General features: G+C 40.2%; 60 protein-coding genes and 2 pseudogenes (1 of these 62 running past the window's edge). 49 read left to right on the top strand and 13 right to left on the bottom strand.

Annotation, left to right across the window (positions count from 1 at the left end):
- The 7 genes and pseudogenes from purD to purB form a co-directional block, all read left to right on the top strand.
- On the top strand, positions 1-96 hold the final stretch of the coding sequence (purD, locus tag E7C97_RS02350; protein WP_316108008.1) for a phosphoribosylamine--glycine ligase. It extends 1,170 nt beyond the left edge of the window; 96 of the gene's 1,266 nt are visible here — the last part of the coding sequence; its start codon lies off the left edge, out of view; the stop codon is at positions 94-96.
- A gap of 197 nt (positions 97-293) precedes the next feature.
- Complete coding sequence (gene purE / locus E7C97_RS02345) at positions 294-782, top strand: 5-(carboxyamino)imidazole ribonucleotide mutase (protein WP_216734148.1); 489 nt, start codon at positions 294-296, stop codon at positions 780-782.
- The gene (gene purK, locus E7C97_RS02340; RefSeq protein ID WP_316108007.1) at positions 769-1,860 is read left to right on the top strand and encodes a 5-(carboxyamino)imidazole ribonucleotide synthase; all 1,092 of its coding nucleotides are present in this window, start codon (positions 769-771) and stop codon (positions 1,858-1,860) included. The genes purE and purK overlap by 14 nt, the downstream gene beginning before the upstream one ends.
- 7 nt (positions 1,861-1,867) lie before the next feature.
- Positions 1,868-3,037, top strand: coding sequence for a hypothetical protein (locus E7C97_RS02335; RefSeq protein ID WP_316108005.1), 1,170 nt, complete (start codon positions 1,868-1,870; stop codon positions 3,035-3,037).
- Positions 3,038-3,191: 154 nt separating this feature from the next.
- Positions 3,192-3,278 (top strand): annotated as a pseudogene (locus E7C97_RS09620) (hypothetical protein); the annotation flags it as partial.
- 19 nt (positions 3,279-3,297) lie between these two features.
- Positions 3,298-3,960 carry a hypothetical protein gene (locus tag E7C97_RS02330; protein ID WP_316108004.1) on the top strand — a complete coding sequence of 221 codons (663 nt, stop codon included), beginning with the start codon at positions 3,298-3,300 and terminating at the stop codon, positions 3,958-3,960.
- Between the two features lie 64 nt (positions 3,961-4,024).
- Positions 4,025-5,323 (top strand): adenylosuccinate lyase, encoded by a 1,299-nt coding sequence (gene purB, locus E7C97_RS02325; RefSeq protein WP_045762515.1) that lies wholly within the window; start codon positions 4,025-4,027, stop codon positions 5,321-5,323.
- 46 nt (positions 5,324-5,369) lie between these two features.
- Here purB and strH read toward each other — a convergent pair whose 3' ends face one another.
- Positions 5,370-9,206, bottom strand: coding sequence for an LPXTG-anchored beta-N-acetylhexosaminidase StrH (gene strH, locus E7C97_RS02320; RefSeq protein WP_316108003.1), 3,837 nt, complete (start codon positions 9,204-9,206; stop codon positions 5,370-5,372).
- 272 nt (positions 9,207-9,478) lie between these two features.
- Complete coding sequence (locus tag E7C97_RS02315) at positions 9,479-10,195, bottom strand: GntR family transcriptional regulator (protein ID WP_049526826.1); 717 nt, start codon at positions 10,193-10,195, stop codon at positions 9,479-9,481.
- Between the two features lie 324 nt (positions 10,196-10,519).
- Here E7C97_RS02315 and E7C97_RS02310 point away from each other — a divergent pair, with 324 nt between their 5' ends.
- The 8 genes from E7C97_RS02310 to E7C97_RS02275 all read left to right on the top strand — a co-directional run bounded on the left by E7C97_RS02310 (position 10,520) and on the right by E7C97_RS02275 (position 18,352).
- Positions 10,520-12,307, top strand: a complete 1,788-nt coding sequence (locus tag E7C97_RS02310) for a beta-galactosidase (protein WP_316108002.1) — start codon at positions 10,520-10,522, stop codon at positions 12,305-12,307.
- The gene (locus E7C97_RS02305; RefSeq protein ID WP_398581132.1) at positions 12,304-12,729 is read left to right on the top strand and encodes a PTS sugar transporter subunit IIB; all 426 of its coding nucleotides are present in this window, start codon (positions 12,304-12,306) and stop codon (positions 12,727-12,729) included. The genes E7C97_RS02310 and E7C97_RS02305 overlap by 4 nt, the downstream gene beginning before the upstream one ends.
- Before the next feature lie 26 nt (positions 12,730-12,755).
- On the top strand, positions 12,756-13,661 hold the full coding sequence (locus tag E7C97_RS02300) for a PTS mannose/fructose/sorbose/N-acetylgalactosamine transporter subunit IIC (RefSeq protein ID WP_000616985.1): 906 nt from the start codon (positions 12,756-12,758) through the stop codon (positions 13,659-13,661).
- Positions 13,648-14,469, top strand: a complete 822-nt coding sequence (locus tag E7C97_RS02295; RefSeq protein WP_000185292.1) for a PTS system mannose/fructose/sorbose family transporter subunit IID — start codon at positions 13,648-13,650, stop codon at positions 14,467-14,469. Before E7C97_RS02300 ends, E7C97_RS02295 begins: the two co-directional genes overlap by 14 nt.
- A gap of 3 nt (positions 14,470-14,472) precedes the next feature.
- Positions 14,473-14,877 (top strand): PTS sugar transporter subunit IIA, encoded by a 405-nt coding sequence (locus E7C97_RS02290; protein WP_075229687.1) that lies wholly within the window; start codon positions 14,473-14,475, stop codon positions 14,875-14,877.
- Positions 14,878-14,995: 118 nt separating this feature from the next.
- Complete coding sequence (locus E7C97_RS02285) at positions 14,996-16,162, top strand: SIS domain-containing protein (RefSeq protein WP_049503181.1); 1,167 nt, start codon at positions 14,996-14,998, stop codon at positions 16,160-16,162.
- 10 nt (positions 16,163-16,172) lie between these two features.
- Complete coding sequence (gene lacD / locus E7C97_RS02280) at positions 16,173-17,168, top strand: tagatose-bisphosphate aldolase (protein ID WP_316108001.1); 996 nt, start codon at positions 16,173-16,175, stop codon at positions 17,166-17,168.
- Positions 17,169-17,314: 146 nt separating this feature from the next.
- On the top strand, positions 17,315-18,352 hold the full coding sequence (locus tag E7C97_RS02275; protein WP_316108000.1) for an aldose epimerase family protein: 1,038 nt from the start codon (positions 17,315-17,317) through the stop codon (positions 18,350-18,352).
- A 41-nt stretch (positions 18,353-18,393) separates the two neighbouring features.
- Here the strand turns inward: E7C97_RS02275 and rnjA are convergent, their stop codons facing one another.
- Together rnjA and E7C97_RS02265 are read right to left on the bottom strand one after the other, a co-directional pair.
- Entirely contained in the window at positions 18,394-20,073 is a 1,680-nt protein-coding gene (rnjA, locus tag E7C97_RS02270; RefSeq protein WP_316107999.1) for a ribonuclease J1, read from the bottom strand.
- Position 20,074: 1 nt separating this feature from the next.
- Positions 20,075-20,308: a DNA-dependent RNA polymerase subunit epsilon gene (locus E7C97_RS02265; RefSeq protein ID WP_016466408.1), complete on the bottom strand. Its 234-nt coding sequence runs from the start codon at positions 20,306-20,308 to the stop codon at positions 20,075-20,077.
- A 272-nt stretch (positions 20,309-20,580) separates the two neighbouring features.
- Here E7C97_RS02265 and E7C97_RS02260 point away from each other — a divergent pair, with 272 nt between their 5' ends.
- The gene (locus E7C97_RS02260) at positions 20,581-20,787 is read left to right on the top strand and encodes a hypothetical protein (RefSeq protein ID WP_060955078.1); all 207 of its coding nucleotides are present in this window, start codon (positions 20,581-20,583) and stop codon (positions 20,785-20,787) included.
- A gap of 366 nt (positions 20,788-21,153) precedes the next feature.
- Here E7C97_RS02260 and cibB read toward each other — a convergent pair whose 3' ends face one another.
- Together cibB and E7C97_RS02250 are read right to left on the bottom strand one after the other, a co-directional pair.
- Positions 21,154-21,297, bottom strand: a complete 144-nt coding sequence (cibB, locus tag E7C97_RS02255) for a fratricide two-peptide bacteriocin subunit CibB (RefSeq protein WP_049531151.1) — start codon at positions 21,295-21,297, stop codon at positions 21,154-21,156.
- Position 21,298: 1 nt separating this feature from the next.
- A complete protein-coding gene (locus E7C97_RS02250; protein ID WP_316107996.1) occupies positions 21,299-21,481 on the bottom strand; it encodes a class IIb bacteriocin, lactobin A/cerein 7B family in 183 nt (60 codons plus the stop codon).
- A 172-nt stretch (positions 21,482-21,653) separates the two neighbouring features.
- Here E7C97_RS02250 and tsaB point away from each other — a divergent pair, with 172 nt between their 5' ends.
- The 15 genes from tsaB to E7C97_RS02175 all read left to right on the top strand — a co-directional run bounded on the left by tsaB (position 21,654) and on the right by E7C97_RS02175 (position 34,173).
- On the top strand, positions 21,654-22,337 hold the full coding sequence (tsaB, locus tag E7C97_RS02245; RefSeq protein WP_223339138.1) for a tRNA (adenosine(37)-N6)-threonylcarbamoyltransferase complex dimerization subunit type 1 TsaB: 684 nt from the start codon (positions 21,654-21,656) through the stop codon (positions 22,335-22,337).
- On the top strand, positions 22,334-22,771 hold the full coding sequence (gene rimI, locus E7C97_RS02240; RefSeq protein WP_316107995.1) for a ribosomal protein S18-alanine N-acetyltransferase: 438 nt from the start codon (positions 22,334-22,336) through the stop codon (positions 22,769-22,771). Before tsaB ends, rimI begins: the two co-directional genes overlap by 4 nt.
- Entirely contained in the window at positions 22,761-23,771 is a 1,011-nt protein-coding gene (gene tsaD / locus E7C97_RS02235; RefSeq protein ID WP_316107994.1) for a tRNA (adenosine(37)-N6)-threonylcarbamoyltransferase complex transferase subunit TsaD, read from the top strand. The genes rimI and tsaD overlap by 11 nt, the downstream gene beginning before the upstream one ends.
- 111 nt (positions 23,772-23,882) lie before the next feature.
- Positions 23,883-24,746 (top strand): XRE/MutR family transcriptional regulator, encoded by an 864-nt coding sequence (locus E7C97_RS02230; protein WP_316107993.1) that lies wholly within the window; start codon positions 23,883-23,885, stop codon positions 24,744-24,746.
- Positions 24,747-24,861: 115 nt separating this feature from the next.
- Positions 24,862-25,530, top strand: coding sequence for a CPBP family intramembrane glutamic endopeptidase (locus tag E7C97_RS02225; RefSeq protein WP_316107992.1), 669 nt, complete (start codon positions 24,862-24,864; stop codon positions 25,528-25,530).
- Positions 25,531-25,653: 123 nt separating this feature from the next.
- A complete protein-coding gene (locus tag E7C97_RS02220) occupies positions 25,654-26,331 on the top strand; it encodes a type II CAAX endopeptidase family protein (protein WP_316107991.1) in 678 nt (225 codons plus the stop codon).
- An 11-nt stretch (positions 26,332-26,342) separates the two neighbouring features.
- Positions 26,343-27,011, top strand: coding sequence for a CPBP family intramembrane glutamic endopeptidase (locus tag E7C97_RS02215; RefSeq protein ID WP_316107990.1), 669 nt, complete (start codon positions 26,343-26,345; stop codon positions 27,009-27,011).
- A 120-nt stretch (positions 27,012-27,131) separates the two neighbouring features.
- Positions 27,132-27,806 carry a type II CAAX endopeptidase family protein gene (locus tag E7C97_RS02210; RefSeq protein ID WP_316107989.1) on the top strand — a complete coding sequence of 225 codons (675 nt, stop codon included), beginning with the start codon at positions 27,132-27,134 and terminating at the stop codon, positions 27,804-27,806.
- A gap of 161 nt (positions 27,807-27,967) precedes the next feature.
- Positions 27,968-28,663, top strand: coding sequence for an AzlC family ABC transporter permease (locus E7C97_RS02205; protein WP_316107988.1), 696 nt, complete (start codon positions 27,968-27,970; stop codon positions 28,661-28,663).
- Positions 28,653-28,976, top strand: coding sequence for an AzlD domain-containing protein (locus E7C97_RS02200; RefSeq protein ID WP_045762538.1), 324 nt, complete (start codon positions 28,653-28,655; stop codon positions 28,974-28,976). The genes E7C97_RS02205 and E7C97_RS02200 overlap by 11 nt, the downstream gene beginning before the upstream one ends.
- Before the next feature lie 102 nt (positions 28,977-29,078).
- On the top strand, positions 29,079-29,921 hold the full coding sequence (locus E7C97_RS02195; protein WP_049502808.1) for an amino acid ABC transporter substrate-binding protein: 843 nt from the start codon (positions 29,079-29,081) through the stop codon (positions 29,919-29,921).
- Positions 29,922-30,074: 153 nt separating this feature from the next.
- The gene (locus E7C97_RS02190) at positions 30,075-30,929 is read left to right on the top strand and encodes a MetQ/NlpA family ABC transporter substrate-binding protein (protein ID WP_000694516.1); all 855 of its coding nucleotides are present in this window, start codon (positions 30,075-30,077) and stop codon (positions 30,927-30,929) included.
- Positions 30,930-31,051: 122 nt separating this feature from the next.
- On the top strand, positions 31,052-32,425 hold the full coding sequence (locus E7C97_RS02185) for a M20/M25/M40 family metallo-hydrolase (protein ID WP_316107987.1): 1,374 nt from the start codon (positions 31,052-31,054) through the stop codon (positions 32,423-32,425).
- On the top strand, positions 32,418-33,479 hold the full coding sequence (locus E7C97_RS02180) for a methionine ABC transporter ATP-binding protein (RefSeq protein WP_316107986.1): 1,062 nt from the start codon (positions 32,418-32,420) through the stop codon (positions 33,477-33,479). The genes E7C97_RS02185 and E7C97_RS02180 overlap by 8 nt, the downstream gene beginning before the upstream one ends.
- Before the next feature lies 1 nt (position 33,480).
- A complete protein-coding gene (locus E7C97_RS02175; RefSeq protein ID WP_004250431.1) occupies positions 33,481-34,173 on the top strand; it encodes a methionine ABC transporter permease in 693 nt (230 codons plus the stop codon).
- Between the two features lie 219 nt (positions 34,174-34,392).
- Here E7C97_RS02175 and E7C97_RS02170 read toward each other — a convergent pair whose 3' ends face one another.
- Positions 34,393-34,962 (bottom strand): MptD family putative ECF transporter S component, encoded by a 570-nt coding sequence (locus E7C97_RS02170; protein WP_316107984.1) that lies wholly within the window; start codon positions 34,960-34,962, stop codon positions 34,393-34,395.
- Between the two features lie 131 nt (positions 34,963-35,093).
- Between E7C97_RS02170 and E7C97_RS02165 the strand changes: the two genes are divergently transcribed.
- The 13 genes and pseudogenes from E7C97_RS02165 to E7C97_RS02105 all read left to right on the top strand — a co-directional run bounded on the left by E7C97_RS02165 (position 35,094) and on the right by E7C97_RS02105 (position 45,213).
- Positions 35,094-35,945, top strand: coding sequence for an Rgg/GadR/MutR family transcriptional regulator (locus E7C97_RS02165; protein ID WP_316107983.1), 852 nt, complete (start codon positions 35,094-35,096; stop codon positions 35,943-35,945).
- A gap of 189 nt (positions 35,946-36,134) precedes the next feature.
- Positions 36,135-37,382: a transporter gene (locus E7C97_RS02160; protein WP_316107982.1), complete on the top strand. Its 1,248-nt coding sequence runs from the start codon at positions 36,135-36,137 to the stop codon at positions 37,380-37,382.
- An 80-nt stretch (positions 37,383-37,462) separates the two neighbouring features.
- On the top strand, positions 37,463-38,743 hold the full coding sequence (hisS, locus tag E7C97_RS02155) for a histidine--tRNA ligase (RefSeq protein WP_316107981.1): 1,281 nt from the start codon (positions 37,463-37,465) through the stop codon (positions 38,741-38,743).
- Positions 38,743-39,210 (top strand): annotated as a pseudogene (locus E7C97_RS02150) (hypothetical protein). Before hisS ends, E7C97_RS02150 begins: the two are co-directional and overlap by 1 nt.
- A gap of 9 nt (positions 39,211-39,219) precedes the next feature.
- Positions 39,220-39,426 (top strand): helix-turn-helix transcriptional regulator, encoded by a 207-nt coding sequence (locus E7C97_RS02145; protein WP_001176235.1) that lies wholly within the window; start codon positions 39,220-39,222, stop codon positions 39,424-39,426.
- Positions 39,426-39,629 (top strand): hypothetical protein, encoded by a 204-nt coding sequence (locus E7C97_RS02140; RefSeq protein WP_316107979.1) that lies wholly within the window; start codon positions 39,426-39,428, stop codon positions 39,627-39,629. Before E7C97_RS02145 ends, E7C97_RS02140 begins: the two co-directional genes overlap by 1 nt.
- Positions 39,626-39,976: a PspC domain-containing protein gene (locus tag E7C97_RS02135; RefSeq protein ID WP_316107978.1), complete on the top strand. Its 351-nt coding sequence runs from the start codon at positions 39,626-39,628 to the stop codon at positions 39,974-39,976. Before E7C97_RS02140 ends, E7C97_RS02135 begins: the two co-directional genes overlap by 4 nt.
- Positions 39,977-39,990: 14 nt before the next feature.
- A complete protein-coding gene (locus E7C97_RS02130; protein ID WP_316107977.1) occupies positions 39,991-40,728 on the top strand; it encodes a DUF3169 family protein in 738 nt (245 codons plus the stop codon).
- Between the two features lie 55 nt (positions 40,729-40,783).
- The gene (locus tag E7C97_RS02125) at positions 40,784-41,497 is read left to right on the top strand and encodes a DUF3169 family protein (RefSeq protein ID WP_316107976.1); all 714 of its coding nucleotides are present in this window, start codon (positions 40,784-40,786) and stop codon (positions 41,495-41,497) included.
- A gap of 9 nt (positions 41,498-41,506) precedes the next feature.
- The gene (locus E7C97_RS02120) at positions 41,507-42,148 is read left to right on the top strand and encodes a CPBP family intramembrane glutamic endopeptidase (RefSeq protein ID WP_060955101.1); all 642 of its coding nucleotides are present in this window, start codon (positions 41,507-41,509) and stop codon (positions 42,146-42,148) included.
- Between the two features lie 18 nt (positions 42,149-42,166).
- On the top strand, positions 42,167-42,382 hold the full coding sequence (locus E7C97_RS02115) for a hypothetical protein (RefSeq protein ID WP_000832173.1): 216 nt from the start codon (positions 42,167-42,169) through the stop codon (positions 42,380-42,382).
- 148 nt (positions 42,383-42,530) lie between these two features.
- The gene (gene aspS, locus E7C97_RS02110) at positions 42,531-44,294 is read left to right on the top strand and encodes an aspartate--tRNA ligase (protein ID WP_316107973.1); all 1,764 of its coding nucleotides are present in this window, start codon (positions 42,531-42,533) and stop codon (positions 44,292-44,294) included.
- On the top strand, positions 44,272-45,213 hold the full coding sequence (locus tag E7C97_RS02105; protein WP_316107972.1) for a YitT family protein: 942 nt from the start codon (positions 44,272-44,274) through the stop codon (positions 45,211-45,213). The genes aspS and E7C97_RS02105 overlap by 23 nt, the downstream gene beginning before the upstream one ends.
- A 63-nt stretch (positions 45,214-45,276) precedes the next feature.
- Here the strand turns inward: E7C97_RS02105 and E7C97_RS02100 are convergent, their stop codons facing one another.
- From E7C97_RS02100 to E7C97_RS02080, 5 genes are all read right to left on the bottom strand, one after another.
- On the bottom strand, positions 45,277-46,263 hold the full coding sequence (locus E7C97_RS02100; RefSeq protein ID WP_049526424.1) for a LacI family DNA-binding transcriptional regulator: 987 nt from the start codon (positions 46,261-46,263) through the stop codon (positions 45,277-45,279).
- Between the two features lie 9 nt (positions 46,264-46,272).
- Positions 46,273-47,073 carry a DUF1189 domain-containing protein gene (locus tag E7C97_RS02095; protein ID WP_301393821.1) on the bottom strand — a complete coding sequence of 267 codons (801 nt, stop codon included), beginning with the start codon at positions 47,071-47,073 and terminating at the stop codon, positions 46,273-46,275.
- 204 nt (positions 47,074-47,277) lie between these two features.
- A complete protein-coding gene (locus tag E7C97_RS02090; protein WP_006146131.1) occupies positions 47,278-48,120 on the bottom strand; it encodes a sugar ABC transporter permease in 843 nt (280 codons plus the stop codon).
- Between the two features lies 1 nt (position 48,121).
- The gene (locus tag E7C97_RS02085; RefSeq protein ID WP_316107969.1) at positions 48,122-49,411 is read right to left on the bottom strand and encodes an ABC transporter permease subunit; all 1,290 of its coding nucleotides are present in this window, start codon (positions 49,409-49,411) and stop codon (positions 48,122-48,124) included.
- 123 nt (positions 49,412-49,534) lie between these two features.
- Positions 49,535-50,806 carry an extracellular solute-binding protein gene (locus E7C97_RS02080; RefSeq protein WP_301393812.1) on the bottom strand — a complete coding sequence of 424 codons (1,272 nt, stop codon included), beginning with the start codon at positions 50,804-50,806 and terminating at the stop codon, positions 49,535-49,537.
- A gap of 417 nt (positions 50,807-51,223) precedes the next feature.
- Between E7C97_RS02080 and malQ the strand changes: the two genes are divergently transcribed.
- The 3 genes from malQ to E7C97_RS02065 all read left to right on the top strand — a co-directional run bounded on the left by malQ (position 51,224) and on the right by E7C97_RS02065 (position 55,509).
- On the top strand, positions 51,224-52,741 hold the full coding sequence (gene malQ, locus E7C97_RS02075) for a 4-alpha-glucanotransferase (protein WP_316107967.1): 1,518 nt from the start codon (positions 51,224-51,226) through the stop codon (positions 52,739-52,741).
- A 22-nt stretch (positions 52,742-52,763) separates the two neighbouring features.
- Positions 52,764-55,022 (top strand): glycogen/starch/alpha-glucan family phosphorylase, encoded by a 2,259-nt coding sequence (gene glgP, locus E7C97_RS02070; RefSeq protein WP_316107966.1) that lies wholly within the window; start codon positions 52,764-52,766, stop codon positions 55,020-55,022.
- 280 nt (positions 55,023-55,302) lie between these two features.
- Positions 55,303-55,509 carry a hypothetical protein gene (locus tag E7C97_RS02065; RefSeq protein ID WP_083280541.1) on the top strand — a complete coding sequence of 69 codons (207 nt, stop codon included), beginning with the start codon at positions 55,303-55,305 and terminating at the stop codon, positions 55,507-55,509.
- Positions 55,510-55,617: 108 nt separating this feature from the next.
- On the opposite strand, the gene E7C97_RS02060 is transcribed toward E7C97_RS02065, so the two are convergent.
- A complete protein-coding gene (locus tag E7C97_RS02060) occupies positions 55,618-56,466 on the bottom strand; it encodes a putative RNA methyltransferase (RefSeq protein ID WP_316107964.1) in 849 nt (282 codons plus the stop codon).
- Between the two features lie 116 nt (positions 56,467-56,582).
- Between E7C97_RS02060 and E7C97_RS02055 the strand changes: the two genes are divergently transcribed.
- Entirely contained in the window at positions 56,583-56,861 is a 279-nt protein-coding gene (locus tag E7C97_RS02055; protein ID WP_000910910.1) for a DUF6110 family protein, read from the top strand.
- Between the two features lies 1 nt (position 56,862).
- A partial coding sequence (locus E7C97_RS02050; protein WP_316108031.1) for an ATPase occupies positions 56,863-57,038 on the top strand: 176 nt, incomplete at its 3' end.

The following is a 57,038-nucleotide window of genomic DNA, read 5'->3' as shown; positions in this document are numbered from 1 at the left end:
GACGGCCAAAACATCATTTACAACCAACTCAACAAACAAAACACAGAAGGCCTCTTCTATCGTACGGATATCGGTAGCAAGGCCATAAAAGATTAACAGATACTAACTTTGTCATGGCGAGCGAAAGCGAGCCAAACTAAGATAATGGTTGCCGTGGTGAAAAGATCAGAACAGCATCTGTTCTGGTCGGGGGAAACTTTGAGACCTTAGGCTCAAAGTTTAGGAATGAAACCGAAGGTTTGCTTCCGTCCCCACCACCTAAGACAATTATCAAAAAGAAAAGGATATTAACTATGAAACCAGTAATTTCCATTATCATGGGCTCAAAATCCGACTGGGAAACCATGCAAAAAACAGCAGAAGTCCTAGACCGCTTCGGTGTAGCCTACGAAAAGAAAGTTGTTTCCGCACACCGTACACCAGACCTTATGTTCAAACATGCGGAAGAAGCACGTAGCCGTGGCATCAAGGTCATCATCGCAGGTGCTGGTGGCGCTGCTCACTTGCCAGGGATGGTAGCAGCGAAAACAACCCTTCCAGTCATCGGTGTGCCCGTCAAGTCTCGTGCGCTTAGCGGTGTGGATTCTCTCTACTCTATCGTTCAGATGCCGGGAGGCGTACCAGTCGCAACTATGGCTATAGGTGAAGCAGGTGCGACCAACGCTGCTCTCTTTGCCCTCCGTCTCCTCTCAGTAGAGGACCAGGCTATTGCGACAGCTTTGGCTGATTTCGCAGAAGAACAAGGAAAAATCGCAGAGGAGTCTACAAATGAGCTCATCTAAAACAATCGGAATTATTGGTGGCGGTCAGCTTGGTCAGATGATGGCCATTTCTGCTATCTACATGGGTCACAAGGTTATCGCGTTGGATCCTGCAGTGGATTGTCCGGCCTCTCGCGTGGCGGAGATTATCGTGGCTCCTTATAATGATGTGGACGCTCTTCGCCAGTTGGCGGAGCGTTGCGATGTCCTCACTTATGAGTTTGAAAATGTGGATGCCGACGGTTTGGATGCTGTTATCAAGGATGGGCAACTCCCTCAAGGAACGGACTTGCTCCGCATTTCTCAAAATCGCATTTTTGAAAAGGACTTTCTCTCAAACAAGGCCAAAGTAACCGTTGCACCTTACAAGGTTGTGACCTCAAGTCAAGACTTGGCAGATATTGACCTATCGAAAAACTATGTCCTCAAGACGGCGACTGGTGGCTACGATGGTCATGGACAAAAGGTTATTCGTTCAGAAGCAGACTTGGAAGAAGCCTATGCACTAGCTGATTCAGCAGACTGTGTCTTGGAAGAATTTGTCAACTTTGACCTTGAGATTTCTGTCATCGTGTCAGGAAATGGCAAGGATGTGACAGTCTTCCCTATTCAGGAGAATATCCATCGTAACAACATTCTTTCAAAAACTATTGTGCCTGCTCGCATTTCTGAAAGTCTAGCAGACAAAGCCAAGACCATGGCAGTGCGAATCGCTGAACAATTGAACCTTTCTGGAACTCTTTGCGTGGAAATGTTTGCGACAGCTGATGATATTATCGTTAATGAGATTGCTCCACGTCCACACAACTCAGGCCACTACTCGATTGAAGCCTGCGACTTTTCTCAGTTTGACACTCATATCTTGGGCGTTCTCGGAGCACCATTGCCAGACATCAAACTACATGCACCAGCAGTCATGCTCAATGTTCTCGGCCAGCATGTCGAGGCTGCTGAAAAATATGTGACAGAAAATCCAAGCGCCCACCTCCACATGTATGGTAAAATAGAAGCGAAGCACAGCCGCAAGATGGGACACGTGACTTTGTTTAGTGATGAACCGGATGAGGTAGAGGAATTTGGGAAAGGGATTGATTTTTAGGAGAAATATGAAATTTGAGGTGGAGTTATTAACTAAAAATATAAGCATTGTCAAACTTGATGAATTATTTCTTAGTTCAGAGATAATTAGTATTACTTCTAGTAAGCAAGGTGCAGTTGGTGATAAGAATTTAGCGGAGTGTTCGATTGACTATAAGTGTTTTTACGAAAATGATGAATTTACAATAAATCCCCAACAATTTAGAAGTGGGATAGTCGAAATTTCACTTAGGTATGAATATAGTAATTATAAATTGAAGTCGGCAGAAAAATTTGGTGAGTTTCTTTCAAAATTTAGAGAATTTTTAGGAAAAAATCATTTGAAATATTCAATTCTATCTAATAGTTTGTCTATGTATTTTTCGAATAGGCTTTATCCTAAGTTTCAAACATATGAATCGTTATTACGAAAAATTTTTGTATTAGCTTTGTCTCCACTAGAGGACGAGAATATTGTAAGGATTGTTAAGAAACAGACTAATGATAAATTAGATTTATCAAAAATTCATACAATAGAGCATATTGAAAGACTGCAAATAGCTGAACTCCATTCATTGATATTTGAAATAAATATAAATCCAGTTAACAACCTAACTAATCATTTTAAAAATTTTCAAGACAAAAGCGAATATCATCTGAAACAGATGATAAAAAAAGCCCTCCCAATCACTATATGGGAAAAGCATTTTGTACCATTCACCGATAATGAGAGAGCAGATGTGCTCAAAAACAGCTACAATAGTATTAAAGACTACAGAAATGACGTTATGCATTTTCACATGCTAACCTATAAACGTTATAAAAAAATAGATTCGTTATTATCAGATGTAATCGAAGAATTAAAAAAGGTTCAATATAACATGCTTGCGAGATGGGATTTTGAAGCAACTAGAAAACTTACAAATGATATTTTTGATCAGGAGTTTCTGGCTAGCTTATCATCTTTATCAAAAACAGTATCAGAAGCGATAAGACCAGCAATGGATAGGTTTTATGCTAACAATCTTGATTTTAATAATGCGATCAAATCTATGATGGAAGTGTTCCATAATATTCAAGTACCTAAAATAGATACTGGGATATTGAAGTCTATTCAAGCTATATCTGATACTATTGGGCATTTAGATTTACCAACCCCTCTCAATGACCCAAATAGTGAAGAAGAAGATGATGAATAAATCTATCGTTTTGAAACACAAAATTTAAGATTAGTAGGAGTAAATGTAAGAAAGTCAAAGAGAAATCTGATGAAAGAGAAAGTTTCCTAGGAACTGAGTTCAGGATGAAGGTACTTGTCTTTTTATAAAATAGAAAAAAAGAACAAGTACTTACCTACACTTATATGGTAAACTAGAAGTGAAGTACAATCGCAATATGGAACACGTGACTTTGCTTAGTGAAGTCACGTATGATATGTAAGAGTCCAGAAAGGAATAAAATGCCGGTAAAATATTTTGAAGTAAAAAAATTTTTGAGAGATAAGATAAGCTTAATTGATTCTATTACAAATAAATTCTTCAAGTATATATTGTTGTATGGAATTTTGGCTTTACTTTTTTTAATTCTAAACGGTGAACTGAATGAAAATAATATAGTAGTACTTCTTTTTTTGGTACTTTTGGGAGTGTTTTACCGATTGATAATTCTTTTTGAGAGAATTAATATAAAAAATTTAGCAATATACATTAAAAAAGAAAATGTGTTAGATGAAAATTCTACAATAATGTTAATTAATGACATAGAGTCTTCATTAAAAAAGATAGCCAGTTTTGCAAATTGGAGTTGTGGTATTTTGGCTACTATTTCGATTTTTGTTAGCACGACATATATTACTTTTCTTAAAGACATTATCACTAAAGAAGAACTTTTAAAATTTTTCTGGTCGGGTAATGAAAATGGGATAGAAAATAGCTTTATCGGTCAGATGCTATTAGTTATTATTTTTGTTTTGTTAGGATATTACCTCACTGTTCAAGCTTTTACCTATGATAGGAGATTTGTAATTATTGTTTTAAAAAGTAGTCTTTATATTGATGAAGATGAAGAAATCAAAGGCTTTTGGAAGAAATTAAAACATAGCCTAAAGAACCTTAGTTTTTAAATTTGAAGCGTCATAGTATAAAATAAAAAATTACATGAATATTGAAGATTAAAGGAGAAACAACATGATCGAACGTTACTCTCGCCCTGAGATGGCGAACATTTGGACTGAAGAAAATAAATACCGTGCTTGGCTTGAGGTGGAAATCTTAGCTGACGAAGCATGGGCTGAGTTGGGAGAAATCCCTAAGGAAGATGTGGCTTTGATTCGTGAAAAAGCGGACTTTGACATCGACCGTATCTTGGAAATCGAGCAGCAAACTCGTCACGATGTGGTGGCTTTCACACGTGCGGTTTCTGAGACGCTTGGTGAGGAGCGCAAGTGGGTCCACTATGGTTTGACTTCTACTGACGTGGTGGACACTGCCTATGGTTACCTCTACAAACAAGCCAACGACATCATCCGCAAGGATCTTGAAAACTTCCTCAATATCATCGCTGACAAAGCCAAAGAACACAAGTTCACCATCATGATGGGTCGTACCCACGGTGTGCATGCTGAGCCGACAACTTTTGGTCTTAAATTGGCAACTTGGTACAGCGAAATGAAACGGAATATCGAGCGTTTCGAGCATGCTGCTGCTGGTGTGGAAGCTGGTAAGATTTCTGGTGCGGTTGGTAACTTTGCCAACATCCCACCATTCGTTGAAAAATACGTCTGCGACAAATTGGGTATCCGTGCTCAAGAAATCTCTACACAGGTCCTTCCTCGTGACCTTCATGCTGAGTACTTTGCAGTTCTTGCTAGCATCGCGACTTCAATCGAGCGTATGGCTACTGAAATCCGTGGTCTTCAAAAATCAGAACAACGTGAAGTGGAAGAATTCTTTGCTAAGGGGCAAAAAGGTTCATCAGCAATGCCTCACAAACGCAACCCTATCGGTTCTGAAAACATGACAGGTCTTGCGCGTGTCATCCGTGGTCACATGGTAACAGCTTATGAAAACGTAGCCCTTTGGCACGAACGTGATATCTCTCACTCATCAGCTGAGCGCATCATCGCACCAGATACAACCATCTTGATTGACTACATGCTCAACCGTTTCGGAAACATCGTTAAGAACTTGACTGTCTTCCCAGAAAACATGATCCGCAACATGAACTCTACATTTGGTTTGATCTTCAGCCAACGTGCCATGCTTGCTTTGATTGAAAAAGGCATGACACGTGAGCAAGCTTACGACCTTGTTCAACCAAAGACAGCTCAATCTTGGGATAACCAAGTAGACTTTAAACCACTTCTCGAAGCAGATCCAGAAGTGACTTCACGCCTCACTCAAGAAGAAATTGACGAAATCTTTAACCCAACTTACTATACCAAACGTGTGGATGAGATCTTCGAACGCATCGGTTTGGGTGATTAATAATCACAATAAAAAGCGAGACTTTTGTCCCGCTTTTTATTTGTGCTTAATCTTTTTTCTTGCTAAGTCCGTAAGCTGTGAGAGCAGTCATAAGACCAGTAGCAATCAACCATTCTGAACCTTGGCTTCCTGTTTCAGGAAGTTTATTTTCTTTTGCTACAGGAGCTGGGCCTTGAGGAAGAGCTTTGTTTTCCTCAACAGGAACAGTTGCTGGAGCTGGTTCATTTGGAATATCTAATTTTGGTTTTTCTTCAGCGATAGCTGCTTGACCATGTTCATCACCGACATGAGTGACAGGGTTGCCAACTTCGATCACTTGAGCGACTGGTTCTTGAGCTACAACGCTAGTAACCAATGTTTTAACTTCAGATCCATCAGCAGCAGTAGTCACAGAGTAGAAATGGCTACGACGACCGTTGACACCTGCAGTTACTAGACGAGTTTGTCCCTTAGGTAGCGAAGGAGTCTCGCGAGTGATCGTTGTAAATGGAATTTCTTCGTCCTCGATCACAACACGTGGTTTTGCATCTGCAACAGGAGCTTGACCTTTTTCGTCTCCTACATGTGTTGTTAATGTTCCAACTTCGACAACTTGATTGACAGCTTCTTTCGTTACTTGATTTTCAAGAACTGTTTCTGTCTGCTTGCCATTTTCAGTCACAACTGAAAGATAGATAGTCCGTTCACCTTTGACACCAGCAGTGATGACTTTCTCTTGTCCTGCTGGAAGGTTAGGATTTTCTTTCTTAACGATCTCAAACGGAATTTCTTCTGTCTTAACAAGAAGCTCTGGTCGATTTTCAACTGTAGCAGCAGTTTCACTCTCATCGAGGCTTCCTGAGTGAGTGGCAGCTGGTTTAAGACCAAGTCTAGCAGCTTTGAGATTAGCTACAAGTGTATCTAACTCAGCTTGTTTATTACGATTGAGGTTGTAGTTAAGAGCGTCTTTAGCAACCTTGAGAGCGTCGAGACTTTCTGTGCTATATCCTTCTAAGTTTTCAGGGATTTGAGCAAGTTCTTCGCGTAGCGCTTTGTAGTTAGCACGGAAATAGTCCTTGTTGTGGTCTGCAAAAGCAGTCATGAGTTCAAAGATTTCTTCTTCCTTGTATTCTGCGCTTGGTCGATCAGCCCAGATAGCTAACATACTACCAACAGTAGGTAGGTCAACTTCAGGATATTTAGTTGATGCTAGTTGGTTAAATGGAGTTTTTTCAGTATTTTCAATAGCTTTCTTGAGGAAGCCACCACCATCTTCTGGTTTTTGACCGAGAATGTAGTACCAATCTCCATTCGTGTTAAGGAATTTGTACCCCTTACTTGCTAGGTATTGAGGAGATGCAAGGTTGTAACCCCACCATCCTTTAGACCAGTAAGAGATGATAACGTCTTTATCAAACTCAACATCATCCTTGTCTTCATAGTAGAAGCCATCGTTAAAGGCCATTGGTTGAAGACCTTTTTCTTTAGCCATGGCAGCTAGGCTATTAGCGTATTCAGCAAATTTACCATAGAGGCCATACCACTTGAGGTAATACCAACCTTGAGCGTTGGTAGCATCATTGGCATACTCATCTGTACCATAGTTGAAGATCTTAGTCTTGCCTGCAAAGAAGTCCATGTACTTGCCAATAAGGGCTTTTGTAAAGTTCATTGCTTCTTCGTTCTCAAGGTCCATAGTTGTTTTTGAAACCTTGTCAAAGTTAGCTTGAGGGTTTGCGATGCCTAATTTTTCCATAGCGACAAGCATAGCATCCATGTGACCTGGGCTATTGATAGCTGGGATTAGTCCAATACCTTTGTCCTTAGCATACTGGATAAGCTCAGTGATTTCAGCTTGGTTCAAAGTAGTTCCATTAGGATCGTCGTAGTAAGATTTTGTTCCTTCGATGATGGCCTTTTTCACATCGTCGCTTGCATAAGTCTTGCCGTTTGCTGAGATACTCATATCATCAAGTAGGAAGCGAAGTCCATCGTTTCCAAGGAGCAAGTGAAGGTCAGAGTAACCGAGTTCGCTGGCTTTATCTACGATGCGTTTAAGTTGGTCTAGCGTGAAGTATTTACGTCCAGCATCGATAGAGATAACCTTGTTCTTAGCTAGTTTTTCAACTTCGCGTTTAGCATCTTCTTCTTTTTGAGCTTCTGGAGTGAAGGTTAAGTTGCTAACAGCTTCTTGGAGTTTTGCGATCGCTTGATCAATAGTATCTTGTTGAGCACGGCTAAGGTTGCTATCGAGAGCACGGATGGCTTTTTCGGCTTCTTTAACGGCTACAATACTTTCTTCTGTGTAGCGAGTAAGGTCTGTTGGAACTTCTTTCAGAGCTTGTTCGGCAGACTCGTAATCAGCAGCGAAGTATTCAGCATTTGAGTTTGCGAATTGACGCATGAGTTTGAAGAGACGAGATGGAGAGTAGCGAGCAGATGGAGTATCAGCCCAAGCCGCTACCATACCACCGATAATAGGAACATCAGCTCCTTCTGTTTTTGGTACAGAAGTAATCGGTGTGCTCTTAATACCGTTCAATCCTTGATCGAGGTTGTACCAACCTTGCCCGTCAGCATTACGGCCGAGAACGTAGTACCAAGCATCGTTAGTATTGAGGATTTCGTGTCCTTTTTCAGCTAGTAATTTAGAAGAAGCGACATCGTAACCGCCCCAGCCACCAGTCCACATAGAGACGATGATGTCCTTGTCAAAGGTACCAAAACTTGTATCGCTATTATAGTAGATACCGTCATTGAAGGCCATAGGTTTTAGACCGTGAGATTTGACGATACGAGCTAGGTCATTAGCATAGGCGATGAATTTGTCATAGCCCTTGTCTGGGAATCCATCTTCTGGATACCATTTATAGGCTTGAAGAACGCTCCATCCTTTAGCATCTGTAGCATCGTTAGCGTACTCATCCAAACCGATGTTGAAGATTTCAGATTTACCAGCAAAGTAGCCTGCATACTTATCAATCAAAGCTTTTGTGAAGGCAACTGCTTTTTCATTGTCAAGGTCGACAGTACGTGCTGATTCTTTACCAAAATAGTTAAAGTTAGGCTTTTCAATACCTAGTTCTTTCATGGCATTAAGGATAGCGTCCATGTGACCAGGACTGTTAACAGATGGGATAAGTCCAATGCCTTTATCCTTGGCATAGTTAATCAAGTCGGTCATTTGGCTTTCAGTTAGATGATTGCCGTTTGGATCGTTGTAGTAGGCATTTGTTCCGTTTTCAACAGCGCGTTTGACATCGTCGCTTGCATAAGTCTTGTCCCCTACAGTTAGAGACATATCATCTAGCATAAAACGCAAGCCATCATTTCCGACTAGGAGATGAAGATCAGTGTAACCATAGTGTTTGGCTTTGTCGATGATTTCTTTCAGTTGTTCAGGAGAGAAGTATTTACGCCCTGCATCGATTGAAACGATTTTCTTTTTAGCTAGTTTTTCATTGACTTGAGCTGCTTTCTCTGTAGCGACTACAGGAGCTTCAACTTTAGCAACTTCTTTGTTTTCTGCCTTTTCTGGTTCTGGTTCTGGCTGCTTAGCTTCTTCAGTTACTTCTGGTTTTGCTGGAGTTTCTTCGGTTGTAACAGTTTTTTCTACGATAGGTGCAGGAGTAGCTTCAACTTTTGGTGCTTCAGTGTTTGTTACAGGTGTCACTGGAGCTGCAGGAGCTACGGCTTCTGGTGTAGGACTAGTTTCAAGTTTTTCTTCGCTGGCCTGTGGAGACGATTCTCCTGCGGCTTGGATAGTAGGTTGATTCTCTGTTGTAGTAGGTAGGACTCCATCAGCGGCAACAGCTTGCGCATGAAAGGCAAAGCCGATCAAGACAGAAGCTGCTCCGATTGCGTATTTACGAATAGAGAAACGCTGTTTATTTTCTGGTTTCATTAAATAACCTCCTAATTTATTGTTTTTGGTAGCGTTTTCACAAACTGATTCCATTGTATTATCTGAATCTAGTAAAGTCAAGTATTTTAATAAAATACCTAAAAAAAATATAAGAAGTTATTTAATTTGAACTAAATTTTTATTTTTACTCTGTTTTTAGTAAAATTTCTCCAAATTATAGTTTAGAGTCATTTGATATTTCCTACTAAAAGCTGGCGTGCTATAATGAAAAATAGAAAAGCCTGAAACGATTGTCTCAGACTTTTTAATGTTTAGTGATCGCGATCACATGAGATAAATTTAATCTTATAGAAATCAGAACGTTTGTAAGTTTCAATGTATTCCAACACTTGGCCAGTTGACTCAAGTTTAGTTGTCTTGGTTTGGAGAACAGTTGGGAATTGAGCGTCGATTCCTAGGATAGAAGCAGCATGTTCTGGAGTTGGAAATACAATTTCATTGATTTCTTCAAAATGCTCGTCATTCATGTGAATGTGGTAGTCCAATTTGAAACGATTATAGATAGAACTATAGTATTCAAGATTTGGATAGTTTGCATTGATGTATTGTTCAGGGATATAAGATGTGTGGTAGATATAAGTAACACCGTTAGATTCACGGATACGTTCGATTTTGTAATAAAATTGATCGCCACGCAATCCCAATTTTTCTAAGTAGTTAAGATCGTTACCGCGTTCAATGGAAAGAACAGTGACTTTATCGTCCTTGGTTTCAAAAATTTCTACATCAGAAAATTCTACGAGTTTGTGCTTGCGAGCGCGAGCCACAAAGGTTCCCTTTCCTTGTTGGCGGACAATATAACCGTCTTTAGCAAGGTCGTTTAAGGCGCGAACAACAGTGATCGAACTTACGTCATACATTGCAATCAATTCTGCTTCAGTGTAGAACTTGTCGCCACTTGCAAATTGACCTGAAATGATTTTGTTTTTCAATTCATCTTTGATATATTGATACTTTGGAATTGCCATATTTTCACCTCATTTTTTCCTTCTCCATCTTCGATTTTACCATAAATAGTTTGAAAATGATAGTAAATAATGTAAAAAAATAAAATAATATTCTAAGCGATTGACTTACATATTATTTACGGTTAAAAACTCATACATTTATGCTATCTAGATCGAAAATATTTAAGAAAAAAATTTTTTACAAGAATTTTAGAAAACAATTCAGTAAAAAAAAGAAAAATTTTAAATAATTTTCGAAAAATCTATTGACAAGATGGATTCATTAGTTTATCATTTAATATAACAACAAATGAAAGCGCAAACGGAAAAGTATGGGGTGGTAAAATGACAAGGTTTAAAATTGAGGATGATTTTTACCTAGATGGGGAACCATTCAAAATTTTATCTGGTGCCATTCATTATTTTAGAATTCCTGAAGAAGACTGGTATCATTCATTGTACAATCTCAAGGCTCTAGGTTTTAACACTGTTGAAACATATGTCGCTTGGAATTTGCATGAGCCAACTGAAGGAAACTTCAATTTTGAAGGCAATCTTAATATTGAAAAATTTCTTCAGACAGCTCAGGACTTAGGCTTGTATGCTATTGTTCGACCATCTCCCTTTATCTGTGCAGAGTGGGAATTCGGTGGTTTACCAGCATGGCTTTTAAATAAAGACATGCGAATCCGTTCCTCTGATCCAGCCTTTATAGAAATGGTAGGACGCTACTATGATCATTTACTTCCACGTCTTGTTCCAATATTGTTGGATAATGGTGGTAACATCCTCATGATGCAGGTTGAAAATGAGTACGGTTCATACGGTGAGGATAAAACCTACTTGCGTGAGATTCGCCGATTGATGGAAGAACGTTCAGTGACTTGTCCGCTCTTTACATCTGATGGTCCATGGCGGGCAACTCTGAAAGCTGGTACCTTGATTGAAGATGATCTCTTTGTGACAGGGAACTTTGGTTCAAAAGCAAACTTTAACTTCTCGCAAATGCAAGAGTTCTTTGATGAGTATGGCAAGAAATGGCCACTCATGTGTATGGAATTCTGGGATGGATGGTTTAACCGATGGAAAGAACCAGTCATCACGCGTGAGCCAGAGGAGTTAGCAGAAGCTGTACATGAGGTATTAGAGCAAGGCTCTATCAACCTTTACATGTTCCACGGTGGAACCAACTTTGGTTTTATGAATGGTTGTTCAGCTCGAGGAACTATTGATTTACCACAAGTAACATCTTATGATTATGACGCTCTCCTTAATGAAGCTGGGAATCCAACTGCTAAATACATGGCAGTTAAGGAAATGATGGCGACTTACTATCCTGAGTATCCACAATTAGAACCGCTTTACAAAGAGAGCATGGAAGTTGAAAACATTCCACTGGTTGAGAAAGTTTCTCTATTTGAAACCTTGGATAGCCTAACAAGTCCAACTAAAAGTCTCTATCCTAAGAAAATGGAAGAGTTGGGACAAAGCTACGGCTATCTACTCTATCGTACAGAAGCTAGTTGGGATGCAGAAGAAGAACGCATCCGCATCATTGATGGTCGAGACAGAGCTCAGCTATTTGTAGATGGTAAATGGGTTGCAACTCAGTACCAGACAGAAATTGGTGAGGACATCTTCTATCAAGGAGAAAAGAAAGCGCTCTCTCGATTTGATGTCCTGGTAGAAAATATGGGGCGTGTCAATTACGGGCATAAGTTCCTAGCAGATACACAACGAAAAGGAATTCGTACAGGTGTCTGTAAAGATTTACACTTCATGCTGAACTGGGAACACTATCCGCTTCCACTAGATAATCCTGAAAAGATTGATTTTTCAAAAGGATGGACAGAAGGACAACCTGCCTTTTACGCCTATGACTTTGAAGTTGAGGCTCCGAAGGACACCTACTTAGAACTATCTGAGTTTGGTAAAGGGATTGCCTATGTCAATGGTCATCATCTAGGTCGTTTCTGGAATGTTGGTCCAACCTTATCGCTTTATATTCCATACAGCTATCTCAAGGAAGGTGCTAACCGCATCATTATCTTTGAAACTGAAGGGGAATATAGAGATCACATACACTTAACTCGTAAACCTACACTAAAACATATAAAGGGGGAAAATTTATGACAATTGTAGGATGCCGTATTGATGGACGTTTGATCCACGGACAAGTAGCAAACCTTTGGTCTGCTAAACTGAATGTTTCACGTATCATGGTCGTTGACAATGAAGTTGTTAACAACGATGTTGAAAAGAGCGGATTGAAACTTGCAACACCACCAGGTGTAAAACTTAGTATTTTGCCAGTTGAAAAAGCTGCAGCCAATATCCTTGCTGGAAAATATGATAGCCAACGTTTGTTTATCGTTGCTCGTAAACCAGACCGCTTCCTTGGATTAGTGGAAGCAGGGGTACCGCTTGAAGCAGTCAATGTTGGTAATATGTCTCAAACACCAGAAACACGTTCTATTACACGTTCAATCAACGTTGTAGATAAAGACGTAGAAGAAAATGATCCAGTTTCAGACTTTTTGAGCTTATTAAAATAGGAAAAAATTTTTAGGAGGTCATTGTTATGATACAATGGTGGCAAATTTTACTTCTCACTCTGTACTCAGCTTATCAAATCTGTGATGAGTTGACGATCGTTTCTTCTGCAGGTTCCCCTGTATTCGCTGGTTTCATTACTGGTTTGATCATGGGAGATTTGACAACTGGTTTGTTTATCGGTGGTAGCTTGCAGTTGTTTGTCCTTGGGGTAGGTACCTTCGGTGGTGCTTCTCGTATCGACGCAACTTCTGGTGCGGTTCTTGCGACAGCTTTCTCAGTTTCACAAGGTATCGAAACAGATCTTGCGATCACTACAATCGCTGTACCAGTAGCGGCACTTTTGACTTACTTCGACGTACTTGGTCGTATGACTACTACATTCTTCGCACACCGTATTGATGCTGCGATCGAACGCTTTGACTATAAAGCTATCGAACGTAACTACCTTCTTGGTGCGCTTCCATGGGCTGCTTCTCGTGCCCTTCCAGTATTCTTCGCCCTTGCTTTTGGTGGAGAATTCGTACAAGGTGTTGTAAACCTTGTTAAAGAATACCAATGGGTTGCAGACGGTTTGACTCTTGCAGGTCGTATGCTTCCAGGTCTTGGATTCGCTATCTTGCTTCGTTACCTTCCAGTTAAACGTAACCTTCACTACCTTGCTATGGGATTCGGTTTGACAGCTATGTTGACTGTACTTTACTCATACGTAACAGGTCTTGGTGGAGCAGTTGCTGGTATCATTGGCACTCTTCCTGCTGACGTTGCTGAAAAAATTGGCTTTGCAAACAACTTCAAAGGATTGTCTATGATCGGTATCTCTATCGTGGGTATCTTCCTTGCAGTTGTTCACTTCAAGAACAGCCAAAAAGTTGCTGTAGCAGCACCTTCTACACCATCAGAAAGTGGGGAAATTGAAGATGACGAATTCTAATTACAAATTAACAAAAGAAGATTTTAATCAAATTAACAAACGTAGCTTGTTCACTTTCCAATTGGGATGGAACTACGAGCGTATGCAAGCATCAGGTTACCTTTACATGATCTTGCCACAATTGCGTAAAATGTATGGAGATGGAACTCCTGAGTTGAAAGAAATGATGAAAGTTCATACTCAATTCTTCAACACTTCACCATTCTTCCACACAATCATCGCTGGTTTTGACCTTGCTATGGAAGAAAAAGATGGCGTTGGCTCAAAAGATGCGGTTAACGGTATCAAGACAGGTTTGATGGGACCATTCGCTCCTCTTGGAGATACTATCTTTGGTTCACTTGTACCTGCTATCATGGGATCTATCGCTGCAACAATGGCTATCGCTGGTCAACCTTGGGGTATCTTCCTTTGGATCGCAGTTGCAGTAGCGTATGACATCTTCCGTTGGAAACAATTGGAATTTGCCTACAAAGAAGGGGTTAACCTTATCAACAACATGCAAAGCACTTTGACAGCTTTGATTGAAGCTGCATCTGTTCTTGGTGTATTCATGATGGGTGCTCTTGTAGCAACAATGATCAACTTTGAAATTTCATACAAATTGCCAATCGGTGAGAAAATGATTGACTTCCAAGATATCTTGAACTCAATCTTCCCACGCTTGCTTCCAGCAATCTTCACAGCATTCATCTTCTGGTTGCTTGGTAAGAAAGGTATGAACTCAACTAAAGCAATCGGTATTATCATTGCTCTTGCTGTTGGACTTTCATTCATCGGTAAATTCTTACTTGGAATGGGCGCATAATTTATGAGTAAATCATTGATTTTAGTGAGCCATGGACGTTTCTGTGAAGAACTTAAAGGTAGCACAGAAATGATTATGGGTCCACAAGACAACATTCATGCGGTAGCTCTTCTTCCAGAAGATGGACCAGAAGATTTCACTGCGAAATTTGAAGCTGCTGTCGAAGGTTTGGATGATTTTCTAGTCTTTGCTGACCTCCTTGGTGGAACACCATGTAACGTGGTGAGCCGTCTGATTATGGAAGGTCGTGACATCGAACTTTATGCAGGAATGAATCTTCCAATGGTTATTGAATTTATCAATGCAAGCCTAACTGGAGCTGATGCAGATTATAAAAATCGTGCTTCAGAAAGCATTGTCAAAGTTAATGATTTATTGGCTGGCTTCGATGACGATGAAGACGAATAAGGTGTAATAACAGAAATACTGTTTGAACACATTTCATAGAATATAAATGGGAATGGGGCTTACTCCCATTCCCATATTTTAAATACAAAACAATATAATAATAGATTAGAGGAACTCAATGCTAGATTATACAAAAGAAGAATTGCTTGAGTTGGGGGCAGAAATCACAACTCGCGAAATTTACCAACAACCAGACGTTTGGAAAGAAGCTTTTGAAGCTTATCAAGCACGACGTGATGAAATTGCAGCCTTCTTGCAAGGAATTGCTGACAAACATGACTACATCAAGGTTATCCTGACTGGTGCTGGAACTTCTGCTTATGTAGGTGATACTCTCGTTCCTTACTTCAAGGAAGTTTATGATGAACGTAAATGGAACTTTAATGCTATTGCGACAACTGATATCGTAGCAAACCCACAAACTTATTTGAAAAAAGATGTGGCGACTGTTTTGGTATCATTCGCGCGTAGCGGGAACTCACCTGAGAGTGTGGCAACAGTTGACTTGGCCAAGGCCTTGGTTGATGAACTTTATCAAGTAACTATCACATGTGCGGCTGAAGGGAAATTGGCTCTCCAAGCGCATGGTGATGACCGCAACCTCTTGTTGCTACAACCAGCTGCGTCTAATGATGCTGGCTTTGCTATGACTTCAAGCTTCACTTCAATGATGTTGACAGCACTTTTGGTATTTGATCCAACAGAATTTGCAGTTAAAGCTGAACGTTTTGAAGTGCTATCTAGTTTAGCTCGTAAAGTCCTTGATAATGTAGCAGATGTCAAAGAGTTGGTAGACCTAGACTTTAACCGAGTGATTTACCTAGGTGCAGGCCCATTCTTCGGACTTGCTCATGAAGCGCAACTGAAGATTTTGGAATTGACTGCTGGTCAGGTTGCGACTATGTATGAAAGCCCAGTTGGCTTCCGTCACGGTCCAAAATCTCTGATCAACGAAGATACAGTTGTTTTGGTATTTGGTACGACAACAGATTATACTCGTAAGTACGACTTGGACTTGGTTCGTGAAGTTGCAGGAGACCAAATTGCTCGTCGTGTTGTTCTCTTGAGCGATCAAGCCTTCGGACTTGAAAATGTTAAGGAAGTAGCACTTGGATGCGGTGGGGTTCTGAATGACGTTTACCGTGTCTTCCCTTACATTGTTTATGGTCAATTATTTGCTCTCTTGACTTCACTTAAAGTTGGTAACAGACCAGATACACCATCACCTACAGGTACAGTTAACCGTGTTGTTCAAGGTGTTATTATTCACGAATTTGAAAAATAAGGAAGAATCTATGAGTAAATTAACATTAAGCCCAAATAAACTTGCTTGCTTGCAAAAACTCTCAGACGAAAATGGTATCATCTCAGCTCTTGCTTTTGACCAACGTGGTGCTTTGAAACGCCTCATGGCTCAATACCAAACAGAGGAGCCAACAGTAGCTCAAATGGAAGAACTTAAAGTATTGGTAGCGGATGAATTGACAAAATACGCTTCATCAATGCTTCTTGACCCAGAATACGGACTTCCAGCTACAAAGGCACTTGCTCCAAAAGCTGGTCTGCTCCTTGCTTATGAAAAAACTGGATACGACACAACAAGCACAAAACGTTTGCCAGACTGCTTGGATGTTTGGTCTGCAAAACGTATCAAAGAACAAGGTGCAGATGCTGTTAAGTTCTTGCTTTACTATGACGTAGATAGCTCTGACGAACTTAACCAACAAAAACAAGCCTATATCGAACGTATTGGTTCTGAGTGTGTGGCAGAAGATATTCCATTCTTCCTTGAAATCTTGGCTTACGATGAAAAGATCGCTGATGCAGGTTCTGCAGAATATGCTAAAGTGAAACCACATAAGGTTATCGGTGCTATGAAAGTCTTTTCAGATCCACGCTTTAACATTGATGTTTTGAAAGTAGAAGTTCCAGTTAACGTTAAATACGTTGAAGGCTTTGCTGAAGGTGAAGTTGTTCATACACGTGAAGAAGCAGCAGCATTTTTCAAAGCCCAAGACGAAGCTACTAACCTTCCTTACATCTACTTGAGTGCAGGTGTATCCGCTAAGCTATTCCAAGAAACTCTTGTCTTTGCTCACGAATCAGGTGCAAACTTCAATGGTGTTCTTTGTGGACGTGCTACATGGGCTGGATCAGTTGAAGCTTACATCAAAGATGGTGAAGCGGCAGCTCGCGAATGGCTTCGTACAACTGGTTTTGAAAACATCGATGAACTTAATAAAGTACTTCAAACAACAGCTACTTCATGGACTGAACGTGTAGAAGCATAGGATAGAAATAGAAGGAACTACTTTTGTTAAGAAAATATTTATGGTTTCTTGACAAAGGTATCTGTAAATCATACAATAAAACCATAGAACGTGAATGCGCTTTCTATGGTTTGTTTACTTAATTGAAATAGAAAAAGGAGAGAAGGATGAAAGCATACACAGAACGTGTATTTGGAAAAGTAGATGGCAAGGATGTCCTCGCTTACCGTTTTGAAACGGAGGCAGGCTACCAACTGGAAATCATGACCTATGGAGCAACAATTTTACGCTATGTAACTCCAGATAAGACTGGCAATTTTGCCAATGTTATTCTAGGTTTTGACGATTTCGAAAGCTATGTGGGAAATAGCCCTAAACATGGAGCAAGTGTAGGTCCAGTTGCAGGTCGTATTGCAGGTGCAACATTTGAACTCAATGGGAAGACCTATGAACTAGAAGTCAACAACGCTAGCAACTGTAACCACAGTGGCTCAACTGGTTGGGATTCTAGCTTGTTTGAGCTAGTCGAAGTGAATGATCATGGTTTGACTCTTTACACAGAAAGAGCAGACGGGACTGGAGGTTTCCCTGGAAATCTTAAGATCTGGATTAGCTACAACTTGGAAGAAAGTGGTGCCTACGAAGTTAGTTACAAGGTAACGACAGACCAGGATACCTTGGTCAATCCAACTAATCATAGCTATTTTAACTTGTCAGGTGATTTCACTCAGACAGTTGACCGTCATGTCTTCCAATTGAATACAGAGGGTATCTATCCAATCGCTCCTGACGGTGTCCCAGCGAAAACTCCAGATGCTAACCGTGATGTGGTCAAACATATCTACAATGGTGCTTTGTTGAAAGATATCTTTGCAGAAGAAGATGAGCAAATCCAACTCGTATCTGGTTTGGACCATCCATTTGCTCTTCCTGCAGGACATGACAATGCTGGATTCCTCTATGACCAAGGTTCAGGTCGCTTCTTGCTCTTCAAGACAGAGGCTCCTTGCTTTGTGGTCTACACAGCAAACTTTGTGGATGAGAGTGTCATCATCGCTGGTCAGCCAATGATTCAGCACAATGGGATTGCTCTTGAAGCGCAAGCTTTACCAGATGCTATTCATAGCGTTCTTAAAGATCAAGTCATCCTCAAAGCAGGTGAAACTTTCACCAGCAAAACTCGTTACGAGCTTGTTGTTAAATAATAAAAATTCTCTGAAGTCATTCGATTTCAGAGAATTTTTTCTTATTCTTCATCTGGTGTGAGAATCATCGGAATGATGATTGGTTCACGTTCCGTATTTTCATAAAGGAATGGTCGAATAGCGTTTACGATGGCGCCATTGACAGATTGGATGCTGGCATCTTTGTTTTTCAAAGCGATACGAATAGCATTGAAAAGGATACGTTGGCTTTGGCGAATCAAGTCACCAGATTCGCGCATGTAGACGAAACCACGGCTGAGAATATCTGGTCCAGATAGGATCATCTGAGACTTGAAGTCAACGGTTGCGACAGCCAATACAACACCATCTTCGGATAGGTCTCGGCGGTCTTTTAGGACAGCAGCGCCGATTTCACCGATACGATTTCCATCGACATAGATATCTTGGGCGTTGAAATGACCAGCGATACGAGCAGAGTTTGCAGTGAGGGCAAGCACATCACCATTACTCATGATAAAGATATTGTCCTTCTCTACGCCAGTATCCACCGCTAGTCCAGCGTGGACTTTCTGCATGCGGTATTCACCGTGAACAGGCATGAAGTATTTTGGCTTAATCAAGCGGAGCATAAGTTTTTGCTCTTGCTGACCACCGTGTCCAGATGTATGGATGTTGTTAATCTTACCATGGATAACTTCAACACCAGCTTCAGAAATGATGTTAATCAGCTTGTTAACGCTAGTGGTGTTTCCTGGAATTGGGCTAGATGAGAAGATAACAGTATCACCAGGTTGGAGTTGCACTTGACGGTGAGTTCCGTTAGCAATACGAGAGAGGGCTGCCATTGGCTCGCCCTGACTACCTGTACAGAGGATAAGAATCTCACCCGCAGGATAGTCTTTGATTTCATTTGGTTCGATAAAGGTTCCCTTAGGCGCCTTGATGTAACCAAGTTCAATCCCGTTGACAATGGCCTTTTCCATAGAGCGTCCAAAGACAGCAATCTTACGACCTGTTTTAACAGCGGCATCAGTAGCTTGTTGGAGACGGAAGATATTTGAGGCAAAGGATGCAAAGATGATGCGTCCCTCGATACCTTGGATGATCTTCATGATCGACTGGCCGACGACTTTTTCAGAGTTTGTAAAGGTTGGAACCTCAGCATTGGTCGAGTCAGAGAGCAAACAAAGTACTCCATCTTCACCTAGGGCTGCCATACGGTGCAAGTCTGCAGGTTCACCAACTGGTGTAAAGTCGAACTTGAAGTCACCTGTACAGACGATTTTTCCTTGAGGTGTATGGATGACAATTCCCAATGGCTCTGGGATCGAGTGGGTTGTTCTAAAGAAAGTTGCTTTAAGATTTTTAAAGGTCAACTCCGTGTTGTGGTTGATTTCGTGAAGTGTAGCGTTGCGTAAAAGTCCATGCTCTTCGAGTTTTCCACGGATCAAGGCAAGGGCCAGTGGACCTGCATAGATAGGGATATTTGCTTGCTTGAGCAAGAACGGAATCCCTCCGATATGGTCCTCGTGTCCGTGGGTAATCAAGAGAGCCTTGACGCGGTCGATATTTTCGACAATGTAAGAGTAATCAGGGATAACGTAGTCGATACCAAGAAGATCGTCCTCAGGGAATTTAATCCCTGCATCAACGATGATGATTTCGTCTTGGTATTCGATTCCGTATGTGTTTTTACCGATTTCTCCTAGACCACCAATGGCAAAAACGCCTACTTCTTCTGGTTTAAGAGTATAGGCCATATTAGAACTCCGTAACTTCGAATGCGCCAGTTTCTTTTTCGTAGTCAAGTAGTTTGTCAGATAAGAGTTCGATGTATTCTACGTTATATTCTGGGCGATTTTTTTCAACAAGTTCACGGGCAATAATGCGTCCTTCAAGTTCTGAACTAGCATCGATGTCTAAGTAAAGTGAGCGTGTTGTTTCACGACGTGGGCTACGGTCTTTTGTTTCTTGATAAAAAACTTTGTAAATCATGTGTTTCCTTTCTGTTTTCAGGTCAGCTGTATTCAAAAAATTACCAGCTTGAAGCTGTTTGTTTCCATTTCATTTTCTGTCTGGATTGACCTTGATTCGTTACAATTATCTCAATTATAACATAAAAAGGGGAATTAGTAAAAGCAGGAAACATGAAAGTAAGGAGCTTGAAATGCGTTTCATTTTACCTTGTATAAGTATTTGAAGACATCAGATGCAAGTGCTATAATAAAGTTAGAAAAGAGGTTTTTCCTTATGAAGGAGGGCACGATATGTTTCAACTAGCTATTGTCATTCGTCTTCTGGTCTTTGCGGTATTTGTTGCTTGTGTTTATGGTGGCAATCTACTATTTCTTCGTCTAGAACATAGAAAACTAGCTGTATATTGGAAAATTGTCTTTGTAACACTGTATTCCATTTTCCTTCTTCTGGTGACCTATGTGGTCTGGCTTGTATTTTACTTTGGTTTGAATGCTTAGCTTCAGTTGTTTATTTATATCTGCTGATTGAACGAATATCTGGTATAAAAAGATAGCGAATTTAGTTACAAAAAAATCCACCCCAACTATTAAGATAGGGTGGATTTTTCAACTTTTTCTCAAATTCGGAGTCCAATTTTCCCTCAAACAGAGGTTATATTTTCAGGCCCTATCCTTATTTTTACAGTTATGATTGTTTTGTTCAAAAAAAGAGTTGAAGCATAAAAATAAAACAATACAAACAGATAAATCAATTGGCAATGGTATAGTCGTAATGTTTAAATCGTTGAGAATACTGATCAAACTGTAAGCGATGAAGAAAATAAAATTTATCCTTCTAAAAATGTGTCTTTTATCTAGCATGACTTATCCAAACTTTTTACGGAGATCTTTTCCAATGGTGTAAGCTGCCATAAATAAAGCTATACCAACACCGACACCAAAACCACCCTTGATTTCTTGCAATTCTTTATTAGAAATTTCACGATATTTGTCTAAATCTTTAATCATACTAACCTCCTAAAAAATAACCAGCTGCTAAGCCAGAGCCTACAAGTGCTGTTCCACCAGCAACAGCTTTCCAAGAAAATGCTACACCAAAGATAACCAAGGGAGCGAGACCACCATCAATATCTGATAATTCATTTTCAGATAGCGATACAAATTGATTGTCAATATTTTCGAAATTTGTCATTGAACTTTCCTCTTTTTTTCTTGTTCACTTTTATATTCGGAAACGAAAAGGAAAAGTTGTGATTTTTTTGAAGATTTCTTTTCACTGTGATTTTTGATACAAAACAAAGAAAATTCCCATGTGCCTTCTTTTGTAGTATAATAGTAAACAGACAAAAAGATAGGAATGTGTTATGAAAGTATTAGCATTTGATACGTCTAGCAAGGCTCTTTCTCTCGCTATTTTAGAGGACAAACAGCTTCTTGCCGAGACGACAATCAATATCAAAAAAAATCACAGTATTACCCTTATGCCAGCCATCGATTTTTTGATGGCTAGTCTAGATTTGACACCCAAGGATTTGGATCGAATCGTCGTGGCAGAAGGACCTGGTAGCTATACAGGTCTGCGAATTGCGGTGGCGACTGCCAAGACCTTAGCTCATACCTTAAACATTGAGTTAGTGGGCATGTCAAGCCTTTTGGCACTGGTACCAAGTCAGCAAGTAGGTCTTGTTGTACCTTTGATGGATGCGCGTCGCAACAATGTTTATGCAGGATTTTATGAAAATGCTCAGCCTGTCTTTCCAGAGGCGCATCTGTCCTTTGCAGAAGTCTTGGAGCAAGTCAAGGATGCTGAACAAGTCACTTTTGTCGGTGAAGTGGGAGCCTTTGTGGAGCAGATTCAAGAACAACTGCCACAAGCCAACTACCAAGAAACCTTGCCAAATGCAGCTAACCTAGCCCTCTGGGCCTGGGACAAGGAAGCAGACTCCTTGCACGACTTTGTGCCAAACTATCTCAAGCGTGTCGAAGCTGAGGAAAACTGGCTCAAGAATCACACCGAGTCTGGCGAGTCCTACATTAAGCGTCTATGATAGAAATCAAACGAATCCAACAGCGACCAGACTTGGCTCAAGCCATCTACGCTGTCATGGCAGATGTTTACCCAGTCAGTCCTTGGACGCTGGAACAAATCCAAGCAGACCTGTCCCAAGACCAAACCTGGTATGCTTTAGCTTACGATGGGATAAATGTGATCGGCTTTCTAGCTGTTCAGGAGAATCTTTTTGAGGCAGAAGTCCTGCAAATCGCTGTCAAAGGAGCCTATCAGGGTCAGGGAATTGCGTCAGCCTTGTTTGCTCAATTACCGACTGATAAGGAGATTTTCCTCGAAGTCAGGAAGTCGAATCATCGAGCGCAAGTATTTTACAAGAAAGAAAAGATGGCGGTCATCGCTGAGCGAAAGGCCTATTACCATAATCCAGTCGAGGATGCCATTATCATGAAGAGAGAAATAGATGAAGGATAGATATATTTTAGCATTTGAGACATCTTGTGATGAGACCAGTGTCGCCGTCTTAAAAAACGATGACGAGCTCTTATCCAATGTCATTGCTAGTCAGATTGAGAGTCACAAACGTTTTGGTGGTGTAGTGCCAGAAGTGGCCAGTCGTCACCATGTTGAGGTCATTACAGCCTGTATCGAGGAGGCGCTGGCAGAAGCAGGGATTACAGAAGAAGATGTAACAGCTGTTGCGGTTACTTATGGACCAGGCTTGGTCGGAGCCTTGCTTGTTGGTTTGTCAGCTGCCAAGGCCTTTGCTTGGGCACATGGACTTCCGCTGATTCCCGTTAACCACATGGCTGGCCACCTCATGGCAGCTCAAAGTGTCGAGCCCTTGGAATTCCCCTTACTAGCTCTATTAGTCAGTGGTGGACACACAGAGTTGGTCTATGTTTCTGAGGCTGGTGATTATAAGATTGTTGGTGAAACCCGTGATGATGCGGTTGGTGAGGCCTATGACAAGGTCGGCCGTGTCATGGGCTTGACCTATCCAGCAGGTCGGGAGATTGACGAGTTAGCCCACCAAGGTCAGGATATTTATGATTTCCCACGTGCTATGATCAAGGAAGATAATCTGGAGTTTTCATTCTCAGGTTTGAAGTCTGCCTTTATCAATCTTCACCACAATGCCGAGCAAAAGGGAGAAAGCTTGTCCAAGGAAGACCTATCTGCTTCTTTCCAAGCTGCAGTCATGGATATTCTCATGGCTAAAACCAAGAAAGCCTTAGAAAAATACCCTGTTAAAACCCTAGTTGTGGCTGGTGGTGTAGCTGCAAATAAAGGTCTTAGAGAACGTCTAGCAGCCGAAATCACCGATGTCAAGGTTATCATTCCACCTCTGCGACTTTGCGGGGACAATGCAGGCATGATTGCCTATGCCAGCGTCAGTGAGTGGAACAAAGAAAACTTTGCAGGATTGGAGCTAAATGCCAAACCTAGCCTCGCTTTTGATACTATAGAATGAAAAGTCAGCTTGAAGCTGGCTTTTTTGCTAAAATATTTTATAATATATTAAAAAAGTAAAAAGTTTTTACGAATAGAATAGTAAAGGGAATTTTAAAAAGGGAGCTTTCCTATGATTGAAAAACAGGAATTAGGAGAATTTTACAAGGAATTGCGCCTGGCAAGAAAGCTCAAGCAGTCAGATGTGGCTTGTGCTGGACTAACAGCATCTCAGCTATCCAAGTTTGAACTAGGGCAGTCTATGCTGTCTGCGGATAAGTTAATTCTAGCTATCCAAGGAATCAATATGACCTTTGATGAGTTTGGACACAAACTCAACAACTACCAAGAATCTCCACATATGCGAATTGGTAGAAGGATTGTGGATCGCTTTGCCCATCAAGATATAGCTGGTTTAGAGCAACTCTTGGAGGAAGTCGAGCAAGAACAGATGGCGCAGACCTATCGTCGTTTGAACTCTATTGTGATTAAAGATGCTATCCATTCACTAGATAAAAGCTACCCACTAGCAGAGGAGGATAGCGAGTTTTTGACCACCTATCTCTACGCTATTGAGTCTTGGACCTGGTTTGAACTCTATATCTTTTGCAATACCATGCCTTTTTTGAGCAATCAAGATCTGATCTTTTTATCAACCTCCTTACTTGAAAAATCCAAGGAATTTAAAGAGTTAGTACACAATCGACTGTATATGAAGAGTGGGTATCTCAATATCATCTCAGAGTTCATGGAGCGCAAACTTTTCTCTTACATCCCAATCTTTGAAGCTGAGTTGGAGAGTATGCTGCGTCCCTATGATGTTTTTGAGAAAGTATCATGGCAATTTTTAAAAAAATTGAGTGTTTTCCTTCAGACCAAGGGAAGCAATCAAAAAGAGATTGAACACTTTATCCAATCTCTGCAAATATTAGAAAACCCACAATTATCAGCACTTTTTGAATTACGTTTACAGCAATACAAAGCACTTATCGATTAGTTAGAAATCGCAAATGTGAAATTCCTATCAGAAAAAATGTCAAATATGCGATTTTTAAAAATATGGAATTTTTCGTGTTATACTGTCTTCATTCCATAGTATAGGAGAAAAAAGAATGAAAAAGATCATCTCACGCTACTACTTTTTTGTAGCCATGCTACTGGTCATAGTTTACCAGGAGTTCAGTAGTCTAGTTTTATACAGCGACTTTGCTGCTGGTCTATCTAAATTTGGCTATTATTTTTCGGATATGATGTTGAACTTTCTTGTGATTCTGCTTGTTTTTATTTTTATGGTAGGAGCAGGAAAATGGCAACAAATCAACAGTAGAAAATTTAAATGGTCCTATCTTTTTTATTCCTTTTTAGCTTTTCTTGCTTTATTTATTTGGAATTTTATTAAATTTTTCCTATTCCCACCTACCCAAAATGGACTTGCTTACCAACTCGCTGCTCCGACTTTTACAGGCGCTACGGCATTTTTGATGTATTTTTTCTATCCTGTGATTGCAGGTCCCATTTTTGAAGAGATGATTTATCGTGGATTGGTGATGACCGCTTTGGAAAAAGGGAAAAAATGGGGACTGGATGTGCTTGGTTCTGCTGCTTTATTTGGAATTTTGCATATCAGTAATTATGGTTGGGTCTTGACAGACTTTTTCGTATATATGGGCGGTGGTATTATATTTGCGGTCTTGTTTAGAGTGACAAAGTCTATTTATTGGCCTATTGGACTGCATATAGTCTATAACGGTATCGGGCATATACTTCCTTTGCTGTTTTAGAGGATTTTGAGAATCATAAATCAAGGTATGAGTCCTCATCGTGGTGCTTTTGCTTGGGCTGTAGATCCAACAGGTGAGTTGTTTAAGCGTAGTAGAAGGTAGGATACTATAGGAGTTGATTGAATGAAGAAAATGAAAGAAATGAAATTTCATCTAGCAACTGGATTATTAATCTTGGCCAGCTACCTTATATTCAATGTGGTCATGCATCCATACTTTACGAATACTTTGTCGGATGAGTTCTACTATGTGTTCCAGGTTGTATTGGTATTTATTCTGGGAACTGTAGCTACAATTATTTTTGTCAAAAGTGAACATTGGAAAGAGTATGGTCGTTTCCAGTTTCGTTGGTCTTACCTGTGTGTTTTCATTCTTTCTTTTTTCTTATTATTTGTGTGGGCAAATCTAGCAACTCGTATCTTTCCTCGTACGCAAAATGGAAGTACGGTAGTGGAAGTAGCCACTAGTTTGACAGGGTTTAGCTATTTTATTACGCGTGTACTTTACGGTAGCCTTATCGCACCTATAGCAGAAGAAATAGTGTGTCGTGGTTTTTTGATGACAAGCTTCTCTAAATTTAAAAACTACTATATTGATGTCCTTGTTTCTGCTGCCATATTTGGCGCTATGCATGTTTTACAGCATGGTTGGATAACGACAGATTTCATACTCTACTTTGTAATGGGCTTGATATTTTGCATGATGTTTCGCTATACACGCTCTATTTATTGGACCATAGCTTTACATGCTTCATGGAATACCTTCTTGCTCATTGTTAGTTTATTGGTGTTTGGATTTTAGAAGGGTGATATATGAAAAAGATAATCTCACGCTACTACTTGTTTGTAGCTATTCTACTTATCATTGCGGACCAGTTTTTCATTCGTCTGGTTTTACACAGCGACTTGGCTGCTGGTCTATCTGATTTTGGCTATTATTTTACGGATATGATGTTGAATTTTCTTGTGGTTTTGCTTGCTCTTGTTGCCATGATTTGGTCAGGAAAATGGCAACAAATCAATAGCAGAAAATTTAAAGTGTCCTATCTTTTCTATTTCTTTTTAGCTCTTCTAGCGTTTTTTGTTTGGAATTTCGTTACCTTTTTTATTTTCCCGTCCACCCAAAATGAAATTTCTTATCAACTGGATGTTCCTACTTTTACAGGTCCTACTGCATTTTTGATGTATTTTTTCTATCCAGTGATTGCAGGTCCCATTTTTGAAGAGATGATCTATCGTGGATTGGTGATGACAGCTCTGGAAAAAGGGAAGAAGTGGGGACTGGATGTGCTTGGTTCAGCTGCTTTATTTGGAATCTTGCATATCAGTAGTCATGGTTGGGTCTTGACAGACTTTTTCGTATATATGGGTGGTGGTCTAATAATGGCAGTCTTTTTTAGAGTGACAAAGTCTATTTATTGGTCTATTGGACTGCATATAGTTGATAATGCCATTGGTCAAATTCTGCCTTTGTTATTTTAGTGGATTTTAAGAATCTTAAATCAAGGGATGAGTCCTCGTCGTGGTGCTTTTGATTGGATAAAAGGGATTTGGGTACGTTTAGCTGGAAGATGGTATAACTAAAACTTAAAAGGATCAACGATGAAAAGGAAAGAAACGAAATTTTACTTGACAACTGTTTTGATAATAGCCACCTATTACTTAATTTTTAATTGTGTAGCAAGGTTAGAATTTGTTAACCAATTATCAGATTCTGAGTTTTATGGCTTGCAAATTTTATTAATCGCCCTTGAGGGGATTACTGCTACTGTGGTTCTTGTAAAGAGTCAAGGTTGGGACGAATACGGTCGCTACCAGTTTCGTTGGGCTTATCTGGGTGTCTTCTTTCTTTTCTTTATACTGATGTTTGTGTGGGTAAATATAACGACTCTGATTTTTCCTAGCACGCAAAATGGGAGCGAAATGATGAAAGAAGCTGCTAATTTGACAGGAATTAGTTACTTTTTAATGCGCATTCTCTATGGCAGTCTCATTGCTCCTATCGTTGAAGAGTTGGTTTTTCGTGGGCTTCTGATGACAGCACTATCCAAATTTAAAAAGTACTATATAGATGTCGTCGTTTCCTCCACACTCTTTAGTCTTATCCATGTTTTACAGTATGGCTGGGTGTTAACAGATTTCATCGTTTATGCAGGTGCAGGACTCTTGTTCTGTATGCTATTTCGTTATACTCGTTCAGTTTATTGGCCAATGGCTCTTCATATCGTGTGGAATACATTTTTAATCGTTGTTAGTTTATTGGTATTTGGGTATTAAATCTAAAATAGTTTATAAGTTGCATCATGAGACTGGCCTCCCAGTCTTTTTCTGTTCTTGTCAATCAGCAGACTTTTTTCTATTTTACGAATATGTTATAATGATGTTTGCTGTGACTGTTTGGAAAGCAGTTGCTGAAGGAATGATTAGTGAGGAAGTCAATGAAAGAAAAAGGATTTTGGGAGGGTGTGCAGGCTGCGGTGCCGACAGCTCTGGGCTATGTTAGCATCGGTCTTGCCTGTGGCATTATCGGTTCGCCATATGTGACACCAGTAGAAATGGGTCTGATGAGTCTTTTTGTTTATGCTGGGAGTGCTCAGTTTGCCATGATAGCCTTGATAGCAGTTCAAGCGCCTGTGGCAGCCATTGCCATGACGGTCTTTTTGATCAATTTGCGTCTCTTCTTGCTCAGTTTGCATGCATCGACCTATTTTCGCCATACCAGTCTTTGGCACAATATCGGCATGTCCAGTCTTTTGACCGATGAGACCTATGGCGTTTTGATGGGCGAGTTGGTGCATACGGATAAGGTCAATCCTATGTGGATGCACGGGAACAATCTTAACAGCTATGTAGCTTGGTTTGTCGGAACTGTTGTCGGAACTGCTCTAGGTGGACTTCTACCAAATCCAGAAATTTTTGGCTTAGATTTCGCCCTAGTGGGGATGTTTATTGGGATTTTTACTTCCCAGTTTCAGATTATGCAAAAACGGATTCCCTTACGCAATCTCTTCATCATTCTTGGAGTAGTAGCTGTATCTTTCTTTTTGCTCTTGACGGTGGTGTCTCAGTCATTAGCTGTTCTGTTTGCGACCTTGCTAGGTTGTACCATGGGGGTGGTCTTGGATGGTCAGTAAGTATATTTTATTAGCAATTGTCTTTTCTGGCTTGGTGACTTGGATTCCAAGAATGATTCCTTTTATTCTAGCCAAGTACAAGGGTTTGCCGCCTATCGTAGAGCGCTTTTTGAAATTTCTACCAGTTTCTATTATCTTTGCCTTGATCCTTTCAAGTGTGGTGACAGGAAAAGTTGGAAGTCTCCCGCAGATAAAGTGGTTAGACTTTTTAGCAGTCTTTCCAACGGCTTTTGTCGCCTTTCGTTACCGCAATCTGGTGGGGACCGTTCTCTTTGGGGTGGTCTTGATAGCAGTCCTACGTTTGGTCTTTTAATCAGCCATAAAGAAAACCTATCACAAATATAGAAATCATATAATAGCGTAATCCCTTTTTTTCTGTTAAGATAAGATTGTATTCTATTTTGGAGGAAATATCATGAAAAAAATCGTTAAATATTCATCACTTGCTGCCCTAGGGCTTGTAGCCGCGGGTGTATTGGTAGCTTGCTCAGGCGGTGAAAAGAAAGATGCTGCATCTGGTGAAGCAACATCTAGTAAAAAAGAAATTATCGTTGTAACCAATGCTACACCAAAACCATTCAACTATGAAGAAAATGGCGAATTGACTGGTTACGAGATTGAAGTGGTTCGCGCTATCTTTAAAGATTCTGACAAGTATACTGTCAAGTTTGAGAAGACAGAGTGGTCAGGTGTTTTTGCAGGACTTGATGCTGATCGTTACCAAATGGCTGTTAGCAACATCAGCTACACTAAAGAACGTGCTGAAAAATACCTTTATGCAGCTCCAACTGCTAAAAACCCTAACGTTCTTGTAGTGAAAAAAGATGACTCTAGCATCAAATCGTTTGATGATATCGGTGGAAAATCAACAGAAGTTGTTCAAGGAACAACATCTGCTAAACAGCTAGAAGACTACAACAAACAACACTCAGATAACCCAACTATCCTTAACTACGTTAAAGGGGACTTCCAACAAATCATGGTACGTTTGAGTGATGGCCGATTTGACTACAAGATTTTTGATAAAATCGGTGTTGAAACAGTCATCAAGGACCAAGGTTTGGATAACTTGAAAGTTATCGAACTTCCAAGCGACCAACAACCTTACGTATACCCACTTCTTGCCAAAGGTCAAGATGAGTTGAAGGCATTTGTGGACAAACGCATCCAAGAATTATATAAAGATGGAACCCTTGAAAAGCTATCTCAACAGTTCTTTGGCGGTTCTTATCTGCCAGCAGAAGCTGATATTAAATAAATTTTTAAATCATCCATTCTCTGGTAGATGGATGATTTTCCATTCTGTAGGTATATAGTTTCAAACTATAGGTCTTCCTATCTATTAACAATTTGCGAAATCAAATAAAGTGTGAGATACTATTACAGTATTATTTTTAAAGGAGAACGAATCATGAAAATTAAAAAATGGTTAGGCGTAGCAGCTATCGCTACAGTAGCAGGCCTTGCACTTGCAGCTTGCGGAAATTCAGACAAGAAAGCAGACAACACAACTACAGTTAAAATCGCAACTGTTAACCGTAGTGGTTCAGAAGAAGCACGTTGGGATAAAGTCCAAGAATTGGTTGAAAAAGACGGGATTAAATTGGAATTCACAGAGTTTACAGACTACTCACAACCAAACAAAGCAACTGCTGATGGTGAAGTAGACTTGAACGCTTTCCAACACTACAACTTCTTGAACAACTGGAACAAAGAAAACGGTAAAGACCTTGTAGCGATTGCAGATACTTATATCTCACCAATCCGCCTTTACTCAGGTAAAAACGGGGAAGAAAACAAGTACACTAAAGTGGAAGAAATCCCAAATAACGGTGAAATCGCAATTCCAAACGATGCTACTAACGAAAGCCGTGCCCTTTACCTTCTTCAATCAGCAGGTTTGATTAAATTGGATGTTTCAGGAACTGAACTTGCTACAATCGCAAACATCAAAGAAAATCCAAAGAACTTGAAAATCACTGAGTTGGATGCTAGCCAAACAGCTCGTTCATTGACATCAGTTGATGCAGCAGTTGTAAACAACACTTTTGTTACAGAAGCAAAATTGGACTACAAGAAAGCACTCTTTAAAGAGCAAGCTGACGAAAACTCAAAACAATGGTACAACATCATCGTTGCGAAAAAAGATTGGGAATCATCACCTAAAGCTGATGCAATCAAGAAAATTATCGCAGCTTACCACACTGACGAAGTGAAAAAAGTCATCGAAGAAACTTCAGACGGCTTGGATCAACCAGTTTGGTAATAAACACAGGGAGGTGGGAGAGATTTTTTCCACCTCTTGCTTTTATATAGAGACTAAAGAAAAGGAACATCCACTTGTATTGATTCCAAAGGTACAAGTCCTAGTAGAAAGGTAGAGAGAAAATGGTTTTCCCTAGCCAAGAAGAACAAATTGAAAAGTTTGAAAAGGATCATGTGGCGCAACATTACTTTGAAGTTTTGCGGACCCTGATTTCTAAAAAATCAGTCTTTGCCCAACAAGTCGGCTTGAAAGAAGTGGCTCGTTATCTAGGCGAGATCTTCAAGCGTGTAGGTGCAGAGGTCGAGATTGATGAGAGTTATACGGCACCCTTTGTCATGGCGCATTTTAAAAGTTCACGCCCAAATGCCAAGACTATCATTTTCTACAACCACTATGACACAGTACCTGCGGATGGCGACCAAGTCTGGACAGAGGATCCATTTACGCTTTCTGTCCGTGATGGCATCATGTATGGACGCGGGGTTGATGATGACAAGGGACATATCACTGCCCGCTTGAGTGCTCTTAGAAAATACATGCAGCATCATGATGATCTACCAGTCAATATCAGTTTCATCATGGAAGGCGCAGAGGAATCTGCCTCTATGGACTTGGACAAATATCTAGAAAAACATGCGGACAAGCTTCGTGGTGCAGATTTATTGGTCTGGGAACAAGGAACCAAAAATGCCTTGGAACAGCTAGAAATCTCTGGTGGGAACAAAGGAATTGTGACTTTTGATGCCAAGGTCAAGAGTGCCGATGTGGATATCCACTCTAGCTATGGCGGTATTGTAGAGTCAGCGCCTTGGTATCTGATTCAAGCCTTGACTAGTTTGCGAGCTGCAGATGGACGTATTTTAGTTGAGGGCTTGTACGATGAGGTTCAAGAGCCTAATGAACGAGAGTTAGCCTTGGTTGAAACCTATGCTCAACGCAATCCAGAGGAAATCAGCCAGATTTATGGCTTGGAATTGCCACTTTTACAAGAGGAACGTACAGCCTTTCTAAAGCGTTTCTTCTTTGAACCAGCACTCAATATCGAAGGGATTCAGTCTGGTTATCAGGGGCAAGGAGTTAAAACGATTCTACCAGCAGAGGCTAGTGCCAAGCTAGAAGTTCGTTTGGTTCCTGGCTTGGACCCACATGATGTTTTGGATAAAATCCGGAAACAACTAGACAAAAATGGCTTTGATAAGGTAGAATTATACTATACCTTGGGTGAGATGAGTTATCGGAGCGATATGAGTGCACTAGCCATTCTCAATGTGATCGAGTTGGCTAAGAAATTCTATCCACAGGGCGTTTCAGTCTTGCCGACTACAGCTGGGACAGGACCTATGCATACGGTATTCGATGCCTTAGAAGTACCTATGGTTGCCTTTGGTCTAGGAAATGCTAATAGCCGAGACCATGGTGGAGATGAGAATGTACGAATCGCCGATTATTACACCCATATTGAATTAGTAGAGGAGCTGATTAGAAGCTATGAGTAGAGATATTATCAAGTTAGATCAGATCGATGTGACTTTTCACCAAAAGAAAAGAACCATCACAGCGGTCAAGGATGTGACTATTCACATCCAAGAAGGGGATATCTACGGAATCGTTGGATATTCTGGAGCAGGGAAATCAACCCTAGTTCGTGTTATTAACCTCTTACAAAAGCCATCTGCAGGCAAAATTACCATTGACGACGATGTGATTTTTGATGGCAAGGTGACCTTGACGGCAGAGCAGTTGCGTCGTAAACGTCAGGATATCGGGATGATTTTCCAGCATTTCAACCTGATGAGCCAGAAGACAGCAGAGGAGAATGTAGCCTTTGCCCTTAAACACTCTGGACTCAGCAAGGAAGAAAAGAAGGCTAAAGTAGCTAAACTGCTTGACTTGGTTGGTCTTGCGGACCGTGCCGAAAACTACCCTTCACAGCTTTCTGGAGGTCAAAAACAACGTGTGGCTATTGCACGTGCCTTAGCTAATGATCCAAAAATTTTGATTTCAGACGAGTCAACTTCAGCTCTTGATCCAAAGACAACGAAACAAATCTTGTCACTCTTGCAAGAATTGAATCGTAAACTAGGTTTGACGATTGTCTTGATTACACACGAGATGCAGATTGTCAAAGACATTGCTAACCGTGTGGCAGTGATGCAGGATGGTCGCTTGATTGAGGAAGGTAGCGTTCTTGAAATCTTCTCTGATCCTAAGCAACCATTGACTCAGGACTTTATCTCGACTGCGACAGGTATCGATGAAGCTATGGTCAAGATTGAGAAACAGGAAATCGTAGAGCACTTATCTGAAAACAGCATTTTGGTACAACTCAAGTATGCAGGCGCTTCTACAGATGAGCCGCTTTTGAATGAATTGTACAAGCACTACCAAGTAACAGCTAATATTCTCTATGGAAACATTGAAATTTTGGATGGTACTCCTGTAGGTGAACTTGTGGTTGTCTTGTCAGGAGAAAAAGAAGCCTTGATAAGCGCTCAAGATGCCATTCGTCAGGCTGGTGTGCAACTAAAAGTATTGAAGGGAGGACAGTAAGATGGCAGAATTGATTAAAGCATACTTACCAAACGTCTATAAGATGGGTTGGTCTGGTCAGGCTGGCTGGGGAACAGCAATCTACTTGACCCTTTATATGACGGTTCTTTCCTTCATCATCGGAGGTTTCCTAGGGCTGGTTGCAGGGCTTTTCCTTGTCTTGACAGCTCCAGGTGGTGTCTTGGAAAATAAAGTTGTTTTCTGGATTTTAGACAAGATTACCTCTATCTTCCGTGCGGTGCCATTTATCATTCTCTTGGCTGTCTTGTCACCCTTCTCTCATCTAATCGTAGGGACAAGTATCGGGCCAAATGCGGCTATTGTACCCCTATCTTTTGCAGTCTTTGCCTTCTTTGCTCGTCAGGTACAGGTGGTATTGGCAGAGCTAGATGGCGGTGTCATCGAGGCAGCTCAAGCTAGCGGAGCTACTTTCTGGGACATCGTAGGTGTTTACCTATCGGAAGGTCTACCAGACTTGATCCGTGTGACAACTGTGACCTTGATTTCACTAGTTGGTGAAACAGCTATGGCGGGAGCGGTCGGAGCAGGTGGTATCGGTAACGTAGCTATCGCCTACGGATTTAACCGTTTCAATCATGATGTAACAGTCCTTGCGACTCTCATCATTATCCTGATTATCTTTACAATTCAGTTCTTGGGAGACTTTTTGACCAAGAAATTAAGCCATAAATAAAAAAGAGCCAGCTAGCTCTCAGATTGAAGAAAAAGTCAATTTTGGACAATTTTCTTCAATCTTTTTCTTTTACTAGAGAAAATAAAAAACTCTTAAAAATGGCATGTTTCAGCATTTCTAAGAGTGTTCATTATACGGTAGCCCAACCTTTATAGGGGCAATTTTTTAATTACTGATAGAGTTTGTCTACCTACTGAGAGCCGTGTGGCTCTTTTTCTATCACATTTTATCTGCGAATTTCTTACTAAGCGCTTGTCCAATAAGGGCGCCAAGTAAAGCACCAATGAGGACACTTGCTACAAAGAGAAGGATAGTACCAGGATTAGGAGCGACCATGATGCGATCAATATAGTCCTGAGATTTTCCACGAGCAACTAGGGTTGCTATGTAAGCTTGAGGTGTCAACCACATGAGTAGGATGGGACCAGTAGTACCAAAAGCAAAAACTAGGAAGGAAAGAAGGTTCTTGACCTTATCTTTGTAGTGGCCAAGATGAGCAATGCCATCTGCTGCAAGACCGCAGATGATTCCTGGAAGAAAGGCACCAGCACCATGCTTGCTTCCGAGGAAAAATAGAGAGATAACGAGCCCAATCGTAGTAATAGCTCCAAAACGAGGAACCTTTGCTAAAAGGATCATATAGACGCTACCACCCACAAGAGCAGAAAAGGCAGGGGCGTAAAACATATTTCCAGTGTGGTCGACAAGGTTTCCTAGTAGAACCCCTACTCCGATGCAGAGAAAGTAGACAAGGGCAGCTACAAGGGTCGTCAAGATATTCTTTTTCATAAATTCTCCTTCGTATATCTGATGTTTTTCATTGTACCATGCTTATGGCAGATTGTAAATGCTGGTTTGGAACTAGTATTTATTAGGAAATGTGGTAAAATAGGAAAAAATAAAAGACGAGTGGTAAGAGGATGAAGAATTTAGGAAAAGTTTTTAAAGAGTTACGAGAATCAAGAAAAATTTCCTTGAGAAAAGCAACAGGTGGACGCTTTTCAGCATCCTTATTGTCGCGTTTTGAAAATGGTCAGAGTGAAATATCTGCTCCAAAGTTAATCACAGCTTTGGAGAATATTCATGCGAGTATGGAAGAATTGTTATTTTTGGCGAGAGGTTTTCATCAGGATGCCTATTCTGAATTTAGAAACAGAATAGTTGAGGCTATTGACCCTCAAGATTTGACATCCTTGCGCACTCTCTACCAGAGAGAGTATCAACAACTTCCTTTTTCAAAAGATAGACAGCAACACATTCTCAATGCTATTTTAATAAAATCCTATATGAAAGCCATTGATGAGACGGTTACATTGACCGCTGAGGAAGTAAGAGTCCTACATGATTATCTATTTTCTGTCGAAATTTGGGGGCACTATGAACTGTTGTTCTTTTCTTCTTGCTCTCCTCTTTTGTCGATCCAGCTTTTTACAAAGTACACTCGAGAAATGTTGCGGAAGTCAGATTTCTTGAAAGGAGTTGGGAAAAATCGAAATATGATGCATACCTTGCTCCTCAATGCTTTTATGGCCTGTATTGAAATTGATGATTTTACCAATGCCCTCTATTTTAAAAAACAAATTGAAAAGAACTTCTTTGAAGAAAATGAAACCTATTTTCGAATAGTCTACCTATGGGCAGAAGGTTTGCTTGATAGTAAGCAAGGAAGAGTAGAGGAAGGGCAGAGAAAGATGGAGGACGCTATTCGTATTTTTGAGATGATTGGTTGTAGCAGATCTGCTGACTATTATAGAAGCACCATGAAGTGTTGAATATCTGCAACTAGATAAAATAACTTGAAACGATAGGACTGTGAAGATACTTATTAGCATTAGACAAATTCTAGCGTTTTCGTTATCAGTTTAGTCTGTTGCATATATTCAAAAATATCTTCTCGTAAGATTCTTGATGCTATACTAGAGCTACCATAAAAGTAGTATATGAGAAAGAGAGGAATCTATATGAAACTATTACTAAGAAATCAAGCTTACAGAGTTTTGAGTTTATCACGATTTTTCAATGCTTTTGGAGCTTCCATTTTTAATTTAGTGTTTGTGGTCTATGCCTCGACTTTGCCAGAGGCTTCTGTTGCCGTTGCAATGGCGAATGTTGTGATGATGCTTCCAACTCTTTTTACAGTTTTTGTGGGAATTCGGGCAGATTACACGAGGGACAAGGTCAAATGGATGACCTATGTCGGTTTATTTCAGGCGGTTTTATTTTTTCTAGCAGCCCTAGTTGTTCAGCAAGCTAGTTTCTTTGCCTTTTCGACCCTTTGTCTCATCAATGTCATTAGTGATGTAGCTAGTGATTTTGCGGGTGGCTTGCGAATGCCTCTCGTTAAAGAAAAGGTCGCGGAGCAAGATTTGATGGAGGCTTACTCATTTTCCCAGTTTATCACCTATATTTCTGCTATTGGCGGCCAAGCTTTTGGAGTTTGGCTATTAGGGGTGTCAACACAGAACTTTTCGCTTGTAGCGGGAATCAATGCCATATTTTTCCTAGTGTCAGCTCTCATTCTCTTTTTAGGAAGGGCTGAATTAAGCTTATCAACTCCATTTGCTGATAGTAAATCACTGAAAAATGAGAAGCTTTCTATCAAAGATCAGTTTTTAACGATTTACCGAAACCTACGTCTCGTTTTTCTTAAAAGTGGACAGAAAAACTTTGGTTTTATGCTCTTTGCTATCTTGCTTATCAATGCTTTGGGTGGTGCCTTAGGTGGTATCTATAACATCTTCCTTTTAAATCATTCCTTACTGAATTTTTCCTACAAGGATGCCTTGTTTATCTTACAATTGATTACCTTATTAGCAGTCATCATCAGTAGCCTTACGGGAAATGACTATTTTGGGAAGCAATCTTTGCCTAGATTGATGATGTGGGTTACATTAGGAGCCAGTCTAGTTGGTCTATCTAATTTGGTAAACCAAGTCTTGCTCGGGATGCTTTTCGTCTTTTTTACCATGTATATCTCTGGTAAAATTTCCCCCAAAATTAGTGCTATGTTGCTGAAAAATCTCGCTCCGGAGGTTCTCTCTCGTACCAGTAATTTTTTAGGTTTGTTGTTTACTCTATCTATACCAGTGGGGACGGCCTGTTTTTCACTGGTGGCGGTATGGGATATACAGTTGACTTGGATGCTTTTCGTAGGTCTTTCTCTGATAGCTATTCTTCTGACAAGTCTCAATCTCAAAAATGAAATTTAGGTGTTAGTCTTCTTTTCACACTGTCCCAATCCCCTCATTTATGGTAAAATAGGACTATTAAGTTATAAAGAGGATTCTCTATGAAATTACAAAAACCAAAAGGAACGCAGGATATTTTACCTGCTGAGTCTGCCAAATGGCAGTACGTTGAAGGATTTGCGCGTGAAATTTTCAAACGCTACAACTATGCAGAAGTACGCACGCCTATTTTTGAACATTATGAGGTCATCAGTCGTTCTGTTGGAGACACAACTGATATCGTAACCAAGGAAATGTACGATTTCTATGACAAGGGTGACCGTCATATCACTCTCCGTCCAGAAGGAACAGCACCGGTCGTTCGTTCTTATGTGGAAAATAAACTCTTTGCACCAGAAGTTCAAAAACCAAGTAAGTTCTACTACATGGGGCCAATGTTCCGCTATGAGCGCCCACAAGCAGGTCGCTTGCGTCAATTCCACCAGATCGGTGTGGAGTGTTTTGGCTCTAGCAATCCAGCCACAGATGTGGAAACAATCGCTATGGCAGCTCATTTCTTGAAAGAAATCGGCATCCAAGGTGTTAAATTGCACCTCAACACGCTTGGAAATCCTGAGAGCCGTGCGGCCTATCGTCAAGCCTTAATTGACTACTTGACACCTATGAAAGATACCTTGTCTAAGGATAGCCAACGTCGTTTGGAGGAAAACCCTCTTCGTGTCTTGGACTCTAAGGAAAAAGAAGACAAGGTAGCTGTGGAGAATGCACCATCTATCTTGGATTTCCTTGATGAAGAAAGCCAAGCTCATTTTGATGCTGTGCGTCAAATGTTGGAAAACCTTGGAGTAGATTACATCATCGATACCAATATGGTTCGTGGTTTGGACTACTACAACCACACGATTTTTGAATTCATCACTGAGATTGAGAGCAATGCCTTGACAGTCTGTGCAGGTGGTCGTTACGATGGCTTGGTTGCTTACTTTGGTGGTCCTGAGACTGCTGGATTTGGTTTTGGACTTGGTGTAGAGCGTCTGCTTCTCATCCTTGAAAAGCAAGGTGTGTCTCTCCCTATCGAAAACGCCCTAGATGTCTATATCGCTGTTCTCGGTGAAGGAGCTAATCTTAAAGCCTTGGAGTTGGTACAAGCTCTTCGCCAACAAGGTTTCAAAGCAGAGCGCGATTACCTCAACCGTAAGCTCAAAGCGCAATTCAAGTCAGCCGATGTTTTTGCTGCTAAGACTCTTATCACTCTTGGAGAGAGCGAGGTCGAAAGCGGACAAGTCACCGTCAAGAACAATCAAACGCGAGAAGAAGTTCAAGTTTCACTTGAAACAATCAACCAAAACTTCTCAGAAATCTTTGCAAAATTAGGATTTTAATAACAGATAAACTGGTCAGGATCTTACTCCTGACCTTTTTCTTTTGCAAAATGACAAAAATCTTAAACTTTTTGACAAAGATGCTTGTCAAAAATAAAAAGATGTGTTACAATGAAATCAAGTTAAGAAAAGTATAGCAGAAAGGAACGATTATGTGGGCATTAGGATTTGTACCTCTTATGATAATCTTTTATCTCGACCATACCCAAAAGGTCAAGAAACTAGAAAATAAAATCAAAAGAATTGAGCAAAAAGAGAAAGGAAATACAGATATGTCAAGATTATTAAAAGAATTGATTGGGAGAACGCCAGTCATCGTTGGACAATTGTTTGGGACAGATAACTGGGAAGTGGTGGATGTTGATGAGGAATGGGTCAAGCTACGTCGTGTAGATAAAAAGGGAAAAGAAAAATTCAAACTACAACGCATTGAGGATATCCAAACGATTCAATTTGACGGAGAGTAGGTGTGTAACATGCAACTAAAAAATCGTCTAAAAGAGCTTCGGGCTCGCGATGGCCTGAATCAAACCGAACTGGCCAAACTAGCTGGCGTGTCCAGACAGACTATTAGCCTATTAGAACGGGATGAGTACACGCCGTCCATCGTCATTGCCCTGAAGATTGCTCAGATATTCAATGAGCCTGTCGAGTCAGTCTTTCGCTTAGAGGAGGATGAGTGATGAATAAGTTTAAAGTGATTTATTATCTATGTATAGTTGTGTTTATCGTTAATCTTTTGGCTATGATTGGAACCTTATTTGGTTGGTTTACTGTCGTTGAAAGTAAATATCTCTTCTGGATAAATTTAGTTCTACTATTAGTCTTTAGATGGGTAGAGAGAAAGATAAAGTTTAAAGAGATCGTAAAAGGAGAAAAATTATGAAAGAGTTTTTAGCAGGTTTTCAAGTCGATACAGAGAACAAAGCACTTGCAGGTGTTTGTGCAGGTTTAGGAAATTATTTTAACATTCAAGCCAATATCGTTCGTTTGGTGACAGTCTTCTTGTTTCTCTCTTCGACGGAGATTGGTATTTTAACAGTTACAGCCTATGCTTATCTAGCAGGTTGGCTTGGCAATGAATCCTTGGGAGATGGAGCGAAAAAAGCAAGAAACCAAGCTATTATCCTACTTGTTGTTTGTTTGCTTTTGGTATCACTTGGAGCAGAGGGATTGACAACTATTTTTGAATCAGGGAAAGCCTTTGGTCAATGGTTGGCTGGATTGTTTTAGAAAGAGGTTAAAAGATGGAAAAGAAACGTGGATTATTATTATTTTTAGCAGCTGTTGTCTTGGGAGGTTTCTTGGGCGGTTTTGTAGGGATGTTTAAGGCCGATGCCGAATCCTACGAAGTTATTTTAGATGTAAAAGTCTTGATCCCCTGGATATCAGCTATTTGTTTACTGATAGGTTTCATTAGCATTCTTTTGACTTTCAATTTCTTAAAGAAAAGCAGAAAATTTCACTCCTTGTATCAAGAGGAAATGGATGATGATCTGAATGAAACCTATTATGTGCAAATGTATCGGAATCTCGAGTTTGGAACCATTACTTTTAATATTACAAACGTAGCAATTTTATTGGCTCTCTTCATTTCAGCAAATGAAGCGATTATATTAAATAAAAGCTTTTTAACCTTATCTCTTTCTTTTTTGGGATTAGTGTTGGTTTTCAATGTTCAAAAATCTCTTTATAAGACCATTGCGATTGTTCGTCAGTTTGATTTGGCATTTTTCTCTACACCAAAGGATGTCTTGGACTATATCAATTCTTACGACGAAGGGGAGCGTCAGGCTAATTTGGAACAGAGTTTTCGGATTTTATTCCAATTAAATCAGTATGTCTTGCCAGGTCTCTACTTTCTGATTGATCTCTTTTCCTTACTGACAGGAGAGATTCAGCTACTAGCCTTCTTACTTGTCGGAGCTATCCATGTTTATATCAATGTGATGCAGTTACCTATGGTGAAACGTTATTTTAAATAGGAAAGATCACTGAAACTACTAAAGGTTATTGGCTAGTTTAGATAGAGGTCAGAAAATGAATAATAATCGTAAATGGTTGAGAGTAGTAATGTGTATGTTAAGTGCTTTTGTAGGAGTCTTTGCTTACACTCTTAGAGGTATAGTTGAACAGATTCAAATGTCACAAGTCTTACCTACTATTTATGGACTTGCTCTCGTTATTGGAGGACTTTCCTTCATCTTAGCCATGTATTATCTTGGTAAGAGTCGAGAAGTTTATACTCTTTATCAAAGGGGGACAGAGGAAGAAGATAGTGATCAGACTTATGTAAGAGCCTATCGTTACTTGGATTATGGTTCGGTTTCTTCCAATGTTTTGATGATAGCAATGATGACCAGTGGGATTATACTGATTTCTCCGATATTTAAGAATACCTTGCTAATTCTTCCAGCTCTTATTCTATTATGCTTATACATTATTGTTGCCAATTACTTGTTGCGAACTATTTTTATCGTTCGACACTATAAACTGTCTGCTTATTACACTCCAAAAGATATTTTAGATTATCTTAACAGTTATGATGAGGGAGAAAAGCAGGCAGAGATGGAGAGTGCCTTTTTAACTCTGTTTAGGCTGGATCAAATTTTACTGCCATCACTCTATTTTTTATTGATAGTATTATCAGTTGTTTTACGAGAAATACAAGTGGTTGCCTTAGTTCTTTTAGTTGTCATCCATATCTATATCAATGTTGCACATTTACGAAAAACAAAACGTTATTTTAAATAGGAGAATCTTATGAAAACACTTAAAAATATTGGCTGGTATAGTCTTACTTTCTTATCATTTATTATGGTCTATAGTTTTATTCAGGGCGTAGGCTTAGAAGCCATGAAAATGGGTGCGCCTGAATATGTTGCTGTCCCAATTTATGTCTTATTAGCAGGAATTTTCACCTTCGTTACCTACAAGTGGTATAAGACAGGAACCGTTACGATTGAAAAAACAGCCCTCAACAAATACATCTGGTTGCCTGCCTTGGTGTGGGCCCTTGTCATTGTTGCTCAATTCTTTTTGCCAAATGATCCATCAGTCAATCAACAGACGGCAGAACAATTGACTCATAATCAACCTCTCTTCGCTTTCTTCATGATAGTTGTCTTTGCGCCCCTGACAGAAGAGTTAACCTTTAGAGGTATGCTAGCTCGTTATGTCTTCCCTCAACAGGATAACATCAAGCAGACAGCTCTCTTTCTACTAGTAACAAGCATCATCTTTGCCCTCGTTCATTTCCCTGGAACTCCACAACAATTCCTAGTGTATGGTTCCCTCGGTTTGAGCTTGGGGTTGGCTTATATCAGCAAGGGTGGACTGGCTTACAGCATTGCTTTACATGCTTTAAATAATTTAATCGGATTTTTAATGATTCTCATGCTATAATAGACTCAGGAGGAAGTCATGAAACGAGTGATATTATTAGCAGTGATTCAGGCAGTTGTTCTCTTCTTTATCATTGGAGCGCTTGCCTATGCTTTTAAAGGGGATTTCTTTTATAACAATCTAGCAGTTATCTTTGCACCAATTGCAGGTATTATGCGATTTGCGACAGCCTATGCGACGGAGATTGTTCTCCCTAAAAAGGCAGCAGAGATTGCTGAAAAGCGTAAAAAATAAAGAAATACCAAGTAAAATAAGATCTAGCGAATGACTTTGCTGGATTTTTTCATTTATAGCAGGATTCTTCTCAACTTTTCTGATGATTTTCATGAAGAGCCTGCGCTTTTATGGTAAAATAGTAACAGAATAAAAGAGGAGAGAAAACATGAAACGTAGTATGTATGCTGGTCGTGTTCGTGAGGAGCACATCGGACAAGAAATTACCTTGAAAGGATGGGTTGCCCGTCGTCGTGACCTTGGTGGTTTGATCTTTATCGATCTTCGCGACCGTGAAGGAATCATGCAGTTGGTTATCAACCCAGAAAAAGTATCTGCAGAGGTGATGGCAACAGCTGAAAGCCTTCGTAGTGAATTTGTCATCGAGGTGACTGGTCAAGTTGCTGCACGTGAGCAAGCCAATGATAAGTTGGCGACTGGAGCAGTTGAGCTGAATGTAACAGCTCTTACTGTGCTTAACACAGCCAAAACAACACCATTCGAAATCAAGGATGGCATTGAAGCAAACGATGATACGCGTCTACGTTACCGTTACCTTGACCTTCGTCGTCCAGAAATGTTGGAAAACCTTAAACTTCGTGCCAAGGTAACTCATTCTATCCGTAACTACTTGGATGAGTTGGAATTTATCGACGTAGAAACACCATTCCTTTCTAAATCAACGCCAGAAGGGGCGCGTGACTATTTGGTACCATCTCGTGTTAATAAGGGCCATTTCTATGCCCTTCCTCAAAGTCCGCAGATTACAAAACAGTTGTTGATGAATGCTGGGTTTGACCGTTACTACCAAATTGTTAAATGTTTCCGTGATGAAGACTTGCGTGGTGACCGCCAACCTGAATTTACCCAGGTCGACTTGGAAACTTCATTCTTGACTGAGCAAGAAATTCAAGACATCACAGAAGGCTTGATTGCGCGTGTGATGAAGGAAACAAAAGGCATCGAAGTAACACTGCCATTCCCTCGAATGAAGTATGGTGATGCTATGGCTTTTTATGGTTCTGACAAGCCTGATACTCGTTTTGAAATGTTGCTTCAAGACTTGACAGATCTTGTCAAGGGGGTAGATTTCAAAGTCTTCTCAGAAGCTCCTGCGGTTAAAGCCATCGTCGTCAAAGGCGCAGCAGATAACTACTCACGTAAAGACATCGATAAGATGACAGAAGTAGCCAAGCAGTATGGGGCTAAAGGTCTGGCTTGGGTCAAGGTTGTTGACGGTGAATTAAACGGTCCAGTTGCTAAATTCTTGACTGGCATTCAAGCAGACTTGACAGCGGCGCTTGATCTTGAAGATAAGGACTTGGTTCTCTTTGTGGCAGATACGCTTGAAGTAGCCAATGCAACACTTGGGGCCCTTCGTGGACGTATTGCGAAGGAACTAGGCTTGATCGATACTGACAAGTTCAACTTCCTCTGGGTTGTTGACTGGCCAATGTTTGAATGGTCAGAAGAAGAAGGTCGTTACATGAGTGCCCACCATCCATTTACCCTTCCTCAAGCAGAAACTGCTCATGAGCTTGAAGGTGATTTGGCTAAGGTTCGTGCCATTGCTTATGATATCGTCTTGAATGGTTATGAACTTGGTGGTGGTAGTCTTCGTATCAACCAAAAAGAACTTCAAGAACGTATGTTCAAAGCTCTTGGTTTCTCAGCTGAAGAAGCAAATGACCAGTTTGGATTCCTTTTGGAAGCTATGGACTATGGCTTCCCACCACACGGTGGTTTGGCTATCGGTCTTGACCGTTTTGTCATGTTGCTCGCTGGAGAGGAAAATATCCGCGAAGTCATTGCCTTTCCTAAGAATAACAAGGCTAGCGACCCAATGACGCAAGCACCATCAACAGTAGCTCTTAAACAACTAGAGGAACTTAATCTACAAGTAGAACAAGATGAAACAAACGAAACGAACTAAAAAGTGGTACCATTATCTTCGCCGATTTGCTTATCGAGTAAAGATTTTGCGTGTTTTACAAAGTATTTCTCGAGAAAAATACGATGAAAAAATCTCAGCTTCTCTGGTATATGGTTTTCTATCAGCAGTAGCCGTCAATTTCTTTTTCCAACCAGGGCACGTTTATTCAAGTGGTGCGACAGGTTTGGCCCAGATTATATCTGCCCTTAGTAATCACTGGTTTGGTTTTCATTTCCCGATTTCAGTAGCCTTTTATGCCATCAATATTCCTCTCATGATTTTGGCCTGGTACCAAATTGGGCATAAGTTCACGATTTTTACCTTTATAACGGTATCCATGAGCTCGCTCTTTATCCAGTTTGTGCCTGTAGTGGTCTTAACAGAGGATCCCATCATCAATGCCCTTTTTGGGGGTGTCGTTATGGGACTGGGGATCGGCTTTGCACTACGTCATAACATCTCCAGTGGTGGAACAGACATTGTCAGCTTAACCATTCGTAAGAAGACTGGGCGTAACGTCGGAAGTATCTCTTTCTTGGTTAATGGTACAATCATGTTGATTGCAGGAGTGACCTTTGGTTGGAAATATGCCCTTTATTCCATGATTACTATCTTTGTCTCAAGTCGTGTGACAGATGCAGTTTTCACCAAACAAAAACGCATGCAGGCCATGATTGTTACTAGCAATCCAGATGCCGTCATTGAGAAAATCCATCATAAATTGCACCGTGGAGCGACTATGATCCATGATGCTGAAGGAACTTATAACCACGAACGTAAGGCTGTTTTGATTACGGTTATCACTCGTGCAGAGTTCAATGATTTTAAACTGATCATGAAGCAAGTTGATCCAACAGCCTTTGTTTCTGTTTCAGAAAATGTTCATATTCTAGGACGATTTGTCGAAGTCGAAAACTAATCAATTATAAAAATAGATTACAAAAAACCAACTCTAAGCAAAAGATGTTAGAGTTGGTTTTTCTTATTTTTCAATGATTTCATGTGCAATCACTTGACGATAGCAGATTTGACGATTTTCTTTGACATCGTTGATGATTTGAAGAATCGTCTCAAAGGAAGTGCGACCAAGAGTAAGACTATTAATATTGACATAGGCCGCTAGGTTTAATCTTGGATTAACAGAATCAAAGCTGAGAACAGGGACATTAAGCTGATGTTCGTTGAGGTAGTTACAAACACCTTCAGCTAAGAGGCTATCTGTTGTGATAACAGCATCGGTTTTTGGATCGTATTCAAAAAGTTGTTTGCTAAATTTATAGCCCTTTTCTTCAAGAAATTCATCTGCAAAGAAAGTACGATGACTATCAAGAGGTAGATTGTGTTCTTGAAGGGCTTGCTCGTAACCTCTTAGACGATCCTGCGTAACGTAGAGTTTCTTGGTACCACCGATGAAAGCAATGCGGCTGCATCCTTTTTTGATGAAGTATTCGGCTGCATCAAATCCGGCTTGGATGTTATCGTTGTCAACAAGTGGAATAAAAGGTGATAGTGATTTCCCAAGGATGAGGAAGGGAAATTGTTCTTCTGTAACGAGTTTAACCAAGGGGTCATTTTCTTGGGCATACAAGAAGATAAGACCGTCTACACGCTTTCCATAGACCATCTGTGAAATTGCATTTAAGCGCTCTTTTTCGTCTTTTCCAGTTGCAATCTGGATGGCATAGTGATTTTCTGAAGCAACTTGTGCAATTCCTCTAAGGACAGAAGGAAAGAAAGGATTTTGGTAGAAAACATCTGAATCATCTGGAAGAACCAAGCCGATAACCTGCGTATAACTGCTAACCAGGCTTCGGGCATTGAGGTTAGGATGATAGTTGAGTTCCTTCATTGCCTTTCGAACTCGTTTTTTTGTTTCATCGCTAATGGTTGATTTGTTTTGAATAACACGGGTTACGGTTGAGGGTGAGACCCCTGCAGCCTTGGCCACGTCTTTAATCGTAACAGGCATAATAAACTCCTACTTATGGTAGTCTTGATCACGGAAATGCGTTTTGTAAAAGATAGTGACCAGGTATAGAACAAATAAAATATTTTGAACAGTAATCAAAGTTGCCATGTTTTGCCCCAAGAGACCGAGAATCATGGCAAGTAAGGTTGGTAATCCTAAACAGTTCAAAATGAAATGATAGCACTCTTTGTAGCTTTTAAATGAAAAGAGACGTGATTTTTTCGTAAAGTAGAGCAAGAGGCTAGAACCTAGAGCAACGATGAAAAAATTAAGTCCGAAGAGGAAGCTAGAACCTAACACAAGAAAGAGGCTAACATAGATACGATTCTGTTGATACCAGTCTTTAGAAATGTCTTGTGTTAAGCTTTCCTTGCTTTGGAAACTATCGGTCGTGATCGCATGATAGCGAATGCTAGTCAATTCTTTTCCTTGCTTGCTGATGATGAGTTTCTCAGGTTCAAAGTTCAGAAGTAATTCCTCAGGGAAGTTTGAACTAGAAGGGTCTCCGATTTGGATAGAAGCTTGATGAGGAGATGAACCTGTATAGCTCAACTTACCATCTACAATCTTTGCATTGGTAGCCAAATCCTGAACCACACTATCCGTCAAAGGAGTGTAGACATCATCGATGAAAGTTTCTAAAGGATAAGTTTCCTGAGAACTGTTCTGGATGGCAATAGGGACCATAGACAAACTAATCAGGAAAATACTGGTAAAAATCAGTTGAAACCAGTTGAGACCAAAACGTTGAGATAGGGGCTTACGAAATCCCCAAATACTATTAAAATAAGAAAATGGATATGGTAACATAAATCTCTTTCTATAGGCATTTTTCTATATGAGTATTATATAGAGAAATGTATTTTATTTCAAGCAGGGGAGACAAATCCTTGTTAAAAGTAGACTTTTAATAAAAATTATCAACTAGCCATGAGGGGATTTTAAATAAGTTCTTGTTTTTTATCAGACTATATCAGCACAAGTTCAAAAATGAAAAAGGGTGGCGGGGGTATATTACCCCTTGTCGCCACCGCTTGTAAGTCCTGAAACGAAGTTCTTTTGCAAGAAGAAGAAAAGTGTACAGATTGGAAGAGCGATGAGGATAGCACCTGCTGAGAAGTAGGCGATCTTCATGTTCTTCACATTGCTAACGAAGGTTTGTAGACCAACGGCAACTGTAAAGTATTCTTTTTCACGAAGCAAGAAACTAGAGAGGATATAGTCTCCGAAAGGTCCCATAAAGGCCCAGAGTGCTTGTACAGCAACCATTGGGCGAACAAGAGGGAGAACGATTTGCCAGAAGCGGCGGAAATGTCCTGCACCATCAAGTTTTGCAGACTCATCAAGAGACATTGGCACGGTGTCAAAGTAACCTTTCATCAACCAAGCATTCATAGGGATACCACCACCAACGTAGAGGAAGATGAGGAACCAGCTATGGTTAAGGGCATTCAACATGAGGGCCATAACGAAGAAGGCAGTCAAAGCGGCCATTGTTGGCACCATTTGGATAATCAAGAAGAAGACCAAACTTTGTTTACGAGCCAAGAAGTTGTAACGGCTATAAGCATAACCAGCAAGTACGATAATACTTGTTTGCACAACCATGGTAATCAAGGCAATAATCAAAGTATTGAGGTACCAAGTACCGTATAAGGTTTCAGTGAAGAGTCCTTTAAAGTTATCAAAATTAAAATCGATGTTGCTGTCTAGTTTAAAGGCTGCCACGTTACCTGCCTTGAAGGCTGACATGATAGTAATCAACAGTGGATAGATAATCACGATTGAAAGGCCAATCAAGTAAAGGTAAGTAAGGGTTTGAGTCAGTCTACGTTTGAGTTTAATTGAGTTATTCATCTTAGACGTCCTCCATATCAAATGCGTGTAGTTTCTTGAATGCGATCATAGAGATTGAGATGACAATGATAGAAATAATCAAGGTAACAGCTGCCGCCATTGAGTATTGAGGTGATGTACCTGTTGTCAAGCGGTAGATCCATGAGATCAAGATATCAGTTGAACCAGCTCCCCCTCCGACAGTACCAGGTCCTCCACCATTGAAGAGGTACATGATAGAGAAGTTGTTAAAGTTGAAGGTGTATTGGCTAATCAAAGTAGGTGCTGCAACAGCCAAGATCATTGGGAAAGTGATGTTGCGGAATTTTTGCCAAGCATTGGCACCGTCAATATAAGCTGCTTCGTAAAGGTCGTTAGGAATAGATTGCAAGATACCCAAAGTCAAAACGTAGATATATGGGAATCCAAGCCAACCTTGCATCATAATCAAGGCAACCTTAGTCCAAGTAGGGTCTGTTTTCCAAGGGATGAGTGCCCCATCAAGGAAAGGAAGAACCTTAGCAAAGAGAGGGATAACTTGGGTATTGATTGCTCCAACACTATCGTTAAACATGTTTGAGAATGTCAAGATAGTGATGAAGGCTGGGACAGCCCAAGGAAGAAGGAAAATAACACCAAAGATACGTTTCCCCTTGATGAATGGTTGGTTGGCAATAATAGCTGTGAAGATACCGATTACAATCTGTAAAGTTGATGCAGACAAAGCCCAGATAATAGTCCAAGAAAGAACAGAACCGAAGGCTGAACGGAAGGTACTCAAGCTCCAGATATTTGTGAAGTTAGTCAAACCAACCCAGTCTAACAATTTGTTTGGTGGTAAGTGTTGGAAATCGTAGTTAGTAAAGGCAATCATCAAGGTTACAATAACCGGGAAGATAATCGCAAATGTCATGGCAACGTAAGATGGGATAATGAGCAAGTATGGGAATCCATTTTCATAGATACCTTTAATCATATCCTTAAGTGTCAATGGGACAGGGATGCCATTATTGATACGTTTTGCAATAGTGTGAGCGTCTTTAATATTGAGAATATAAAAGGCTAGATAAACAATTACAAAAATAGAGTGAAATGCACCACGAATCAACATGAAGAGAGAGTTGTCACGGCCAGGTTTTTCCCCAAGTGTGATCAAGTTGCTCAATTCAGGTGCTGCAAGTGCTATAAAATAGAGGACAAAAACTACTGTTACAGCAAGGAAGATAAAACCTTTAGCTTTTTGTTTATTATAGATTTGCCCCAACCCAGGAATCAATGAAAGCAAGGCTGCTTTTTTTGGTTGTTGTTCCATGAGTGCTCCTTTCATAAGATACGAGCGTTGAGCTCGATGCTAATCAGTAAAACTACTGAAAACATTGTCAGTGTATCTAAAAATCAAGGGAGATGTTTGAATTATCTCCCTTGAAGCAATCAATTAGTTACCAAATTTTTGTTGGATTGTTTCTTTGATCAATGTTACAGCATCATTAGCAGCTGTTTTAGCATCTTTCTTACCACTTACAGCTTCAAAGAGCATTGTTTTAGCTGGGTCCCAAACAGCTGACATTTGAGGGATGTTTGGCATTGGTTGAGCGTTTTGGAACTGTTTGATAACAGCTGTTGTCAACTCATCGTTTTTACCTTCAGCATATGAACGAGCCTCAGTGTTAGCTGGGATTTCGTTAGTTTTATCATAGAAGGCTTTTTGTTCTTCAGTTGAAACAAGGAAGTCTACAAATTTTTGAGCAGCTTCAAGGTTCTTAGTACTTGATGGGATGATCCAAGCTTTACCACCACCGAATGTTTCATAGTTTTTACCGTTTGGAAGAGTTGGGATAGTCGCAACACTGTAGTTTACTTTAGCATCTTTGAAGGCCTGAGCTTTCCAAGGACCATCAATGATAGCAGCTGTTTTACCTTCTTGGAATTGAGTTTGGATTAGGTTTGGAGCTCCTTCCGTATCTTGCATACCTTTAGGCCATTTTTCGTACCAAGTTTTAGCGTAGTTGACAGCAGTGATAGCTCCTTCGTTTGCAAGTCCGATATCTTTAGGATCTTTACCGTTGTCACCAAATACGTAACCGCCGTTACCAGCAAGAAGTCCGTATGCATAGTAGAAGTTTGTCCAGTCAGCAAGGAAGGCAGTTGTTTTACCATCTTCACCAGCGAAGGCATATTTGCTATCTTTAGCAAGGTTTTCCAAGTCAGCAAAAGTTTTTGGAGCTTCTTTAATCAAGTCTTTATTATAGTACAAAACAAGTGACTCGATAACAGCAGGAGCACCGTAAACTTTACCGTCAGCAGCTGTTACAAGAGATTTAGTTTTATCATCTGTTTTAGCACCGTCGCTCAATTTCACTTCTGAAAGTTGTCCGTCTTTACCAAGGCTACCTACTCGGTCGTATGGTGCCATCATAACGTCAGCAGCTTTACCAGATTGGTTATCTAGAGAAAGGTTATCGAGACCACCCATTTGGTCTCCTGTTTTGATAGTAACTTTTACTCCAGCTTCTTTTTCGTAAGCTTGTGCAGCTGATTCAGCAAATGCTTTATATTGGTCTTCAACGTATAAAGTAAGTTCTTTACCTTCAGATGAACCAGAATCAGCCGCTTTATCAGCAGTTTTGCTTCCGCAAGCTACCAAAAGCAAGCTAGCAAGAGTAGCAGTACCAAGTACAGCTGCGCTCTTCATGAATTTAGTTGACATAGTGTATTCCTCCTAAAGAATAACAAATTTTATAGTCTAGGAAACGCAAACGTTTTCCCTTATGACCATAGTATAGCACAAACAGAAAACGGTTGCAAGCGTTTTTTTGAAAAAATTTTAAAAAGCTTGTTACTAGCTAATTCCTAAAATTGTTTGTATAATAGAAGAGAAATAGGAAATCATGCAAATTTCGATTCAAAAATAATTGAAGGGAAACGATTGCATGAATAAGCTGAAGGTTGAAAGGATTTTAAAAATAAGAATATAGTAACTTAAAAGTTTATCAATAAAAAATAAATCATAAAAGTTTTTTTAAAAACGCTTGCATTTCTTTTTGAAATGGGTTATACTTTACTTAGCGCAAACGTTTGCGCACAAATTTGAAATAATTAATTAAAAAACACTTGAGGTGCTATTATGAAAAAACGTCAAAGTGGTGTGTTGATGCACATCTCATCACTTCCAGGAGCTTACGGAATCGGATCATTTGGTCAAAGCGCCTATGATTTCGTTGACTTCTTGGTTCGCACTAAGCAACGCTACTGGCAAATCCTTCCATTGGGAACAACAAGCTATGGTGACTCACCTTACCAATCATTCTCAGCTTTTGCAGGTAATACTCACTTTATCGATCTTGATATCTTGGTTGAGCAAGGTCTCTTGGAAGCAAGTGATCTTGAGGGAGTAGACTTCGGTAGCAACCCAACTGAAGTTGATTACGCTAAGATTTATTACGCACGTCGTCCGCTTCTAGAAAAAGCAGTTAAACGTTTCCTTGAAGTTGGGGATGTCCAAGATTTTGAAAAATTTGCTCAAGAGAACCAATCATGGCTTGAACTTTTTGCAGAGTATATGGCTATCAAAGAGCATTTTGATAATCTCGCTTGGACAGAGTGGCCAGATGCAGATATTCGTGCGCGTAAAGCTTCTGCTCTTGAAAGCTACCGTGAACAATTGGCAGACAAACTTGTTTTCCACCGCGTAACCCAATATCTCTTTTTCCAACAATGGTTGAAATTGAAAGCATACGCTAACGAAAACCACATCGAGATTGTGGGGGATATGCCAATCTATGTAGCGGAAGATTCAAGCGATATGTGGGCAAATCCACACCTCTTTAAAACAGATGAAAACGGGAAAGCAACTTGCATCGCAGGATGCCCACCAGATGAGTTTTCTGCGACTGGTCAGCTTTGGGGTAACCCAATCTATGACTGGGAAGCAATGGATCGCGATGGTTACAAATGGTGGATTGAACGCTTGCGTGAAAGCTTTAAAATCTACGATATCGTGCGTATCGACCACTTCCGTGGATTTGAGTCTTATTGGGAAATCCCAGCTGGTTCTGAAACAGCGGCACCTGGTAAATGGGTGAAAGGACCTGACTACAAACTCTTTGCAGCGGTTAAAGAAGAACTTGGTGACTTGAACATTATCGCTGAAGATCTTGGATTTATGACTGATGAAGTCATCGAGCTTCGTGAGCGCACTGGATTCCCAGGAATGAAGGTCCTTCAATTTGCCTTCAATCCAGAAGACGAAAGTATCGACAGCCCACACTTGGCACCAGCAAACTCAGTTATGTATACAGGAACACACGATAATAACACTGTTCTTGGTTGGTACCGTGATGAGATTGATGATCCAACTCGTGAGTACATGGCACGCTACACAAACCGTAAAGAGTACGAAACAGTGGTGCACGCTATGCTTCGTACAGCCTTCGCATCAGTAAGTTTCATGACGATTGCAACTATGCAAGATTTGCTAGAGTTGGATGGTTCAGCTCGTATGAACTTCCCATCTACTCTTGGTGGAAACTGGTCATGGCGTATGACAGAGGAACAATTGACTCCTGCTGTCGAAGAAACTTTGCTTGACTTGACTACAATTTATCGCCGTATCAATGAAAATTTGGTAAAATTAAAGAAATAAGACATTATCAGGAGACATAAAAATGTTACCATTAAAAGAATTTGTACAAAATCGTTACAATAAATCTATCGCAGAATGTAGCAATGAGGAGCTTTACCTTGCTCTTCTTAACTACAGCAAACTTGCAAGCAGCCAAAAACCAGTGAACACTGGTAAGAAAAAAGTTTATTACATCTCAGCTGAGTTCTTGATTGGTAAACTCTTGTCAAACAACTTGATTAACCTTGGTCTTTATGACGAAGTTAAAAAAGAACTTGCTGACGCAGGTAAAGAGTTGATCGAAATCGAAGAAGTAGAATTGGAACCATCGCTTGGTAATGGTGGTTTGGGACGTTTGGCAGCCTGCTTTATCGACTCAATCGCTACACTTGGATTGAACGGTGACGGTGTTGGTTTGAACTACCACTTTGGTCTTTTCCAACAAGTGCTTAAAAACAACCAACAAGAAACTATTCCTAACGCTTGGTTGACTGACCAAAACTGGTTGGTTCGTTCAAGCCGTAGCTACCAAGTGCCATTTGCACACTTTACATTGACATCTACTCTTTACGATATCGATGTACCTGGTTACAAAACTGCTACGAAAAACCGCTTGCGTTTGTTTGACTTGGATTCAGTTGATTCATCTATCATTGAAGATGGCATTAACTTTGATAAGACAGACATCGCTCACAACTTGACTCTTTTCCTTTACCCAGACGATAGCGACAAACAAGGTGAATTGCTCCGTATCTTCCAACAATACTTCATGGTTTCAAACGGTGCACAATTGATCATCGATGAAGCAATCGAAAAAGGAAGCAACTTGCATGACCTTGCTGACTACGCAGTTGTACAAATCAACGATACTCACCCATCAATGGTGATTCCTGAATTGATCCGTCTTTTGACTGAACGTGGTATCGAACTTGATGAAGCAATCTCTATCGTTCGTAGCATGACTGCTTACACAAACCACACAATCCTTGCTGAAGCCCTTGAAAAATGGCCTCTTGAATTCTTGGAAGAAGTGGTTCCTCACTTGGTACCAATCATCAAAGAATTGGACCGTCGTGTTAAAGCAGAATACAAAGATCCAGCTGTTCAAATCATTGATGAAAACGATCGTGTACACATGGCCCACATGGATATCCACTATGGATACAGCGTAAACGGGGTTGCCGCTCTTCACACTGAAATCTTGAAGAACTCAGAGTTGAAAGCTTTCTACGACATCTACCCAGAAAAATTCAACAACAAAACAAACGGTATCACATTCCGTCGTTGGCTTATGCATGCGAACCCAAGCTTGTCTCACTACTTGGATGAGATTCTTGGTCGCGAATGGCACCATGAAGCTTCTAAATTGGAAGACCTTCTTTCATACGAAGACAAGGCTGCTGTCAAAGAAAAATTGGAAAGCATCAAATCTCATAACAAACGTAAATTGGCTCGTCACTTGAAAGAGCACCAAGGTGTGGAAATCAATACAAACTCTATCTTTGATATCCAAATCAAACGTCTTCACGAGTACAAACGTCAACAAATGAACGCTTTGTATGTTATCCATAAATACCTTGACATCAAGGCTGGTAACATCCCTGCTCGTCCAATCACAGTCTTCTTTGGTGGTAAAGCAGCTCCTGCCTACACAATTGCTCAAGACATCATCCACTTGATCCTTTGCTTGTCAGAAGTGATTGCTAATGACCCAGCAGTTGCACCACACTTACAAGTGGTTATGGTTGAAAACTACAACGTTACTGCAGCAAGCTTCTTGATTCCAGCGTGTGATATCTCTGAACAAATCTCACTTGCTTCTAAGGAGGCTTCAGGTACTGGTAACATGAAATTCATGTTGAACGGAGCTTTGACTCTTGGTACTATGGACGGGGCTAACGTGGAAATCGCTGAGTTGGTTGGAGACGAAAACATCTACATCTTTGGTGAAGATTCAGAAACTGTTATCGACCTTTACGCTAAATCAGCATACAAATCAAGCGAGTTCTACGCTCGTGAAGCGATCAAACCATTGGTTGACTTTATCGTGAGCGACGCTGTTCTTGCAGTTGGTAAGAAAGAACGCTTGGAACGTCTTTACAATGAATTGATCAACAAAGACTGGTTCATGACTCTTCTTGACTTGGAAGACTACATCAAAGTGAAAGAGCAAATGCTTGCAGACTACGAAAACCGTGATGCATGGTTGGATAAAGTCATCGTCAACATTGCAAAAGCAGGATTCTTCTCATCTGACCGTACAATCGCTCAGTATAATGAAGATATCTGGCACTTGAACTAAGATATACAATTTAATAGTTATTACACTATCTAGTAAAAAAGCGAGTTTCAATTGAAATTCGCTTTTTTTTGAATGTTGTGGATTTGAGGTTGACTGGTCTCAAAAGAAAAAATAATTTGTCAATAATTTCTAGACTTAAAAATCAGACCTAGAGGACACTAAGAAGGCTGGTTGTACTACCATTAAGCCTAAGGTTCTTCTTAGCTGTTACCTCAAATTTCTTGTATTCGTTTACAAACAGTATTATAATAGTATTATAGTAAAGAAAGAAGGTGTTCTTATGTGGAAAAAATATTTTTCAAAATATAAATGGACTGATTTATTTTGGATTCTTTTTGTAATTTGGTCCTGCCTTTATATGGGTAATAGTTTCTCGTTTCCGCTTACTCATCAAGAAATCTCTTTTCATGGATGTTGTTATGGGGTATCACTTGCCTTATATCACTTGCTATTTATTGATAAATTTGTCATTTCAAATCGAAAATAAATAGAGAGGTCATAATTTTTTATACTTTTCGGAAAGACAGTGAAAAATCGCGATTTAAACCCGCATCTCGAGAAGAGGTGTGGGCTTGGTTTTATCTCATAAACTAGTTTACAGGGCTTTCCCGGCAAGAATCTCTGCTTCGATGGTGATCTCTGTCAGTTGGCTCCAATCAATCTTGCTTTGGTTAACGTGAAAGAGGAGGGGTGTCATGCTGAGCAGGGCTTGGCGTTGCTCTGCTGTGATAGACTTGGTCAAGGAAGCAATCTGACTAGATTGGATGCTAAAGTGTTCTTGGAAGTGTTCTTTGATATCTTGGTTGGAATAGTCTTTTTTTGTCAGCTGGTCCTGTACCATTTGACGGATTTCCTTGAGGTGGTTTTCAGTAGGAATGACCTTGATTAAGATGCCGTCCTTTGATAAGACTCGTCGGAATTCTCCGTAGTTGGCAGGTGAGAAAATATCAAGTAGGATATCCATGCTGGCGTCTTTTATAGGAAGGCGAGCTAAGTCACCAACAAACCAATTGACTGCCCAGTTGGGTTCGCTTTTGGCGGCGATTTGGACTGAATCTTTTGAAATGTCAAAGGCATAAAAGGTTTTGTCAGGGTGCACTTCTTGGAGTTTGCGAGAGTAGAAGCCTTCGCCACAGCCGATGTCCAAGACTGTTTTTGCAGATGGTTTAGTCGCTAGTAAGTGCGAGATACCTTCTAAAATAGCCTGATAAAAGCCAGCTTCTAGGATTTGTTGTCGATTTTGGAAATTTTCCTTGTCGTAGTTGGCAGATTGCTTGATTTGAGGAGCCAGATTGACATAACCGAATTTTGCCAGGTCAAAAGAATGGCGGTTATTACACTTGAGACTAGACTCTATCAAGGCCAGGTTTTCTTGGCAGATAGGGCAGGCAAAGGCAGTCGCAGTAGCAAAGCGCTGGAGTTTAGGTTTAAGGTTTGTATTCATAGTTTAAGTGTATCAAATGGGAGATTCAGTAGAAATAAAACTAATTCTCCAATTTATAGAATGAAATTGCTTTTATATCTAAATTGCTATATAATAATGATAAGGAGGAAATAAGTATGTTAAAAGAAGTACTAACCGTTGCAAAAGTTGCGAAAAAATCATCACTCTTTTTGGGTGGTGTCGCATTTGGTACCCTTGGTTTGAAAATCTTAGCAAGTAAGGAAGCTAAAAAAGGTTATTCTAAAGCTTTGGCTAAGGCTTACAAGTTGAAAGACGGGCTAGATGCATCTGTTTCTGTTGTGAAACAACATGGAGACGATGTCTTGCAAGATGCCAAATATTTGTACGAGCAAGAGAAAAAAGAAGAGCAATTAGATAGCCTTATAGGAGAATAATATGTCTTTTAAAGTGCTACATAGAGGATACCAACATATCCGACTATCATCTTCTTTTTCACTCACCTTGGATATTCAAGACTATCTTCGTTCCTTGGCGAGAGATGAAAAGGGGATTGAGTCTATCCAGTTTTACATGGATCAACAGCACTTTACTCTACGCATAAAAGAAGGCTT

Source organism: Streptococcus sp. (assembly GCF_032481935.1).
Classification (GTDB): domain Bacteria; phylum Bacillota; class Bacilli; order Lactobacillales; family Streptococcaceae; genus Streptococcus.
This window is presented reverse-complemented; position numbering and strand designations above follow the sequence as displayed.

Coding starts and splice junctions, on each gene's coding strand:
- purE (WP_216734148.1), top strand. CDS start 294: ATGAAACCAGTAATTTCCATTATCATGGGCTCAAAATCCGACTGGGAA.
- purK (WP_316108007.1), top strand. CDS start 769: ATGAGCTCATCTAAAACAATCGGAATTATTGGTGGCGGTCAGCTTGGT.
- E7C97_RS02335 (WP_316108005.1), top strand. CDS start 1,868: ATGAAATTTGAGGTGGAGTTATTAACTAAAAATATAAGCATTGTCAAA.
- E7C97_RS02330 (WP_316108004.1), top strand. CDS start 3,298: ATGCCGGTAAAATATTTTGAAGTAAAAAAATTTTTGAGAGATAAGATA.
- purB (WP_045762515.1), top strand. CDS start 4,025: ATGATCGAACGTTACTCTCGCCCTGAGATGGCGAACATTTGGACTGAA.
- strH (WP_316108003.1), bottom strand. CDS start 9,206: ATGAAACCAGAAAATAAACAGCGTTTCTCTATTCGTAAATACGCAATC.
- E7C97_RS02315 (WP_049526826.1), bottom strand. CDS start 10,195: ATGGCAATTCCAAAGTATCAATATATCAAAGATGAATTGAAAAACAAA.
- E7C97_RS02310 (WP_316108002.1), top strand. CDS start 10,520: ATGACAAGGTTTAAAATTGAGGATGATTTTTACCTAGATGGGGAACCA.
- E7C97_RS02305 (WP_398581132.1), top strand. CDS start 12,304: ATGACAATTGTAGGATGCCGTATTGATGGACGTTTGATCCACGGACAA.
- E7C97_RS02300 (WP_000616985.1), top strand. CDS start 12,756: ATGATACAATGGTGGCAAATTTTACTTCTCACTCTGTACTCAGCTTAT.
- E7C97_RS02295 (WP_000185292.1), top strand. CDS start 13,648: ATGACGAATTCTAATTACAAATTAACAAAAGAAGATTTTAATCAAATT.
- E7C97_RS02290 (WP_075229687.1), top strand. CDS start 14,473: ATGAGTAAATCATTGATTTTAGTGAGCCATGGACGTTTCTGTGAAGAA.
- E7C97_RS02285 (WP_049503181.1), top strand. CDS start 14,996: ATGCTAGATTATACAAAAGAAGAATTGCTTGAGTTGGGGGCAGAAATC.
- lacD (WP_316108001.1), top strand. CDS start 16,173: ATGAGTAAATTAACATTAAGCCCAAATAAACTTGCTTGCTTGCAAAAA.
- E7C97_RS02275 (WP_316108000.1), top strand. CDS start 17,315: ATGAAAGCATACACAGAACGTGTATTTGGAAAAGTAGATGGCAAGGAT.
- rnjA (WP_316107999.1), bottom strand. CDS start 20,073: ATGGCCTATACTCTTAAACCAGAAGAAGTAGGCGTTTTTGCCATTGGT.
- E7C97_RS02265 (WP_016466408.1), bottom strand. CDS start 20,308: ATGATTTACAAAGTTTTTTATCAAGAAACAAAAGACCGTAGCCCACGT.
- E7C97_RS02260 (WP_060955078.1), top strand. CDS start 20,581: ATGTTTCAACTAGCTATTGTCATTCGTCTTCTGGTCTTTGCGGTATTT.
- cibB (WP_049531151.1), bottom strand. CDS start 21,297: ATGATTAAAGATTTAGACAAATATCGTGAAATTTCTAATAAAGAATTG.
- E7C97_RS02250 (WP_316107996.1), bottom strand. CDS start 21,481: ATGACAAATTTCGAAAATATTGACAATCAATTTGTATCGCTATCTGAA.
- tsaB (WP_223339138.1), top strand. CDS start 21,654: ATGAAAGTATTAGCATTTGATACGTCTAGCAAGGCTCTTTCTCTCGCT.
- rimI (WP_316107995.1), top strand. CDS start 22,334: ATGATAGAAATCAAACGAATCCAACAGCGACCAGACTTGGCTCAAGCC.
- tsaD (WP_316107994.1), top strand. CDS start 22,761: ATGAAGGATAGATATATTTTAGCATTTGAGACATCTTGTGATGAGACC.
- E7C97_RS02230 (WP_316107993.1), top strand. CDS start 23,883: ATGATTGAAAAACAGGAATTAGGAGAATTTTACAAGGAATTGCGCCTG.
- E7C97_RS02225 (WP_316107992.1), top strand. CDS start 24,862: ATGAAAAAGATCATCTCACGCTACTACTTTTTTGTAGCCATGCTACTG.
- E7C97_RS02220 (WP_316107991.1), top strand. CDS start 25,654: ATGAAGAAAATGAAAGAAATGAAATTTCATCTAGCAACTGGATTATTA.
- E7C97_RS02215 (WP_316107990.1), top strand. CDS start 26,343: ATGAAAAAGATAATCTCACGCTACTACTTGTTTGTAGCTATTCTACTT.
- E7C97_RS02210 (WP_316107989.1), top strand. CDS start 27,132: ATGAAAAGGAAAGAAACGAAATTTTACTTGACAACTGTTTTGATAATA.
- E7C97_RS02205 (WP_316107988.1), top strand. CDS start 27,968: ATGAAAGAAAAAGGATTTTGGGAGGGTGTGCAGGCTGCGGTGCCGACA.
- E7C97_RS02200 (WP_045762538.1), top strand. CDS start 28,653: ATGGTCAGTAAGTATATTTTATTAGCAATTGTCTTTTCTGGCTTGGTG.
- E7C97_RS02195 (WP_049502808.1), top strand. CDS start 29,079: ATGAAAAAAATCGTTAAATATTCATCACTTGCTGCCCTAGGGCTTGTA.
- E7C97_RS02190 (WP_000694516.1), top strand. CDS start 30,075: ATGAAAATTAAAAAATGGTTAGGCGTAGCAGCTATCGCTACAGTAGCA.
- E7C97_RS02185 (WP_316107987.1), top strand. CDS start 31,052: ATGGTTTTCCCTAGCCAAGAAGAACAAATTGAAAAGTTTGAAAAGGAT.
- E7C97_RS02180 (WP_316107986.1), top strand. CDS start 32,418: ATGAGTAGAGATATTATCAAGTTAGATCAGATCGATGTGACTTTTCAC.
- E7C97_RS02175 (WP_004250431.1), top strand. CDS start 33,481: ATGGCAGAATTGATTAAAGCATACTTACCAAACGTCTATAAGATGGGT.
- E7C97_RS02170 (WP_316107984.1), bottom strand. CDS start 34,962: ATGAAAAAGAATATCTTGACGACCCTTGTAGCTGCCCTTGTCTACTTT.
- E7C97_RS02165 (WP_316107983.1), top strand. CDS start 35,094: ATGAAGAATTTAGGAAAAGTTTTTAAAGAGTTACGAGAATCAAGAAAA.
- E7C97_RS02160 (WP_316107982.1), top strand. CDS start 36,135: ATGAAACTATTACTAAGAAATCAAGCTTACAGAGTTTTGAGTTTATCA.
- hisS (WP_316107981.1), top strand. CDS start 37,463: ATGAAATTACAAAAACCAAAAGGAACGCAGGATATTTTACCTGCTGAG.
- E7C97_RS02145 (WP_001176235.1), top strand. CDS start 39,220: ATGCAACTAAAAAATCGTCTAAAAGAGCTTCGGGCTCGCGATGGCCTG.
- E7C97_RS02140 (WP_316107979.1), top strand. CDS start 39,426: ATGAATAAGTTTAAAGTGATTTATTATCTATGTATAGTTGTGTTTATC.
- E7C97_RS02135 (WP_316107978.1), top strand. CDS start 39,626: ATGAAAGAGTTTTTAGCAGGTTTTCAAGTCGATACAGAGAACAAAGCA.
- E7C97_RS02130 (WP_316107977.1), top strand. CDS start 39,991: ATGGAAAAGAAACGTGGATTATTATTATTTTTAGCAGCTGTTGTCTTG.
- E7C97_RS02125 (WP_316107976.1), top strand. CDS start 40,784: ATGAATAATAATCGTAAATGGTTGAGAGTAGTAATGTGTATGTTAAGT.
- E7C97_RS02120 (WP_060955101.1), top strand. CDS start 41,507: ATGAAAACACTTAAAAATATTGGCTGGTATAGTCTTACTTTCTTATCA.
- E7C97_RS02115 (WP_000832173.1), top strand. CDS start 42,167: ATGAAACGAGTGATATTATTAGCAGTGATTCAGGCAGTTGTTCTCTTC.
- aspS (WP_316107973.1), top strand. CDS start 42,531: ATGAAACGTAGTATGTATGCTGGTCGTGTTCGTGAGGAGCACATCGGA.
- E7C97_RS02105 (WP_316107972.1), top strand. CDS start 44,272: ATGAAACAAACGAAACGAACTAAAAAGTGGTACCATTATCTTCGCCGA.
- E7C97_RS02100 (WP_049526424.1), bottom strand. CDS start 46,263: ATGCCTGTTACGATTAAAGACGTGGCCAAGGCTGCAGGGGTCTCACCC.
- E7C97_RS02095 (WP_301393821.1), bottom strand. CDS start 47,073: ATGTTACCATATCCATTTTCTTATTTTAATAGTATTTGGGGATTTCGT.
- E7C97_RS02090 (WP_006146131.1), bottom strand. CDS start 48,120: ATGAATAACTCAATTAAACTCAAACGTAGACTGACTCAAACCCTTACT.
- E7C97_RS02085 (WP_316107969.1), bottom strand. CDS start 49,411: ATGGAACAACAACCAAAAAAAGCAGCCTTGCTTTCATTGATTCCTGGG.
- E7C97_RS02080 (WP_301393812.1), bottom strand. CDS start 50,806: ATGTCAACTAAATTCATGAAGAGCGCAGCTGTACTTGGTACTGCTACT.
- malQ (WP_316107967.1), top strand. CDS start 51,224: ATGAAAAAACGTCAAAGTGGTGTGTTGATGCACATCTCATCACTTCCA.
- glgP (WP_316107966.1), top strand. CDS start 52,764: ATGTTACCATTAAAAGAATTTGTACAAAATCGTTACAATAAATCTATC.
- E7C97_RS02065 (WP_083280541.1), top strand. CDS start 55,303: ATGTGGAAAAAATATTTTTCAAAATATAAATGGACTGATTTATTTTGG.
- E7C97_RS02060 (WP_316107964.1), bottom strand. CDS start 56,466: ATGAATACAAACCTTAAACCTAAACTCCAGCGCTTTGCTACTGCGACT.
- E7C97_RS02055 (WP_000910910.1), top strand. CDS start 56,583: ATGTTAAAAGAAGTACTAACCGTTGCAAAAGTTGCGAAAAAATCATCA.